54 protein-coding genes and 2 other annotated features (1 of these 56 only partly in view) are annotated in these 57,671 nt (G+C 45.7%); of the genes, 45 read left to right on the top strand and 9 right to left on the bottom strand.

All coding sequences use genetic code 11. The features are described from left to right. From AAA939_RS03585 to rplT, 13 genes are all read left to right on the top strand, one after another. Positions 1 to 1,180 carry the 3' portion of a DNA translocase FtsK gene (locus tag AAA939_RS03585; RefSeq protein WP_338209020.1) on the top strand. Its footprint begins 1,637 nt before the window's first position, so 1,180 of the gene's 2,817 nt are visible here — the last part of the coding sequence; its start codon lies beyond the left edge, outside the window; its stop codon occupies positions 1,178 to 1,180. Between the two features lie 63 nt (positions 1,181 to 1,243). Further along, positions 1,244 to 2,557, top strand: a complete 1,314-nt coding sequence (gene murC / locus AAA939_RS03590; protein WP_338209022.1) for a UDP-N-acetylmuramate--L-alanine ligase — start codon at positions 1,244 to 1,246, stop codon at positions 2,555 to 2,557. Positions 2,558 to 3,329: 772 nt separating this feature from the next. Further along, complete coding sequence (locus AAA939_RS03595; protein WP_338209024.1) at positions 3,330 to 4,046, top strand: Bax inhibitor-1/YccA family protein; 717 nt, start codon at positions 3,330 to 3,332, stop codon at positions 4,044 to 4,046. Positions 4,047 to 4,280: 234 nt separating this feature from the next. Then, a complete protein-coding gene (gene polA, locus AAA939_RS03600; protein ID WP_338209026.1) occupies positions 4,281 to 6,929 on the top strand; it encodes a DNA polymerase I in 2,649 nt (882 codons plus the stop codon). A gap of 11 nt (positions 6,930 to 6,940) precedes the next feature. After that, on the top strand, positions 6,941 to 7,765 hold the full coding sequence (mutM, locus tag AAA939_RS03605; protein WP_338209028.1) for a bifunctional DNA-formamidopyrimidine glycosylase/DNA-(apurinic or apyrimidinic site) lyase: 825 nt from the start codon (positions 6,941 to 6,943) through the stop codon (positions 7,763 to 7,765). 9 nt (positions 7,766 to 7,774) lie between these two features. Next, positions 7,775 to 8,371 (top strand): dephospho-CoA kinase, encoded by a 597-nt coding sequence (gene coaE / locus AAA939_RS03610; protein WP_338209030.1) that lies wholly within the window; start codon positions 7,775 to 7,777, stop codon positions 8,369 to 8,371. A gap of 41 nt (positions 8,372 to 8,412) precedes the next feature. Beyond that, positions 8,413 to 8,925: a transcriptional regulator NrdR gene (gene nrdR, locus AAA939_RS03615; RefSeq protein WP_057705926.1), complete on the top strand. Its 513-nt coding sequence runs from the start codon at positions 8,413 to 8,415 to the stop codon at positions 8,923 to 8,925. Between the two features lie 10 nt (positions 8,926 to 8,935). Continuing rightward, positions 8,936 to 10,360: a replication initiation and membrane attachment family protein gene (locus AAA939_RS03620; protein ID WP_420914920.1), complete on the top strand. Its 1,425-nt coding sequence runs from the start codon at positions 8,936 to 8,938 to the stop codon at positions 10,358 to 10,360. Positions 10,361 to 10,363: 3 nt separating this feature from the next. Next, on the top strand, positions 10,364 to 11,299 hold the full coding sequence (dnaI, locus tag AAA939_RS03625) for a primosomal protein DnaI (RefSeq protein WP_338209035.1): 936 nt from the start codon (positions 10,364 to 10,366) through the stop codon (positions 11,297 to 11,299). A gap of 688 nt (positions 11,300 to 11,987) precedes the next feature. Beyond that, on the top strand, positions 11,988 to 13,952 hold the full coding sequence (thrS, locus tag AAA939_RS03630) for a threonine--tRNA ligase (RefSeq protein ID WP_338209037.1): 1,965 nt from the start codon (positions 11,988 to 11,990) through the stop codon (positions 13,950 to 13,952). Between the two features lie 53 nt (positions 13,953 to 14,005). Beyond that, positions 14,006 to 14,129 (top strand) — a sequence feature (ribosomal protein L20 leader region). Positions 14,130 to 14,173: 44 nt separating this feature from the next. Beyond that, the gene (gene infC / locus AAA939_RS03635) at positions 14,174 to 14,674 is read left to right on the top strand and encodes a translation initiation factor IF-3 (protein WP_057706136.1); all 501 of its coding nucleotides are present in this window, start codon (positions 14,174 to 14,176) and stop codon (positions 14,672 to 14,674) included. Between the two features lie 21 nt (positions 14,675 to 14,695). Beyond that, positions 14,696 to 14,890: a 50S ribosomal protein L35 gene (gene rpmI, locus AAA939_RS03640; protein ID WP_338209040.1), complete on the top strand. Its 195-nt coding sequence runs from the start codon at positions 14,696 to 14,698 to the stop codon at positions 14,888 to 14,890. A gap of 36 nt (positions 14,891 to 14,926) precedes the next feature. Then, positions 14,927 to 15,283, top strand: coding sequence for a 50S ribosomal protein L20 (rplT, locus tag AAA939_RS03645; protein ID WP_057706137.1), 357 nt, complete (start codon positions 14,927 to 14,929; stop codon positions 15,281 to 15,283). A gap of 223 nt (positions 15,284 to 15,506) precedes the next feature. Here the strand turns inward: rplT and AAA939_RS03650 are convergent, their stop codons facing one another. Continuing rightward, the gene (locus tag AAA939_RS03650; RefSeq protein WP_338209043.1) at positions 15,507 to 15,845 is read right to left on the bottom strand and encodes a ribonuclease G; all 339 of its coding nucleotides are present in this window, start codon (positions 15,843 to 15,845) and stop codon (positions 15,507 to 15,509) included. Positions 15,846 to 16,168: 323 nt separating this feature from the next. Between AAA939_RS03650 and AAA939_RS03655 the strand changes: the two genes are divergently transcribed. From AAA939_RS03655 to AAA939_RS03705, 11 genes are all read left to right on the top strand, one after another. Then, positions 16,169 to 16,696 carry a YqeG family HAD IIIA-type phosphatase gene (locus tag AAA939_RS03655; protein WP_338209045.1) on the top strand — a complete coding sequence of 176 codons (528 nt, stop codon included), beginning with the start codon at positions 16,169 to 16,171 and terminating at the stop codon, positions 16,694 to 16,696. Continuing rightward, complete coding sequence (yqeH, locus tag AAA939_RS03660; protein WP_338209047.1) at positions 16,696 to 17,832, top strand: ribosome biogenesis GTPase YqeH; 1,137 nt, start codon at positions 16,696 to 16,698, stop codon at positions 17,830 to 17,832. Before AAA939_RS03655 ends, yqeH begins: the two co-directional genes overlap by 1 nt. 15 nt (positions 17,833 to 17,847) lie before the next feature. Next, positions 17,848 to 18,162: a ribosome assembly RNA-binding protein YhbY gene (gene yhbY / locus AAA939_RS03665; RefSeq protein WP_338230488.1), complete on the top strand. Its 315-nt coding sequence runs from the start codon at positions 17,848 to 17,850 to the stop codon at positions 18,160 to 18,162. Positions 18,163 to 18,175: 13 nt separating this feature from the next. Further along, positions 18,176 to 18,811: a nicotinate-nucleotide adenylyltransferase gene (locus tag AAA939_RS03670; protein ID WP_338209050.1), complete on the top strand. Its 636-nt coding sequence runs from the start codon at positions 18,176 to 18,178 to the stop codon at positions 18,809 to 18,811. Next, the gene (gene yqeK / locus AAA939_RS03675; RefSeq protein WP_338209052.1) at positions 18,795 to 19,412 is read left to right on the top strand and encodes a bis(5'-nucleosyl)-tetraphosphatase (symmetrical) YqeK; all 618 of its coding nucleotides are present in this window, start codon (positions 18,795 to 18,797) and stop codon (positions 19,410 to 19,412) included. The genes AAA939_RS03670 and yqeK overlap by 17 nt, the downstream gene beginning before the upstream one ends. Positions 19,413 to 19,431: 19 nt before the next feature. Then, the gene (gene rsfS, locus AAA939_RS03680; RefSeq protein ID WP_057706144.1) at positions 19,432 to 19,788 is read left to right on the top strand and encodes a ribosome silencing factor; all 357 of its coding nucleotides are present in this window, start codon (positions 19,432 to 19,434) and stop codon (positions 19,786 to 19,788) included. Beyond that, complete coding sequence (locus AAA939_RS03685) at positions 19,789 to 20,523, top strand: class I SAM-dependent DNA methyltransferase (RefSeq protein WP_338209054.1); 735 nt, start codon at positions 19,789 to 19,791, stop codon at positions 20,521 to 20,523. Positions 20,524 to 20,541: 18 nt separating this feature from the next. Continuing rightward, positions 20,542 to 21,690 (top strand): nucleotidyltransferase, encoded by a 1,149-nt coding sequence (locus tag AAA939_RS03690; RefSeq protein WP_338209055.1) that lies wholly within the window; start codon positions 20,542 to 20,544, stop codon positions 21,688 to 21,690. 124 nt (positions 21,691 to 21,814) lie between these two features. Then, on the top strand, positions 21,815 to 22,369 hold the full coding sequence (locus AAA939_RS03695) for a YceD family protein (protein ID WP_338209057.1): 555 nt from the start codon (positions 21,815 to 21,817) through the stop codon (positions 22,367 to 22,369). Positions 22,370 to 22,428: 59 nt separating this feature from the next. After that, positions 22,429 to 22,608, top strand: coding sequence for a 50S ribosomal protein L32 (gene rpmF / locus AAA939_RS03700; RefSeq protein ID WP_338209059.1), 180 nt, complete (start codon positions 22,429 to 22,431; stop codon positions 22,606 to 22,608). 505 nt (positions 22,609 to 23,113) lie between these two features. After that, positions 23,114 to 24,055: a hypothetical protein gene (locus AAA939_RS03705; RefSeq protein WP_338209061.1), complete on the top strand. Its 942-nt coding sequence runs from the start codon at positions 23,114 to 23,116 to the stop codon at positions 24,053 to 24,055. Between the two features lie 102 nt (positions 24,056 to 24,157). On the opposite strand, the gene AAA939_RS03710 is transcribed toward AAA939_RS03705, so the two are convergent. Beyond that, entirely contained in the window at positions 24,158 to 24,505 is a 348-nt protein-coding gene (locus tag AAA939_RS03710) for a winged helix-turn-helix transcriptional regulator (RefSeq protein WP_338209063.1), read from the bottom strand. Positions 24,506 to 24,677: 172 nt separating this feature from the next. Between AAA939_RS03710 and AAA939_RS03715 the strand changes: the two genes are divergently transcribed. The 10 genes from AAA939_RS03715 to AAA939_RS03760 all read left to right on the top strand — a co-directional run bounded on the left by AAA939_RS03715 (position 24,678) and on the right by AAA939_RS03760 (position 39,283). Continuing rightward, entirely contained in the window at positions 24,678 to 25,844 is a 1,167-nt protein-coding gene (locus AAA939_RS03715; protein ID WP_338230490.1) for an MFS transporter, read from the top strand. A gap of 114 nt (positions 25,845 to 25,958) precedes the next feature. After that, entirely contained in the window at positions 25,959 to 26,864 is a 906-nt protein-coding gene (locus tag AAA939_RS03720) for a hypothetical protein (RefSeq protein WP_338209067.1), read from the top strand. 214 nt (positions 26,865 to 27,078) lie between these two features. Then, on the top strand, positions 27,079 to 28,515 hold the full coding sequence (gene gndA / locus AAA939_RS03725) for an NADP-dependent phosphogluconate dehydrogenase (RefSeq protein WP_338209069.1): 1,437 nt from the start codon (positions 27,079 to 27,081) through the stop codon (positions 28,513 to 28,515). 489 nt (positions 28,516 to 29,004) lie between these two features. After that, a complete protein-coding gene (locus tag AAA939_RS03730; RefSeq protein WP_338209071.1) occupies positions 29,005 to 30,348 on the top strand; it encodes a replication-associated recombination protein A in 1,344 nt (447 codons plus the stop codon). A gap of 199 nt (positions 30,349 to 30,547) precedes the next feature. Continuing rightward, the gene (locus tag AAA939_RS03735; RefSeq protein ID WP_003638551.1) at positions 30,548 to 31,234 is read left to right on the top strand and encodes a response regulator transcription factor; all 687 of its coding nucleotides are present in this window, start codon (positions 30,548 to 30,550) and stop codon (positions 31,232 to 31,234) included. Continuing rightward, positions 31,234 to 32,898, top strand: a complete 1,665-nt coding sequence (locus tag AAA939_RS03740; RefSeq protein ID WP_338209079.1) for a HAMP domain-containing sensor histidine kinase — start codon at positions 31,234 to 31,236, stop codon at positions 32,896 to 32,898. Before AAA939_RS03735 ends, AAA939_RS03740 begins: the two co-directional genes overlap by 1 nt. 214 nt (positions 32,899 to 33,112) lie before the next feature. Continuing rightward, on the top strand, positions 33,113 to 35,068 hold the full coding sequence (locus AAA939_RS03745) for a hypothetical protein (RefSeq protein WP_338230492.1): 1,956 nt from the start codon (positions 33,113 to 33,115) through the stop codon (positions 35,066 to 35,068). An 85-nt stretch (positions 35,069 to 35,153) separates the two neighbouring features. Beyond that, entirely contained in the window at positions 35,154 to 36,950 is a 1,797-nt protein-coding gene (locus AAA939_RS03750; RefSeq protein WP_338209083.1) for a hypothetical protein, read from the top strand. A gap of 171 nt (positions 36,951 to 37,121) precedes the next feature. Then, positions 37,122 to 38,090, top strand: coding sequence for a UbiA family prenyltransferase (locus AAA939_RS03755; protein WP_338209156.1), 969 nt, complete (start codon positions 37,122 to 37,124; stop codon positions 38,088 to 38,090). Between the two features lie 542 nt (positions 38,091 to 38,632). Continuing rightward, positions 38,633 to 39,283 carry an endonuclease III domain-containing protein gene (locus AAA939_RS03760; protein ID WP_338209084.1) on the top strand — a complete coding sequence of 217 codons (651 nt, stop codon included), beginning with the start codon at positions 38,633 to 38,635 and terminating at the stop codon, positions 39,281 to 39,283. Between the two features lie 74 nt (positions 39,284 to 39,357). On the opposite strand, the gene yidC is transcribed toward AAA939_RS03760, so the two are convergent. Together yidC and AAA939_RS03770 are read right to left on the bottom strand one after the other, a co-directional pair. After that, positions 39,358 to 40,293 (bottom strand): membrane protein insertase YidC, encoded by a 936-nt coding sequence (yidC, locus tag AAA939_RS03765; protein ID WP_338209086.1) that lies wholly within the window; start codon positions 40,291 to 40,293, stop codon positions 39,358 to 39,360. A 63-nt stretch (positions 40,294 to 40,356) separates the two neighbouring features. Next, the gene (locus AAA939_RS03770; RefSeq protein ID WP_057706965.1) at positions 40,357 to 40,629 is read right to left on the bottom strand and encodes an acylphosphatase; all 273 of its coding nucleotides are present in this window, start codon (positions 40,627 to 40,629) and stop codon (positions 40,357 to 40,359) included. A gap of 151 nt (positions 40,630 to 40,780) precedes the next feature. Here AAA939_RS03770 and AAA939_RS03775 point away from each other — a divergent pair, with 151 nt between their 5' ends. The 6 genes from AAA939_RS03775 (at position 40,781) to pheT (ending at position 47,871) form a co-directional block, all read left to right on the top strand. Next, positions 40,781 to 41,551 (top strand): TrmH family RNA methyltransferase, encoded by a 771-nt coding sequence (locus tag AAA939_RS03775; protein ID WP_338209088.1) that lies wholly within the window; start codon positions 40,781 to 40,783, stop codon positions 41,549 to 41,551. A gap of 100 nt (positions 41,552 to 41,651) precedes the next feature. Continuing rightward, positions 41,652 to 42,158 (top strand): HD domain-containing protein, encoded by a 507-nt coding sequence (locus AAA939_RS03780; RefSeq protein ID WP_338209090.1) that lies wholly within the window; start codon positions 41,652 to 41,654, stop codon positions 42,156 to 42,158. A gap of 198 nt (positions 42,159 to 42,356) precedes the next feature. After that, entirely contained in the window at positions 42,357 to 43,505 is a 1,149-nt protein-coding gene (locus AAA939_RS03785; RefSeq protein ID WP_338225922.1) for an RNA-guided endonuclease InsQ/TnpB family protein, read from the top strand. 203 nt (positions 43,506 to 43,708) lie between these two features. Continuing rightward, a complete protein-coding gene (locus AAA939_RS03790) occupies positions 43,709 to 44,071 on the top strand; it encodes a winged helix-turn-helix transcriptional regulator (protein WP_057706968.1) in 363 nt (120 codons plus the stop codon). 43 nt (positions 44,072 to 44,114) lie between these two features. Next, positions 44,115 to 44,341: a binding site (T-box leader), on the top strand. Positions 44,342 to 44,395: 54 nt separating this feature from the next. Next, on the top strand, positions 44,396 to 45,442 hold the full coding sequence (gene pheS, locus AAA939_RS03795; protein ID WP_338209092.1) for a phenylalanine--tRNA ligase subunit alpha: 1,047 nt from the start codon (positions 44,396 to 44,398) through the stop codon (positions 45,440 to 45,442). Positions 45,443 to 45,453: 11 nt separating this feature from the next. Next, on the top strand, positions 45,454 to 47,871 hold the full coding sequence (gene pheT, locus AAA939_RS03800; protein WP_338209094.1) for a phenylalanine--tRNA ligase subunit beta: 2,418 nt from the start codon (positions 45,454 to 45,456) through the stop codon (positions 47,869 to 47,871). Positions 47,872 to 47,899: 28 nt separating this feature from the next. Here the strand turns inward: pheT and AAA939_RS03805 are convergent, their stop codons facing one another. Next, entirely contained in the window at positions 47,900 to 48,091 is a 192-nt protein-coding gene (locus AAA939_RS03805) for a hypothetical protein (RefSeq protein ID WP_338209096.1), read from the bottom strand. 251 nt (positions 48,092 to 48,342) lie between these two features. Between AAA939_RS03805 and AAA939_RS03810 the strand changes: the two genes are divergently transcribed. Further along, positions 48,343 to 48,696 (top strand): hypothetical protein, encoded by a 354-nt coding sequence (locus AAA939_RS03810; protein WP_338209098.1) that lies wholly within the window; start codon positions 48,343 to 48,345, stop codon positions 48,694 to 48,696. A gap of 89 nt (positions 48,697 to 48,785) precedes the next feature. Here the strand turns inward: AAA939_RS03810 and AAA939_RS03815 are convergent, their stop codons facing one another. After that, positions 48,786 to 49,385: a L,D-transpeptidase gene (locus AAA939_RS03815; protein ID WP_338209099.1), complete on the bottom strand. Its 600-nt coding sequence runs from the start codon at positions 49,383 to 49,385 to the stop codon at positions 48,786 to 48,788. A gap of 485 nt (positions 49,386 to 49,870) precedes the next feature. On the opposite strand from AAA939_RS03815, the gene mltG reads away from it, so the two are divergent. The 3 genes from mltG to greA all read left to right on the top strand — a co-directional run bounded on the left by mltG (position 49,871) and on the right by greA (position 52,303). Continuing rightward, positions 49,871 to 51,058, top strand: a complete 1,188-nt coding sequence (gene mltG, locus AAA939_RS03820; protein WP_338209101.1) for an endolytic transglycosylase MltG — start codon at positions 49,871 to 49,873, stop codon at positions 51,056 to 51,058. 19 nt (positions 51,059 to 51,077) lie between these two features. After that, complete coding sequence (gene udk, locus AAA939_RS03825; RefSeq protein WP_057706973.1) at positions 51,078 to 51,710, top strand: uridine kinase; 633 nt, start codon at positions 51,078 to 51,080, stop codon at positions 51,708 to 51,710. A gap of 110 nt (positions 51,711 to 51,820) precedes the next feature. Further along, the gene (gene greA, locus AAA939_RS03830) at positions 51,821 to 52,303 is read left to right on the top strand and encodes a transcription elongation factor GreA (RefSeq protein WP_338209103.1); all 483 of its coding nucleotides are present in this window, start codon (positions 51,821 to 51,823) and stop codon (positions 52,301 to 52,303) included. Positions 52,304 to 52,573: 270 nt separating this feature from the next. Here the strand turns inward: greA and AAA939_RS03835 are convergent, their stop codons facing one another. After that, the gene (locus AAA939_RS03835; RefSeq protein WP_338209104.1) at positions 52,574 to 53,281 is read right to left on the bottom strand and encodes a LiaF transmembrane domain-containing protein; all 708 of its coding nucleotides are present in this window, start codon (positions 53,279 to 53,281) and stop codon (positions 52,574 to 52,576) included. After that, entirely contained in the window at positions 53,282 to 53,737 is a 456-nt protein-coding gene (locus tag AAA939_RS03840; protein WP_338209107.1) for a LytTR family DNA-binding domain-containing protein, read from the bottom strand. A 186-nt stretch (positions 53,738 to 53,923) separates the two neighbouring features. Here AAA939_RS03840 and AAA939_RS03845 point away from each other — a divergent pair, with 186 nt between their 5' ends. Then, the gene (locus AAA939_RS03845; RefSeq protein ID WP_338209109.1) at positions 53,924 to 54,226 is read left to right on the top strand and encodes a HesB/YadR/YfhF family protein; all 303 of its coding nucleotides are present in this window, start codon (positions 53,924 to 53,926) and stop codon (positions 54,224 to 54,226) included. Between the two features lie 89 nt (positions 54,227 to 54,315). Here the strand turns inward: AAA939_RS03845 and AAA939_RS03850 are convergent, their stop codons facing one another. Continuing rightward, positions 54,316 to 56,955 (bottom strand): YfhO family protein, encoded by a 2,640-nt coding sequence (locus AAA939_RS03850; RefSeq protein WP_338209111.1) that lies wholly within the window; start codon positions 56,953 to 56,955, stop codon positions 54,316 to 54,318. Between the last annotated feature and the right edge of the window lie 716 nt (positions 56,956 to 57,671).

Raw genomic sequence — 57,671 nt, forward strand, 5'->3', positions numbered from 1 at the left:
ATTGGAAGCAAAACAGCTTCGCATTGAGGCACCAATTCCAGGCCGTAATACGGTCGGAATTGAAATTCCTAACAAGAAGTCGCGGCCAGTCATGCTCTCAGAGGTGTTAAATTCTAAACCATTCAAGGAAAGCAAATCACCGTTAACGGTAGCGTTAGGGGTCGACTTGTTCGGACAACCACAAGTCACGGACCTGCGTAAAATGCCGCACGGTTTAATTGCCGGTTCAACGGGTTCTGGTAAGTCTGTCTTCATTAACAGTATTTTAGTTTCACTGTTATACCGCGCTAATCCGCAACAGGTCAAATTATTATTGATTGACCCGAAAGCCGTTGAATTAGCACCGTATAACGAGATTCCACACTTGTTAGCACCAGTGATCTCTGACCCTAAGGCGGCTTCAGCGGCCTTGAAGTGGGTCGTCGATGAGATGGACAATCGTTATGATCGTCTGGCTGCTGGCGGGGCACGGAATATTGAACAATTTAACCATTTGGCGGAAGAACACCATGAGCCGGGCTTGAAGATGCCATACATCGTCATCGTGATCGATGAATTAGCCGACTTGATGATGGTTGCTTCTAGTGAATTCCAAGATTACATTGCACGCATCACGGCGAAAGCCCGGGCTGCGGGGATTCATTTGCTAGTTGCCACGCAACGGCCAAGTGTCGACGTGGTTACGGGTGTGATCAAGAACAACATTCCGACCCGGATCGCGTTTATGACTTCAAGTCAAGTGGACTCACGAACCGTCCTCGATACGAGTGGGGCGGAGCAATTGTTGGGTCGTGGTGATATGCTGTACTTAGGCAACGGTCAAAGTAATCCAATGCGGTTGCAGGGGACTTTTGTGGACCGCGAAATTGATGCCATTACACAATTTGTTCGGGACCAAGCCGCACCACACTACGAGTTTCAGCCGGATAATTTGTTGAAGCACGAAGAAGCCGCTAAAAATGAAGACGACCTGATGCCAGAAGTTTTGGCCTACATTGCTGATGAAGACACGATGTCGACGTCCAAATTGCAACGAAACTTTTCGATTGGTTACAACCGGGCGGCTAATATTATTGATGACCTAGAAGCACGGGGGTATATTTCCGCTGCTAAGGGTTCCAAACCGCGTGATATTTATTTCACTGCGGATGATTTAACTAAGATACAAGCCAACTCATAATTTAAATAAAGACCGATTCACCGCTTAATTGATGAATTGCGAACACGGGAGATTAAGATAATAATGGATAAAGCAACGGTTTATTATTTTGTTGGAATCAAGGGTTCTGGGATGAGTTCCCTCGCCTTAATTTTGCATGATAAGGGCTTCCAAGTGGAAGGTTCCGATATTGAACAATACACGTTTACGCAAAAGGGGTTAGCCGCCGCTGGCATTAAAATGCTGCCATTTTCTGCTGACAACATTCACGAAGGCTTAACGGTGATTGCTGGTAATTCCTTTACCGACGAACATCCTGAAATTAAAAAAGCGCGTGCGATGGGTCTTCCCGTTTACCGGTACCATGAATTCTTAGGTAAATTGATGGAAGGTTACACGAGTATTGGGGTAGCGGGAACTCACGGTAAGACGTCAACGACCGGTTTGCTTTCCCATGTCTTGAGCCACATTGCTCCAACCAGCTACTTGATTGGTGATGGGACCGGGAAGGGGACACCTGATGCCCGCTTCTTCGTCTTTGAAGCTGACGAATACCGTCGTCATTTCGTGGCCTATCATCCTGACTATGCCATCATGACTAACGTGGACTTTGATCACCCAGATTATTACAAGGACTTAGCTGACGTTCAGTCTGCATTTGAACAGTTCGGTAGCCAAGTTAAAAAGGGAATCTTTGCTTGGGGTGACGACGAAAGTCTCCGTAAGTTAGACGTTAAAACCCCAATTTATTATTACGGGACTAGCGACCGCGATGATTTCCAAGCGGTCAACATTAAACGGACCACGAAAGGGTCTTCCTTTGAAGTGAAGTATCACGACGAATCCCTTGGTGAATTCGAAATTCCGTTGTTTGGTGAACATAACGTTCTGAACAGTACAGCTGTCATTGCCGTATCTTACTTTGAAAAGGTTAACTTGGATGAAATCCGGCGTGAATTGTTGGACTTTAGTGGGGTTAAACGGCGTTTCTCTGAACACCAAGTTGGTGGCGGGATGATGCTGATCGACGACTACGCGCATCACCCATCTGAAATCAAAGCAACCTTGGATGCTGCTCGTCAAAAGTACCCAGACAAGAAGATTTTGGCAGTTTTCCAACCTCATACCTATTCACGGACGAAGGCTTTAATGGATGGTTTTGCAACGAGCTTAAGCAAGGCGGACCATGTGTTCTTAACGAACATCTTTAGTTCAGCTCGTGAAGAATCTGGCGACGTTTCGTCGAAGGACTTAGCAGCCAAATTACCTAACGGCGGTGAAATTATCACGATGGATGACATGCACGCCTTGGAAGCTTACCACGATGCTGTGGTTGTCTTCATGGGCGCCGGCGACATTCAAAAATACGAAAAACGTTACGAAGAAGAAATGAAATAAGGGCAATTACCCACTGTTCGTTGTAACGCTCAAAAAATCCTTTAGAAGTCTGACTTCTAAGGGATTTTTTAGTAGCTTATGAATATTGTCTTGAGGTTGAAAGCTAATGAAAACTAACCTCTAATCCGGCCGTCGCTGATAACATGCGGTCGTGGGACCGGGGCTAGCCTGGGGAGCGGTCTAGCCCCTCGCCCAGAACAATTGCAAAAAGCGCAATTGTCCTGGACCGTCCGTGGTGTAAGGCCGAAAAATCATCGGCCAACACCACCTTCACGACCGATGTTATCAGCGCCAACCTCCGATTATTCAATAGAAATAACAATAGTAAAACAAATTTTAGCGAAGGCGGGTAGTCTCGGTGTGCTGTGTCGGCAAGATTGGCGGGCGAATTTTGCGCCAATCTTGCGGGACGATTCAAAGACGTGGGGTATCGGCTTTGAATCGAGGGCACAGACCGTCCTGTGGCTGGGCCCCGTTCCCCATAGCACACCGAGGCTGCCCGACGAAGCGGTTAATTTGAGTGGTGTTAAATATAATAAAATCTTATATATTTATCTAGTACAAACCGTTTTACCTTCCCTGACTAATCTGATACACTAGATGACAAGAAAGTTGAGGTGTCTGATTGAGATGGCTAGAGAAGTGCATTTGATTGATAAACTAGCGTGAGGAGGTCACTGACGCTAGGCGTTGGTGGCATCTGAAGACTCAATAAGAGCTTTAACTCGGAATTAATAATCTAATTAAATTTTAGGTGGAAGAGGGATAATCGATGAATAACTTTCAAAATGATCCGCAACCGCGTACGATTAACACCCAGATTGGGCTACGCAGTTTCTTATCCAAGATGTACGGTTTCATGGCGTTGGCAGTGTTAGTTTCCGCTATTACGGCTTACCTGTCGATGACGGTGTTTGCTGAAGCAATTAACAGCGCATTTGCAGCCCACCCATTCTGGTTCCTGATGATTTTCATTGTCAGCATGTTTGTGATGATCGGTGGGATTCAGAAAAACGCGACACGAAATCCTGCGATGAGCTTTACGTTACTAATGGTCTTCGCAGTGGTGTTCGGGGTTGAAATGTCCGTCACGTTGCAGCTGTATACTGGTGCAACGATTGGCGGGGCCTTTGTTGCCGCAACGGCCGTCTTTGGAACCATGGCTGTGGTTGGTAATACGACGAAGCGCGACATCTCTAAATTAGGGACGCATTTGTTTGCCGCTTTGATTGGGTTAGTCGTTGCTTCAATCGTTAACTTGTTCTTACAAAGTGAAATGATCAGCTACATTTTCTCATACATCGGTGTCTTGATTTTCGCCGGGTTATCCATGTGGGATAGCAACAACATGCGGAAGATGTACTTGCAGTATGGTGACCAAGTTTCTTCAACTGGGTTAGCTGTTACCGGTGCTTTACAATTGTACTTGGACTTCGTTAACTTGTTCTTGTACTTCATTCAAATCTTTGCCGGCTCAAGCCGTGACTAATAATTAAAATAACTTTTAGGATTGTAACCAACTGGCTACAATCCTTTTTTAATGGCAAACACTCGTTCAATTTTCTAGGTGCCGAATGCCCGTTTTACCCAATAGTTTGGTACAATTAAAGGTGTACTATGGCTAGTAGTCACTAGCTTTAGCAAAGCAATTGAGGTCGTTTTGGCACCAGCGAACCAGAACAAAACTAGTAATCGAATCTATCAAAACGGGGAGCAAATAAATATGGCAAAAAAATTATTATTGATCGACGGTAACAGTGTGGCGTTCCGGGCGTTCTTTGCGTTACATAACCAACTTGAACGCTTTACTAACGCGGATGGGTTACATACCAACGCCATCTACGGGTTTAACACCATGCTGGACCACATGATCAAGGCCGTTGAGCCGACTGATATGCTCGTCGCCTTTGACGCTGGTAAAACAACGTTTCGAACTAAAATGTTCGATAACTACAAGGGCGGTCGTGCGAAGACCCCGGTTGAATTTTCTGAACAGATGCCATACATCAAGCAACTTTTAGATGCGTATGGGATTCAACACTATGAATTAAAAGACTTTGAAGCCGATGATATTATTGGGACCCTGTCTAAGCAGGCTGACGACGCCGGTTACACGACGACGGTCGTTACGGGTGACCGTGATTTGACCCAGTTGACGACGGACCACACGACCATTGCCGTAACGGTTAAAGGTGTTTCCGAAGTAGAACGTTATACGCCAGAACACGTCCAAGAAAAATTAGGTATCACACCACTGCAAATCATTGATATGAAGGGACTAACGGGTGATACGTCTGATAATTATCCGGGGGTCACTAAAGTTGGTGAAAAAACGGCCCTGAAACTGTTGAAGGAATACGGGTCAATTGAAGGCGTCTACGAAAACGTCGACGCGATGAAGAAGAGCAAGATGAAGGAACACTTAATTGAGGACCACGACTTGGCTACACGTGCTAAGGTACTGGCAACGATTAAGCGTGACGCGCCAATCACAGTTGGCTTGGCCGATCTCGCCTATGATGGGCCAGACATTGATCAATTAGCCGAGTTTTATAGCGCAATGGATTTCCAATCTTTCTTAAAGAAATTGCACGTTCAATCCGATGAACCAGAAAAACCAATTGATTTCACGACGTTAACGTCCGCTAATTTAGGTGAACTGGCGCAATTAGGTGATCAAATCGACTTCTACTTAGAGATGCCGACACCTAATTACCATACGTCTGCGTTTGCCGGGTTTGCGATTGGCGCAAACGGCAAATGGTACGTCAGTCGTGACGTTGAGTTGTTGATGAAGCCAGAAGTGAGTGACCTGTTAAGCAGTACGACGGTCAAAAAAGACGTCTTCGACATGAAACGCACGATGGTTGGGTTACACCGCCTAGGAATCGAATTGAAAACGGTCGACTTTGACCTGTTATTAGTTTCTTATTTGCTGGACACTAACGATAACAGCAATGACTTGGGCAATCTGGCTGAACAACACGGCTACACTGATTTGCCAAGCGACGAAACGGTCTATGGCAAGGGTGTTAAGCGGGCGATTCCTGAAGATGACCAGGTTTTCTTCAGTCACTTAGCGCGGAAGTTAGCCGCCATCGCTGCCTTGAAGCCAGAATTATTGAAGAAGTTAAAGGCTAACGAGCAAGACCCACTTTACGACGATATTGAAAAACCGATGGCCGTTGTCTTAGCACAGATGGAAATGGCCGGAATCACCGTGGACAGTGGTACGTTAAAAGCAATGGGGAGCCAGTTCAAGGAACGGTTGAGTGAAATTGAACAAACCATTTACCATGAAGCTGGCGAAGAATTTAATATTAATTCGCCAAAGCAGTTAGGGCACATTTTATTCGAAGAGATGAAGCTGCCCGTCATTAAGAAAACCAAGACGGGGTATTCAACGGCGGTCGACGTGTTAGAGAAACTAGCACCGGAAGCCCCAATTGTGGCCAACATCTTAGAATATCGCCAGATTTCAAAAATCAACTCGACTTACGTTGAAGGGTTGTTAGAAGCCATTCATTCGTCGGATCAAAAAGTCCACACGCGTTATTTACAAACGTTGACGCAAACGGGCCGCTTGTCTTCCGTAGACCCGAACTTGCAAAATATTCCCGTTCGGCTGGAAGAAGGCCGGAAGATTCGCCAAGCATTTGTCCCTAGCCATGCGGGTTGGCAGATCTTCTCGTCTGACTACTCACAGATTGAATTGCGGGTGCTCGCACACATTACGGGCGACGAGAATATGCAGGAAGCCTTTAAAGAGGGCGACGACATCCATGCGGCAACGGCGATGCGGATTTTTAATATCAGTTCACCAGAAAAAGTGACGCCAAACATTCGGCGACAAGCAAAGGCCGTGAACTTCGGGATTGTCTACGGTATCAGTGATTATGGGCTGTCACAAAATATTGGCATTACTCGTAAGGAAGCAAAGCAGTTTATTGACTCGTATTTCCGCGAATATCCGGGCGTTAAAGCGTACATGGATCAAGTGGTTAAATCCGCCCATGACCAAGGATACGTTGAAACGATTGCCCATCGGCGGCGTTATTTGCCAGACATTAACTCCAAGAGCTTTAATCAGCGGTCTTTCGCTGAACGGACGGCGATGAACACGCCAATTCAAGGGAGTGCAGCGGATATCATCAAGATTGCGATGATCAAGATGCAAGACCGGTTAAAGGCGGAAGGGCTTAAAGCCACGATGCTATTACAAGTCCATGATGAATTGATCTTTGAAGCACCCAAGGAAGAAATTCCAGTGCTAGAAAAATTAGTACCAAGCGTGATGGATTCAGCCGTTAAGCTGGACGTGCCGTTGAAAGTGGAAAGTCACTTTGGCGATACCTGGTACGATGCAAAGTAGGGGGAATCAGAATGCCTGAATTACCAGAAGTTGAAACGGTTCGGCGGGGGTTAAACCGCCTCGTGAAGGGGGCCACGATTGCCAGTATCGACGTTTTTTGGCCGAAAATCATTAACAATGATGTTGAAAGCTTTAAACAACGCTTAAAACAACAAACGATTGAAAAAGTCGACCGGCGTGGCAAGTATTTGCTCTTTCGTTTCAGCAATGGTTTGACCATGGTGTCACACCTTCGAATGGAAGGTAAGTATAACGTCGCACCACGTGGTCAGGAGCAGACCAAGCATACCCACGTTGTCTTTCACTTAACTGATGATCGGGATTTACTGTATAACGATACCCGAAAGTTTGGGCGGATGACGCTTGTGCCGACGGGCGAAGAAAATACGGTTGGTGGGCTCAAGAAAATGGGGCCCGAACCGGTCGCTGATCAGTTGACCGTGGCGTATATGACGAGCATTTTCAGTCAATCAAAAAAGATGATCAAGCCGTTACTTCTTGACCAGAGTAAGATTGCTGGAATTGGTAATATCTATGCGGATGAAACGTTATGGATGAGCAAGATCCACCCGATGCGTCCAGCTAACTCACTGACGGAAGATGAAATCGCTAGTTTACGGCAGAGCATTATTGACGAGATGGCGATGGCCATTAAGGGTCACGGCACGACCGTGCACTCATTTTCAACGGCGTTTGGCGAAGCTGGTCAGTTCCAAAACCAGTTGCACGTTTACGGTCGGGAAGGCGAACCGTGTGAACGCTGTGGGACACTGATTGAAAAGATCAAAGTCGCTCAACGTGGCACCCACTTCTGCCCGCACGAACAGCGTTTGTAGGTGGTTGCCATGACACAAATTATTGGACTTACCGGTGGTATTGCGACCGGAAAATCAACGGTTTCTAAGATGTTAGCGGAAGCGGGATTGCCCATCGTGGATGCTGATAAGATTGCTTGGCAGGTCGAAGGTCCCGGTCAGCCGACCACGGCTAAAATTGCGGCGCATTTTGGGCCCCAAGCATTATTAGCGGATGGCCAGTTAAACCGGCCGTGGTTGGGCAAAAAGGTCTTTTCCGACCCTCAGGCGCTAGCCGCACTGACGGCGATCACGAGCCTACCCATTCAATACGCGATGCTCAAAGCGACCGTTGCGGCTGGCAAAACGCGGCCAAGCGCGGTTATCCTGGACGTGCCGTTATTATTTGAAAGTGGTTGGCAAAACGTCTGTGACCAGGTCATGGTCGTTACGGCACCAGCGGACGTTGTGTTACAACGATTGATGGCACGAAATCACCTCAGTCGAGGGGATGCGCAGGCGCGAATTGCGAGTCAATTACCGTTGGATAAGAAGGTCGCCATGGCGGATGTCGTGATCGATAACGGAGAAAACGTTGATAAAACAAGAACTACCGTGTTAAAATGGCTGAAAACTATAAATTATTAAAGAAATGTTTATGACTACTAGCAAAATGAGGTGAGAAGTCTATGCAATGTCCACATTGCCATCATAATGGTTCCCGCGTGGTTGACAGCCGACCGACCGATGACGGTCGCGTGATTCGCCGTCGCCGTGAATGTGAAAACTGTGGGTTCCGGTTTACAACCTTTGAACGGGTCGAAGCAACACCATTATTGGTTATTAAGAAGAATGGTGCGCGGGAAGAATTTAACCGCGAAAAGATATTACGCGGAATTATTCGGTCCGCTGAAAAACGGCCTGTTAGCATGGAAACCATGACTAGCATTGTCGATGACGTTGAAAATAAAGTTCGCGCACTAGGTGAAAATGAAATTTCAAGTCAAGTGATTGGCGAGTACGTGATGGAAAAATTGGCAGATATCGATGAAATTTCATACATTCGTTTTGCAAGCGTGTATCGACAATTCAAAGATATGCACGTTTTCTTAAACGAACTTCAAGATATGATGGAGCGCGACAAAGTCAAGTTGGCCAAACAGCCTAAGAATAGTCGCGCGCCGAAAACGAAAAAAGATTAAAAGATAAAGAATGGTGCAGGCAATGCAAACGAATAACGAACCACAGTTAACACCTAAAACGGGGTTGGTGGTACCGTCTGTACCCGCATTAAGTGCGTCTGACCAGGCCGTCTTAGCGGAATTGTACTTGCCGTTAATTGGACCGTTGGCGTACAGCCTGTACGCGGCGCTACGCTCCCTTCAGAGTTCTGAAAATGAACTCAGTAACCGGCGGAGTCACGCTGAGTTGCTAGGCGTACTGGGCGCTGATTTACCGAGTGTTCTAAGGGCCCGCAAAAAGTTAGAAGCAACTGGCTTATTGCGAAGCTACTATCAAGAAGACGAACTGGGTGCGGTCTACGTTTACCGGTTACAAGTTCCCATGACCGCCCTGCATTTCTTTGCGGATGACTTACTGAGTATCTTGTTGTTAGATACGGTGGGTGAGTTACGTTACCAGCAGTTAGCGTCAGATTTTACGCCGGCCAGTGTTGATCTCTCAAAGGCACAAAACGTGACCGCCGACTTGTTGGAAGTCTTCCACATTGACCGGCGAAAAGTGACGAACGACGCACCGTTGTCGGTTCAAAAAGCCCGTGCACAGTTGGCGGCGCAAGAACCGGCGGAGGCAACGAATCCGGTTATTGGGGACGATGATTTCGATTGGCAATTGTTAGGGCAAGTGCTTAAGCAAAACTACGTCGACTTGAAGCAGGTGGCTGGGTCACGCCAGCTCATCATCACGGAGAGCCGGGTCTACGGCATTAGCGAGATTGAAATGGCTAAACTGATCAGTGAAGTGGCCAGTTTGACGACTGGTCAGTTCGATGAAAGTCAGCTGAAACTGTTGATTGCGCGGCGCTATGAACGACCAAGTGAACCCGCAGTAGCGGAAACGCCCGCACTGGCGACAGCGGCAAAGGCGAGTTCCACGGCTAAGGGTCAGCTAACGGCTGCTGAACAGCAGTTAGTGAGCTACGCAAAAAGTACGACACCGTACGACTTTTTGGCCGATTTAAAACAGGAAAAACACGGGTTTGTCACGTCCGGTGAAAACCGGTTGGTTCATGATTTAGTCAATCGGGGTGTTTTGCCGAGTGCCGTGATCAATATGCTCGTCTTTTACTTGTTACAAAACCGGGAGTTGGCGGCACTGAACCGGAACTTATTAGAAACGGTTGCAAATGACTGGCAGCAGCATTCTTTGACGACGCCAGAAGCCGCGTTAGCTTACATTAAGACGCGACAACAGCCGAAAAAACGGCCAGCGCGTCGCCAGAATAATGGGCGGCCGGTCCGTAAAGAAATTGTGCCAAAATGGGCGCAAGAACAGACCAAGGGTAAGCAAGCCGCACCGAAGTCTAAGTCAGCGGCTAATCAGTTGACTGAAGCGCAGCGGAAACAGCTTGCCGAACGGGTCGCAAAATTAGATGCTAATTCCAAAAAGGAGGACTAAAAAATGGAGAATGTTTCAGATACATTAAAAATGTTGATGAATCGCCGTAATTTGAATCATCGTTATGAAGCTTTGATGGACGCGGTCTACCAAGACGTGGATGTTCGTCGCTTTTTAGCCGCTCACCAAAAGGAATTATCCAAGGATGCGCTCGAACGATCGTCTGCTAAACTCTATGAGTTTTGTGAAGAAAAACGAAAACTGGCACGGCATGAACCAACGCAAGCACCGGGTTATCAACCTGAACTTGTCATGAGCAATCATTTGATTGATATCGCCTATCAACCAACGCCCCAGTTGCAAGAAGAGCAGGCAGCCCGTGAATTGCAGCACCGGGTCCGCTCGATTAGTATGCCAAAAAATATTCAAAACGCGACGCTTCAGTCTTATGATCAGGATGGAGACCGTGCCACGGCACTGATGTCTGCCATGGACTTCATTGACGCGTACACCCAAGCACCCAAACGGTTTCACCGGGGCTTGTATTTGTACGGGTCGTTCGGGGTCGGCAAGACTTACTTGTTAGGCGCAATGGCGAACGCTTTAGCGACGAATGGGTTTCAAACGACCTTGATTCATTTTCCAAGCTTCGCGGTAGAAATGAAACGTTCCATCAGTAACAATACTTCCGCGGACAAAGTGGACGCGATTAAGCGCGCACCGATTCTGATGATTGATGATATCGGTGCTGATGCGTCGTCGACGTGGATTCGTGACGACGTTCTCGGTGTGATCTTGGAATACCGGATGCAAGAAGAATTGCCAACGTGTTTCTCATCGAACTTCTCGATGCAGGAGCTCCAAGACGGTTACCTGACAATCTCGCAAAAGGGTGACGAAGAACCCGTCAAGGCTCAACGAATCATGCAACGGGTCCGCTATTTAGCGACTGAAATTGAGATGGTCGGTCAAAACCGGCGTCTCAATCCAGAACAATAAAATTAACGCAATTTCTTGATGTGAAGTCTTGAAATTGCTTTTTTTATTTAGAAACAGAAGGTTAAAATCATAAAAATCTGATACCAAATGGTCGACCTCCAGCTAAGGTGTTCTTTCTATGAAAATTGATTTAGCTTATTTTCAACCAATCCTAGCGCAGCCGGCAGAACCAGTGGGCAGTGTCGGCCATGTTGCCTGGCGTTGTGTGCCAGACGACATGGCGGGGCGTCTTGAAAGACTTGGGCTTTAGGCTTTCAAGCGAGGCGGAAGCCCGTCCTTTGGCTGTAGCCGACCCCACAGCCCACTGATTCTGTCCGGCGGAGCGATGAAGCGACTAATCAAAAATAAAAAAGTCCTAATCCAGTTGACTTTTTTGGTAGAAGTGGTTTAATGAAAACAGATGCAGGAGACACGCTTCGTTTACTTGTGATTACAGAGATCTCGGCCTAGTTCTGGAAGCTGAGGACCAAGTTAATGGGGATACCACTTTTGCGAACATGCTCAAATGAGCCGGAACGCGTCCGTTATTAGCGCTAATGAGTCGGTACGTTTAACGTATCGAAAAATCGGGTGGAACCACGTCAATCACGTCCCTAGTATTAGACTAAGTCTAGTACTAGGGACTTTTTTGTCGTCCCGGCGCGGTGTTTTGGTGAGTGGGTAATTTTTTAAGGAGAGTGTCAAATTTATGGCAAGTATTAATGTTAAGTTCCCAGATGGTGCTGAAAAGCAATTTGATGCCGGCGTAACGACGGAAGATATTGCAAAGTCGATTAGTATTTCATTGGCGAAACGGTCAGTTGCAGGGAAGTTCAACGACCAAATCGTTGATTATCGCCAACCTTTAACCACTGACGGTTCAATCGAAATTATCGCGGGTGATAGCGAAGACGGTATCAACGTCCTTCGCCAAACCGCAGCTCAAGTATTAGCAAATGCAATCAAGCAATTGTTCCCAAACATTCACTTTGGGAGTGGTGAAGGGAACCAAGACGGTTTCTTCTTCGACACTGATAATGCTGAAGCCGACGGGAAACAAATCAGTAAAGATGATTTGGAAGCAATTAGCTTAAAGATGAACGAAATCGTTAAGCAAAACTTGCCAATTACTCGTGAAGTCTTGTCAAAAGACGACGCGTTGGCTTTAGTTGGCGACGATCCTTACCAACAAGACTTAGTTAACGACCGTGCCGCTGCAAATGACGGCCAAGTGGTTGTTTACAAGCAAGGGGACTTCGTTGATTTATCTGATGGGGCCCAATTAGCTTCAACTGGTAAAGTTAAAATCTTTAAGTTATTGTCCGTTGCCGGTGCATACTGGCAAGGCAAGTCCAGCAATCCAATGCTCCAACGGATTTACGGGACTGCCTTCTTGAAGCAAAAGGACTTGGATGCCGACTTAAAGCGGCGTCAAGAAGCCCGCGAACGTGACCACCGGGTAATCGGGAATGAATTAGACTTATTCTTCGTTGACCCTAAAGTTGGGAACGGTCTACCTTACTGGATGCCAAACGGTGCGACGATCCGTCGTCAAATCGAACGTTATATCATTGATAAGGAAGTTGCTAACGGTTACCAACACGTTTACACCCCAGTTTTAGCTAACTTGGATGTTTACAAGCAGTCTGGTCACTGGGACCACTACCGTGAGGACATGTTCCCACCAATGGACATGGGCGATGGCGAACAATTGGAATTACGTCCAATGAACTGCCCATCTCATATCCAAATTTACAACCATCATATTCGCTCATACCGTGAATTACCATTACGGATCGCTGAACTTGGGATGATGCACCGTTACGAAAAATCTGGTGCCTTGACTGGGTTATCACGTGTTCGTGAAATGACCTTGAACGATGGTCACACCTTCGTTGCCATGGATCAAATCGAAGACGAATTCAAGAAAATCTTAAGCTTGATGGTTGAAGTATATGAAGACTTCGATATTTCTGACTACCGGTTCCGCTTAAGCTACCGTGACCCAGAAAACAAAGCTAAATACTTTGACGACGATGCTATGTGGGAACGGAGCCAAAAGATGTTGAAGTCCGCCATGGATGACATGGGTCTGGATTACTTTGAAGCCGAAGGGGAAGCAGCCTTCTACGGTCCTAAGTTGGACGTGCAAACGAAGACGGCCCTTGGTGGTGAAGAAACGTTATCAACTATCCAATTAGACTTCTTATTACCAGAACGCTTTGACTTGAAGTATGTCGGTGCTGATGGTGAAGAACATCGTCCAGTTATGATTCACCGTGGCTTAGTTTCAACGATGGAACGTTTCGTGGCTTACTTGACTGAAATCTACAAGGGTGCCTTCCCAACTTGGTTAGCACCAAAGCAAGTTACGATTATCCCAGTTAACAACGGTGCCCACGGTCCTTACGCTGAAACGGTTCGTCGTCGTTTAGCTGAAGCCGGTGTCCGGGTCAGCATTGATGACCGCAACGAAAAGATGGGTTACAAGATTCGTGAATCACAAACGAAGAAAGTACCATACTTGTTAGTTGTCGGTGACCAAGAAGTTGCTAACGGGAGCGTTTCGGTGCGGAAGTACGGTGAAGAACGGACTGAATCTGAAGGGGTCGACATGTTTATCGGCGCCATCACCCAAGAAATTCAACACTACAGCCGTGGTGCTAGCAAATAACGTCAAGATATAGTTGACATCAACTTTGGATGCTGGTATAGTATTGGAGTTGAGAAAAAAAGCAGAAGCACCCGCTTCTCGCCTTGGTGACTAGAGTCATCGGGCAGATGAACGATGAATTGATTCCCATTAACGGGGTTGAGCGGGCGCACTGTGTGCCCGCTCTTTTTGTGAATTTCTCTAAAATTTTACGGAGGTGAATTACCATAGCTAAAGATTCAATGGTTAATGACGGCATCCGTGCTCGCGAAGTACGTTTGATCGCCAGTGATGGTGAACAATTAGGTGTCAAGTCACGACAAGATGCAATGAAGATTGCCGAAGATGCAAGCTTAGACCTGGTATTGGTTGCTCCGAAAGCGAAGCCACCCGTTGCCAGAATTATGGATTATGGGAAGTATCGCTTCGAACAACAAAAGAAGCAACGTGAAGCGCGTAAGAAGCAAAAAGTGGTCAGCATTAAAGAAGTCCGCTTGAGCCCAGCGATTGACACTAACGACTTTAACACGAAGCTGAAACATGCTGAAAAGTTCTTGTCGAAGGGTGACAAAGTTCGCGTTTCGATTCGGTTTAAGGGCCGGGCCATTACCCATAAGGATATTGGTCGTCAAGTTTTAAACCGAATGATTGAAGCTACTAAAGAATATTCAACGGTTGAAGCCTATCCTAAGATGGACGGCCGGAGCATGTTCTTAGTGCTTGCACCAAAAACAGATAAGTAATTTCTAGGAGGATTATTGATTATGCCAAAACAAAAGACAAACCGCGCCGCTGCTAAGCGTTTTAAAGTAACCGCTAAGGGTAACATTAAGAGCGCCAACGCTTTCACTAGTCACCGTTTCCATGGTAAGACTAAGAAACAACGTCGCCAATTACGTGGTACGGCTATCATTGAAAAGCCAATGGTAAAAACATACCACAAGTTATTACAAAAATAATTCACAACGTTTTAGTTAAATCTAGGAGGAAATAAGATGGCTCGAGTAAAAGGTGGAACTGTAACACGTAAGCGTCGTAAACGCATTTTAAAATTAGCTAAAGGTTACCGTGGTGCTAAGCATATCCAATTTAAGGTTGCTAAGGACCAAGTAATGAAGTCATACGAATATGCTTTCCGCGATCGTCGGAAGCGTAAGAGTGACTTCCGTCGTCTTTGGATTGCTCGTATCAACGCAGCAGCCCGGATCAACGACTTAAGCTACAGCAAGATGATGCACGGTTTGAAGTTAGCTAACGTTGACGTTAACCGTAAGATGTTAGCTGATTTAGCTGTTAACGATGCCGATGCATTCAAAGCATTAGCTGACACAGCTAAAAAGGCCCTTGCTTAATTAAAAAATAATCCGTCCTAGTTCTAGGTTCGGTTAAAAGGTGATGTCACATTTGGTGGCGTCACCTTTTTTAATACGGTGGATTGAACCAAGTCCGGTTGTTGCTGATAGCATGCGGTCGTGGGACCGGGTTAAGCCTGCCGAAGCGGAAAATTTAGAAATTGTTTGACAAAAAAAGCCTGAGACAAGTGCCTCAAGCCAGGTTGGATGAATAAAATAGGGCTTAGTGGTTGAAAGAAAGTAACGAATTGAGAATAGTTGCAAATAATGCAAAATATAAGACAAAGATTGCAATGGCAAGAATGAATTGCACGATTCCGGCACGGTTCCAAGTTGCTTGGACCGCTTTGAAAGTTTCAACGTCTTTGTAATTGCCTTTTTGCCAAGCCCAGTCATTACCTTTGAAGCCAACGACGAATACCCAAACGATGTTGAAAAATGGAATTAAAGTTAGTAATGGTAAATACGTCTTGTTACCGATCCCCCAAATAAAGCTGAACATGAACGCGCCCCAGTTCCAGCCTTTAACTTCGTCAGGAACGAGTTTTCCGTTTTCTTCCATGATGATTCCCCCAAAATTTGCCAGCTTTTTACGACGTCGGTATTTGGTCGTTGCTACTAAAATTAGTATACCTAATCGAAAATCGCTTGAATAGGGGATTTACGAAAATGATACATCAACTTTCAGAAAATTAGCCGTTGATAAGAGTTGCTTATTTTTGAAAAACAAATTAATATATAATGATGACTAAAAACGTCTTTTAAGGCGCTAGAATCCGACTAATCTGGCTTTTTGAATCGGTATTTACGGATTCAGTATGATAAAATGGGCTAGTAGGGTAACGCCTTGAACCAATAATTTAGCGAGAAGCGAAGGGGATAACGATGATTAAGCAATTTAAACCAACTTGGATGATACCAGCAATCTATAATGTCACACCCGCGCAATTACGTGCGCAGGGGATTAAAGCGGTGTTTGCCGATTTAGACAATACACTGATTGCTTGGGACAATCCGGATGGTACCCCGGAGCTGAAAAAGTGGATGCACGCATTGCAAGACGCGGGAATTCCGTTAGTTGTGGTTTCCAATAACTCGGAGCCCCGGATTGCTAAAGCATTAGCAGCCTTAGAGTTACCATTCGTGTCGCGGGCATTAAAGCCGTTACCATTAGGTATTGCGAAGGCTCGACATAATTTGAACCTACGTCGTAGTGAAGTGGTGATGGTCGGTGACCAGTATATTACTGACATGTGGGCGGCGCATTTAGCCGGCGTCAGCAGTATTTTAGTGCGGCCGTTAGTGACGACCGATGCTTGGAATACGCGGATCAATCGCTTTTTTGAACGCTTTATTAAGTTACGGTTAGCACATTTATATCCAGACATGCATTTTCAGGAGGAACTTAAATAGTGAGTGAAACATCTCAAGAAACTTTATATTGTATCGGCTGTGGAGCAGCGATTCAAACAACTGATCCTGATGCAGCGGGTTACACCCCAGCGAGTGCTTTAAAGAAAGCATTGGACAGTGAAACGCGTGATTTATATTGCCAACGCTGCTTCCGGTTACGGCATTACAACGAAATCGTCCCCGTTGCATTAAGCGATGACGATTTCCGTCGGTTACTCGCGACTATTCGTGAAGCCGACGCACTAGTCGTTTACGTCGTGGACATCTTCGACTTGAACGGTAGCATCATTCCCGGACTCCAACGGTTCGTTGGAGACAATCCGGTCTTGCTAGTCGGTAACAAGGAAGACGTCTTACCACGGCAGTTGCGGCGGACTAAGCTACGCGAATGGATGAACCAACAAGTTCGTGCACAGGGCATTAAGCCGGTCGACGTGGCGTTGACGAGTGCCAAAAAGGGCCACGCCATCGACGACTTATTAGCTTTAATTGAAAAGTATCGGCGGGGCCGCGACGTTTACGTCGTTGGGGTCACTAATGTCGGTAAATCGACCTTAATCAACCGTATCATTGCCAACAACACGGGCTTGAAAGACCTTATTACGACGTCACGGTTCCCAGGAACGACGTTGGACAAGATTGAAATTCCGTTGGATGATGGGCACAAGATGGTCGACACCCCTGGGATTATCCATCCCGAACAAATGGCGCACGTTTTGAGTGGTGATGATTTGAAATTAGTCTCACCCCAAAAAGAAATTCGGCCAAAGGGATACCAACTTGGTAACGGCCAGACGTTGTTCTTAGGTGGGGTTGCGCGGTTAGACATTATCGACACCATCAAACCAGCTGGGACCGTTTACGTGGACAACAACTTACCACTTCACCGGACGCGGACTGAAAACGCCGACAACTTTTATGAAAAGCACGTTGGTGAATTAATCACGCCGCCAACTGGTGATGCCGTCAAGGACTTCCCACCGTTAGTACGGCATGAATTTAAGACCACGACCGTTAGTGACGTGGTATTTGAAGGTTTAGGCTGGGTTACTGTTCCAGCTGATACCCGAGTTGCGGGCTGGGCACCGAAGGGTGTGGACGTCTTGACACGTTCTGCCATGATCAATAAAAATTAGGAGTACGTTTAATTAATGGAAAACTTACGTGGAAAACAAAAACACTACTTACGTGGCGAAGCGCATAACATACGGCCACTCTTTGCAGTAGGTAAAAATGGTTTAACTGACGAATGGTTATCGCAATTAGTTGGTGCGCTGGACAAGCGTGAACTGATTAAAGTAAACATTTTACAAAATGCCGACGTGACGACCGCTGAAGTAAAGGACGCCATTGAAAGCAAGACCCCAATCACAGTCGTACAAACGATTGGTCGGGTATTAGTCCTCTACTTACAAGCGAGTCACGATGACGATCGGCGCTATTCAGTCGAAGTCGAGAAGTTGTAGGGAGGAATAACGGGTGCATACGGTTAATCAAACAGCGACGAAGGTCCTAACGGAGACGGTGACGAATTTACCGCACCGACGCGTTGGTATTTTAGGTGGCACGTTTAACCCACCGCATTTAGGGCATTTGATCATGGCCCAACAAGTTGGCGATCAGCTTGGATTGGATGAAGTCCGGTTTATGCCGGATGCGCAACCGCCCCACGTCGACGAAAAGAAGACGATTGCGGCGCAAGACCGGGTGAACATGGTTCAGGCGGCCATTGCGGACAATCCCTTATTTCGACTTGAAACGGCCGAAATCAAGCGGGGTGGCAAGAGCTACTCGTATGACACGATGAAGTTGCTCAAAGCACAACATCCCGATACCCAATACTATTTTATTATTGGTGGGGACATGGTCGATTACTTGCACACGTGGTATCACATTGATGACTTGTTAAAACTGGTCACTTTTGTGGGTATCAAGCGGACTGGTTACCCGACAACGAGTCGTTATCCAGTGATCTGGGTCGACGCGCCGTTGATCGATGTCAGTTCGACGGCGATTCGTAAAAAAATTAACCACGGTCACACGGTTCGGTACCTTGTGCCGGACGCGGTGGCCGCTTATATTGAGGAGCATCATCTTTATGAGCAAAACGATTAAGTACCAGGAAAACCTTGTGCCGTATACGCACGAAGAATTGATGGCCAAGGTTGCCGCACAGTTAACGGATAAACGTTATCAGCATTGTCTGCGCGTTGAAACGACGGCCCGGGAGTTAGCAAAAGCTAACGGGGTCGACGTCGAGCTAGCTGGGATCGCCGGGTTACTTCATGATTACGCGAAGCAACGCGACGATGCGACGTTCATCGACCTGATCAAGACGCGCGGCATGGACCCGAACTTAGTTTCATACGGGAACGGCGTTTGGCACGGTTACGTGGGTGCTGAGCTGATCAAAGATGAGCTCCACATTTACAATGAAGCGATTTTAAACGCGGTGCGCCTGCATACCGTTGGGGCACCAGTGATGACTAAACTTGAACAGATCGTGTTTATGGCTGATTTTATTGAGCCTGCACGCGATTTTCCAGGGGTCGACGAAGCGCGCAAGGTGACGGAAAAGTCACTGGCCGCCGGGGTGCGTTATCAAATTCAACACACTTTAGACTACCTCGTTCAAAAGGGTGCGCCGGTCTACCCACAAACGTTAGCAACTTATAACGCGTGGGTGGGTAAGATTCCCGCACTATTCAATAAATAAACATTTAAGGGAGAATTACATGGAAAGCAAAGAACTTTTAAAATTAACCGTTGAAGCAGCTGATGATAAGCGCGGTGAAGACATCGTCGCATTGGACGTTGCACAAGTCAGCTTAATGGCCGACTATTTTGTGATTGTTTCAGCAGATTCCAAGCGGCAGGTTCAAGCAATTGCTGATAATATCGTCGATTTTGTCCGGCAAGCCGGTTCAGACGTTAAGAGTGTCGAAGGTCGTACGGCTGGAGAATGGATCTTAGTTGATGCGGGCGACGTGATCGTGCACATCTTCCAAAAGGATGCCCGGTCACATTATAACTTGGAAAAGTTATGGTCGGATGCGCCATTGGTTGACGTCCAACAGTGGGTCAACGCATAAATGATTTATCAAACGTTTGCCGAACTTTACGACGAACTCTTCGATCCAGCCATGTACCAGCAATGGCTGGATTTTGTGCGTCGTGAAATTCCTGACCAAAATGGACAATTATTAGAACTCGCATGTGGGACCGGTCGTTTGGGGGTCTTATTGGCCCAAGGCGGCTATCACGTCACCGGACTGGACTTATCAGACAACATGTTGGCGTTAGCGCAAGAGCACGCCGATGAGGCCCAGGTCACGTTGCCGTTATTACAAGGTGATATGCTCGACCTATCCGAAATCGGGACCTTTGACGCGGTAACCTGTTTTGCCGATTCGTTTTGTTATTTACCAGATATTAAAACGGTGCAAAAGGCGTTTGCCCAGGTGGCGAGTCACTTAACGCAAGACGGCAAGTTCTTATTCGATGTCATTACGCCTCATCAGACGGATGATGTTTATCCGGGTTATATGTATAACTATCGGGATGATGAACGGGCCTTCATGTGGACGAGCTATGCGGGTGAAGAACCGCACAGTGCCGAACACGACCTTAGCTTCTTTATTTATAATGAACATAAGGAATCCTTTGATGAGGTTAGTGAATTGCACCATGAGCGTACTTATGAACTACCAGCGTACCAGCAAGCTTTAGCAGCGGCTGGGTTTAGTCACGTTCGGGTAATGGCCGATTTCGGTCGTCAATCACCGGATGACCAAACGACGCGTTGGTTCTTTGAATGCCAGAAGTAGATTAGGGGAGGTGGCCAAATGCGGGCCGTTGGTTTAATAACTGAATACAACCCACTGCATAATGGCCACCGCTACCATCTTCAGCAGGCCAAGCAATTGAGTGGTGCTGACTGCACGGTTGCGGTGATGAGCGGCAATTGGTTACAACGTGGTGAGCCGGCTATTTTAGACAAGTGGACGCGCACGCAATTGGCACTCCAAGCGGGGGTTGACCTAGTGGTTGAACTTCCCGTTTTTTACGCCACTCAGCCCGCGCACCTTTTTGCCCGCGGTGGGGTCGAAATCTTAGGCGCTTTAGGCGTTGATAGTCTCGTTTTTGGTGCTGAGCACCCGGAATTGGACTTTGAGCGTCTGACGACGGCGTTAGCCGAGCATACGGGCGCGTTTAAGCACTACAACGCCACCTACGCGACCCAGTTCAACGCAGCCTTAAAAGCAGCCACTGGGGTCACGCTGACGCATGCGAATGATATGCTTAGCTTTTGTTATTACGTTGCTAATCAGCGTCTAGCGCATCCCATGACCTTGATCCCGATTCAACGGCAACACGCCGATCACGGGGAAGCGGCGATCACTGATACGCACTTCGCAAGCGGGACGGCAGTTCGCAAGGCGGCCTTTGCCCAGCAGTGGGACGCGCTAGCTGGAGTTGTGCCGGAAAGTACCTTACACCAGTTACGGACGCAAAGGTTGCAACGCTGGGATGACTTTTGGCCGTTATTACAATATCAACTTTTAACGGCCAGCATCGCGCAAAGCGGATCGTATGACCAAATGGCGGAGGGGCTTGAGTACCGGATGCATGAAATGGCTCAAACTGCGACTGATTTCGATGACTTTATTCACCAAGTCAAGTCTAAGCGGTACACGTACACCCGTTTGCAACGGGTCTCAACCGCGGCACTCTTGCAACTGACACAGGCGGAGGTCCAGCGAGCGCAGACCCAAAACTACGTTCGCGTTTTGGGATTTAACACTACCGGTCAAGCTTACTTACACCAAGTCAAAAAATCATTGTCGTTACCACTATATACAAAAATTAATAAAGATTTGCGGCTACACGCCCTTAGCTTAGATTACCGGGCTGGGCGGGTCTACCAACTGATTAACGGGGCTTCACAAGACCTTTATCGCAAACCATGGCGATTAGATGAGTCGTTCGGTTGACCTGTCGCCACTTTCTTGGTAGAGTAGTGAACGTTGATGGGCTTTTTTAGCTGTCAAGGAAAAAACATTGACAAAGAATTTTTACACAGGTATAATTTATCACGTTGCATTAGGAGGTCTTTAAATGAAATGGTCACTTTCACAGCTGAAAAGCTACCGTGAAGCACCACTTCAGTTTGATGAAGCGTTGGATTTAAAACATCCCCTGATGACGCGTTACCCAGAAATTATTGACGTTAAGTCCGTTCACGCAAAGGGCTACGTCAGTTATGATAAGGATAACGTTTTAATCTCAGCGACGATCGACGCAACGATTACGTTGCCATCGAGCCGGTCGCTGACGCCAGTTGACGTTCCGCTGGCCTTTCAAATGACAGAATATTATGTCCCAGAGGGAACTGACTTGAGTCGGTTTGACGAGGAACAGGATACGGTAATTATTTTACCGGAAGATGATATTTTGGATTTTGATGTCGCTGTGGAGGATAATATTTTAATTCATATCCCCATGCAGATTCTTTCTGAAGCTGAGTTAGACGGTGGCCCAATGCCAACTGGCAAAGGGTGGGAAGTCTTAACCGAAGACGACCTTGCCGATCAAGCTGCAGAACTTAAAACTGTTGATCCGCGTTTAGCTAAATTGAAAAACCTGTTCCCTGATCAGGAAACCCAGGATTAAATTAGCTAAACCTATCAAAACATCACATTTGTGAAATTATTTTAAGGAGGTGTTCGTTGATGGCTGTACCTAAGAGAAGAACATCAAAGATGCGTAAACGCAACCGTCGTGGTCATATTAAATTGGCTACGCCTAATTTGGCACCATGCCCAAATTGTGGTGAATTACGTTTATCTCACCGTGTTTGCCCAAGTTGTGGATTCTACAACGGCAAGCAAGTCGTTAAAGTAAACAACTAATTTTGATTAGCTGATGAAAAACGTCAGTGCGGCCATGGCGCATGACACTTTTCTTTACAATCTAACGATTTTAAAAACTCGCTTAGGCGAGTTTTTTTGTGTCTTCATTTATTTATGAGGAGATTGCCGCTTCCGGTGGTCCGCCACGTGAGTTTGCCGTGGGGTACGGCCTGAGCCTGAAAAGCGGTCTCAGTCCTCGCTTTGATGCTTTGCCCAGCCCACAAATCATCAAAGTCGCCCCGTGTTGTCAATCCGACAAGTTCAAATGCGTCGGACTGACAACGCCTTCACGGCAACTCACGTGGCGGACCACCTGCAGCTACATAGTAGGTTAAAACGTAGATAGCGATTACATTGCCTAATTTACGGGCTTTGAGTATACCGGACTTAATCTAAAAAGTAGTTGCGGGTTGAAACTAATGACGCTATAATTTGTTTGATGATTATAAAAATATTTATATTTATTTAGGATTGATCATCAAAAAATAAAAGGATGTGCGGGAAAATGGTTAAATCACGAAGCAAGAAGTTAATTACTAGCTTTATGCTAGGGGCTGCTCTGATGGGGACAGGGTTGACTGCTGGATTAGTTTATAGCAATGCCAATCAACCGGTAACTGCGGAAGCAAAAGCGAAGACTAAGAAGGTTGTCATCAAGAAAGAAGTCTGGAAGGATGGCGCTTGGCATTCATTAACTGTTCGTGTACCATACGGAAAGACAATCACTGCCCCTGTTGTAAAGTATAAGGGGTACTTAGATATTATGGATGGTGGATATGTAAGTGTCGGAGTGGACTCAAAAGGCAAAAGAACTCATTTAGGTGTTAATCAGTATGTCTTTGTAAAGAAACTTTCTGCTAAAACTCAAAAAGCCAATGCAAAATCAAAAAAAGCAGTTACGGCTAATGGGGGGCTCGTTTATACAAAGGGTGGTAAAGATATAGCAGTACCGTATACGGTTAAAGGACTTGTTGGGACATTAGTAAAAACCTCTGTACCAAAAGTTGCCGGATATACGTCTAATGCAACCACTATGAAAATAGGAATTTTACCTAAGGGTTTTATAGAGCCATCAAAGTATTACACGGTTCCATCAAAGTATATTCATTATACGAAGAACTCCTCCTTTGGTTATAAAGCCACTAAAGTGAAAGCCACTAAATCCACTAAGTCTGGCAAACTAAAAGTTAAAGGCACTTTTGCTATTCAGAATAAGAAGAGTGCCAACAAGCACGCGGCGACTTACGCCGTTATTACCGACTACAAGGGCAATACGCATGTCAAATTAAACAGCAAGAAAGCCTTCAACAAGTCCATCAAGAAACGGGCTGCTGCTAAGAAAGTGACTGTTATGGCTGCTTACCGCACTAAGAAACATAACAGTAAATCATACACGTATCACATGCTTTCCGTTCCTAAAAAAGTAACGGTCAAAGCAACTAAATAATCAGCTAAATTAAAATCCGTTGTTCAATGTGGTTTCACATTGGCAACGGATTTATTTTGGTTATTGCTACGGAGGACTGCTGCTGTTCAAAAGGATCGTCGCTTAATTCGAACTCAAGGTTTTAATATAAGTAGCCCCCCATGCGTCCATGGCCTGAATGATTGGAATGAGGCTGGTGCCCAAAGCTGTCAATCGATAGCTTGTCTTGATTGGGCTAGCAGTTAGATCGACCGTCTTGATGATGATTTGATCTTGGCTTAACTCTTGTAACTGTAGTGCTAACATTCGGCGGGTACAACCAGGCAAGGTGTTTAATAACTCAGTAAACCGCAATTCACCGGCCTTTAATCGGCATAAAATGATGGATTTCCATTTTCCAGCTAGAATTTTCAACGTTGTGTCTAACGGACAAACTTCACCGTGCCGCGTTTGCATTTCAAAAGCCGTCATTCCTAAAGCCCTCCATGTATAAAGTTAATTTACATTGAATTATACTGCGGCAAGGTCTTGACGGGGCAACTGTGCGTCATGTTTATTCAGTTACCACACGAGGTTACAAAAAATTCCCGTATTGTGTTTGGCGGCCAATCTCGTAACAATAGCGTTAAAGGGAGTGGCGTCGATGAACCTTACGTTGAAAAACCGCTATTTAGTGGGTGGACTATTCTTAATTGTTTTTATGATTGGAGCCGATTCTTTTATTATTTCGCCGTTATTACCAGCAATTGAACGGAGCTTTCATATTTCAGTGTCCCAGGCGGCGTTAGCGGTCACCAGTTATGCTGTCTGCTATGCAGTGGGCGCACCATTGATTGGGCCGCTTGGTGATCAATTTTCCAAGCAAAAGCTATTGTTATTAGGTATCAGCATTTTTTCCTTTGGGAGTTTAAGTTGCGCTTTGGCGCCAACCAATGGCTGGTTTGAAGTGGGGCGTGCGGTGGCCGGATTCGGTGCGGCGATGACCCTCCCGAATGTGTGGGCCTTGATTGGTGATACGTTCAAAGGCCTACAGTTGAATGCCGTGATGGGAATGACGATGGCGGCCTTGTCACTTTCAATTGCCATTGGCGTCCCGCTAGGCGCTGGGTTGGCACAACTGGCTAATTGGCGGTTAGTCTTTGGGGTGTCAACGGGTCTCACGTTAGTGGTTGGTGGTATCTTAATTTTGGTTATTCCACGTTCAGCCCCGATAATTGTCAAACGACACTATTTTGCGAGTTACCGGCAACTAGGTCGATCGGTTAAGGTTTGGCGCGCGTTAAGTGTGACCCTGACGTGGATGTTTGGTTTTTATCTGCTTTACACGTTTTTAGGGACGTTTTTGAACGCGTCGTTTCAGTTAAATACCGCACAAGGTGGGATCGTTTTTACGGTGTATGGTTTTTGTAACTTTTTAGCAAGCTTTGTTAGTGGCCGAGTGATGACTCATTTGGGACAGCGGCGAACGGTCGTAATTAATGGTGGTCTATCCGTTCTGATTATCTTAGGGCTCACTATTGGGCAACACCAGTTGTTAGTAGTCATAGTGGGGCTTGGCGCGTTGGCCATTGTTCAGGGATTAGGAGTGACGGCGTTAAATACTTTTATCGTTAGTCTCTCACCACAGGGACGGACCACCATTATGGCGTGCAACAGTGCCTTACTATACTTAGGATTAACGCTCAGCTCACTAATTGGGGGGCGAATCTACTTGGTTAGTGGTTTCACCGGTATTGGTATTTCGGCAATGGTTGCGCTAGGGTTAGCCGTTGCTATAATGGGTCGTGGTAAGCGTTACTTGAATGATTAGTCCGCGAAACATTAAGATATTAATGTTTTTATATACAATCGGTTGATGACTCACTATAATAGGGGTGTTATGTAAAAATTGGTGAAATTGACCAAGGGGAAGGTCGGATAAACGATGAAAAAAATGACACAATTAGTCACGAGTCTATTGGCTGGCGTTACGCTTGCAGGCGCTGCAGGCTTGATGGGGACTAGCGTGAAGGCGCAAGCAGCTACTTCACAAACGGTGACCCAAAACGTCAAAGTGACGACACTGAAGGGCTTATCAAAGAGCTACGTGGTCTTTAAAAACGTGACGGCGACGGTGAACGGCGCGTCCGTTGATGCCAAAGTTCCAGCCGTTAAGGGTTACGTTGCCAATAACGGCACGTATTCTTTTAAAGCGGTCATGAAAAATGGCAAGGCGACGATTGAACCCGTCGCACAACCGAGCTACTTTGATTTGCATTATTATCGCGTTGTGAAAAGTCAAAAGTCGAGCAAAGCCGTTAAACGGACGGCCCACGTTTTAATTTATAAAAATGGGTTGTATGCCAAGACGTTGAAGGTCAAAGCCATTCCAGGTACGACGTTTACGATCAAGACGCCTAAAATCAACGGTTATAAAGCTGACATGAAGCGGGTTCGCTTAGGGATGAACGCTAAAAAGGCCCAATACGCCGTTAATAACGTCACGATTCCGACTTATACTAAAGTGAAGTATGGTTACCAAGTGAGCCAGCTAAGTGCAACTAAGACTGGCAAGACGTTGAAGGTCAATGGTAAAGTTGCCACGACTAAGAATACCGCAAAACATGCGGCTAAATACGTCATCATTACGGATTATAAGGGTAAGAGCCACGCTAAGTTGACGAAGAACCAAACGTTTAAGAAGACGCTCAACAAGCGTTCTGCAGCTAAGCACGTTTCAGTCGCTGCGGCTTACCGGACCAAGAACAGTAAACAAAAAAATGGTAAGACGACTTACACGTATCACGCCTTATCAGCTAAGAAGTACGTTGCGGTCAAAGCCGTTAAATAAAGCTGATTTAGCCGGTATTTCAGAGGGATAAAACTTCTGGGACACCGGTTTTTGAGTCCACCAAATTAGGTGACAATTCCTGTAAAATGAAAATTACTTTCTTTAGAAAATGTAAAAAATGAAATTAATTTTATAATTCACAGCAATTTGCTTTAATAAACCGCTTTTTTTTGGTACGATAGTTGCGTAATAAAATTTGGGAGGTTATTAACTAATGAGTAACGAAAAACCACAAATTGGTGTCATTGGGATGGCCGTCATGGGCAAAAACCTGGCGCTAAATATTGAAAGTCGCGGCTACAAAGTCGCAATCTTCAACCGGACCGGATCAAAAACTGAAAAGGTCATGCAGGACCACGCTGAAAAGCAATTGGTTCCAAGCTACAAGATTGAAGACTTTGTCGCTTCACTTGAAACGCCACGGCGCATCATCATGATGGTCAAAGCCGGCAAACCAACTGACATGGTGATTGATGAATTATTACCATTGTTAGACAAGGGTGACGTCTTAATTGATGGTGGGAACACCAACTTTAACGACACGATGGCCCGGAATGCCCGTTTGGACAAATCAGGAATCAACTTCATCGGGATGGGTGTTTCCGGTGGTGAATTAGGTGCCTTACAAGGCCCTTCATTGATGCCAGGTGGCCAAAAGGAAGCTTACGACTTAGTTGAACCAATCTTGAAGAAGATTGCGGCTAAGGCGCCTCAAGATGGCGAACCATGTGTTACTTACATTGGCCCTAACGGTGCTGGTCACTACGTTAAGATGGTTCATAATGGGATCGAATACGGTGACGAAGAGTTAATCGACGAAAGCTACAACATGATGCGTAACGTGGCTGGTTTATCCGTTGACGAAATGTCCGAAGTCTTTGCTGACTGGAACAAGGGTGAATTAAGCAGTTACCTCGTTGAAATCACCGCTGATATTCTATCGCGGAAAGATGACATCGGCGACGACAAGACTAAGCCAATCGTTGACATGATCTTAGACCGTGGGAACAACAAGGGGACTGGTAAGTGGAGTTCCGAAGACGCGTTGAACGTTCAAGTCCCACAATCAGTGATTACTGAAGCCGTTTACGCTCGTTACATCTCCATGATGAAGGTAGAACGGGTTGCTGCTTCTAAGAAATTAGCTGGACCAAAGGGTGACCTTAAGTTACCAGCCAAAGAAGAATTGGTTGAAAAGATTCGCCAAGCCCTCTACTTCAGTAAGATCATGAGCTACGCGCAAGGCTTCGAACAACTTCGTTTTGCTTCTAAGCACTACGACTGGGATTTGAAGTTCGGTGAATTAGCTCAGATCTGGCGTGCCGGATGCATTATCCGGGCCCAATTCTTACAAAACATCACTGATGCTTTTGATAAGAAGCCAGATTTAAACAACTTGTTGATGGACGACTACTTTGCTGATATCGCAGCTAAGTACCAACAATCAACTCGTGACGTCTTAAGCTTGGCTATCCAAGCCGGCGTACCAATGCCTTCATTCAGTGCTGCCATCTCGTACTACGATTCATACCGGGCAGAAGTTTTACCTGCTAACTTGTTACAAGCACAACGGGACTACTTTGGTGCACATACCTACGAACGGACTGACCGCGACGGGGCATACCACTACACTTGGTACAAAGAACAATAAATCGTTAATAATGAAAAGTCTCCGCATTTGCGGGGGCTTTTTTTTGGTCGTTAGTCTAATAAAATTGAACCCAGTCCGGCTGTCGCTGATAACATGCGGTCGTGGGACCGGGTTAAGCCTGAGAAACGTCTTGCCCCTCGCCCGGAACACTTGCAAAAAGCGCAATTGTCCCGGACCGTCCGTGGCCTAAGACCGGGAAAACACCGGTCAAAAGCCACCTGCACGACCGATGCTATCAACGACGGCCTCCGATTATCCGACTAAAATAGCAATAATACATTTGTTTTAGTGGAATTAAAAGGGGGTGGAATGCTGTATCGGTTTTGCATCGGGGTCTCGTCCACCATAGAACTCAATTCTGCCCGACGGAGTAGCTAATATAGCCATTATGGTGTTGATATTATTTTTAATCTGTAGTCATTAGCTTTGTTTAGAACGTACGTTCGTGATAAAATGAAAGTATGATGATCAATAGAGCGGGGGTGTAGTATGCGACAAGAGTCACTTTTTAATCCGGAACACGCCGCCAGTAGCCCACTGGCCTACCGGGTGCGACCCACTAATTTAGACGGTTTTAAGGGGCAAGATCACCTCTTAGGGCCGGGCAAGTTGTTACGGCAACTGATTGCTGAAGACCAGTTACCATCCTTGATTTTCTGGGGTCCCCCGGGGGTCGGTAAGACAACGTTAGCGGAAATTATTGCGCAACAAACGGAGTCACATTTTATTACGTTTAGTGCGGTCTCAAGTGGGATTAAAGAGATTCGAAAAATTATGGATGAAGCGGAAGCCAACCGGGATTTTGGTGAGAAGACCATTGTTTTTATTGACGAAATCCATCGGTTCAATAAGGCACAGCAAGACGCCTTTTTACCGTATGTCGAACGTGGCAGTATTACCCTGATTGGGGCGACAACTGAAAACCCATCGTTTGAAATCAACGCTGCGTTACTGTCGCGGTGTAAAGTCTTAGTCCTAAAAGAGTTGTCGACGGATGCGTTAATGCAGATCCTGCAGGCCGCCCTCGACAATCCCAACGGTTTTCCTAATTTAAAAATAAACATGCAGCCCGATACGTTGCCCCTGATTGCAGAATTTGCTAACGGAGATGGCCGGATGGCGCTAAATACGTTAGAAATGGCCGTTTTAAATGGGGAACGTGATGGGCAGCAAGTTACCATCACGGCCGCGGGACTATCCCAGCTGATTAATACCAAATCGTTACGTTACGATAAAAATGGTGAGGAACACTATAACATCATTTCGGCGTTACACAAATCGATGCGTAACAGTGACGTCGACGCGGCCATTTATTGGCTGATGCGCATGTTGAACGGGGGCGAAGATCCCCTCTACATCGCACGGCGGTTGATTCGCTTTGCTAGTGAAGACGTGGGGTTAGCCGATCGCCAAGCGTTGCCGTTAACGGTGGCTGCGTACCAAGCCTGCCAGTTGATTGGGATGCCGGAATGTAACGTTAACTTGACGGAGGCAGTGACCTACTTAGCGTTAGCGCCAAAGTCCAACGCGTTATACGTTGCGCAGTCTAAGGCGAATGCGGATATCAAAGCGACCGGGAACTTGCCGGTACCACTGCAAATTCGGAATGCACCGACAAAGTTGATGAAGAATTTAGGTTACGGGGCGCATTATCAATATGCGCATGATACCGATGATAAATTAACGGATATGCAAACCATGCCGGAAACGCTGAGTGGTCACACGTATTATGAACCGACTGATCAGGGACAGGAAAAGGCTTGGCACCAAAGATTGGCAGCCATTAAGCAGTGGCATACGCATCATCCGAGTTCAGATGATGAGAAATCGTAAAGACCAAATGAATTGAATTTTAAGCTTTTCCTTGTAAAATTAGATTTATATTAGGAACTGCCTAAATTTCTAGTGTATGAAATTTAGCTTATTCATGTTAAAATAACATGTTGTATAATGTGAATGCCAGTAACTGCGCTAAAAGTGCAGTTATGCAAGGTTCTTAGATAAGTTGAATATTAGGAGTGACTAAAAGTAAATGAGTCGGATATTAATTATTGAAGATGAAAAAAATCTCGCGCGGTTTGTTGAGCTTGAATTAAAGCACGAAGGCTACGATATTCAAGTTGAATATAACGGTCGTAAGGGGTTAGACGCCGCCTTAGCTGAAGATTTTGATGCCATCTTACTAGACTTGATGTTACCAGAATTAAATGGGTTGGAAGTTTGCCGGCGTGTTCGCGAAGTTAAGAATACCCCAATCATCATGATGACGGCCAGAGATTCCGTGATTGACCGGGTTTCCGGTTTAGACCACGGTGCCGATGACTACATCGTTAAACCATTTGCGATTGAAGAATTGTTGGCGCGCTTACGGGCACTTTTACGGCGCATCGATTTGGAAAGCGAACAACAAAGTACGAAACAAACGACGGTCACTTACAAAGACTTGACGATTGAAAAGGAAAATTTAGTCGTTAAGCGTGGTGACGAAGTCATTAATTTAACGAAGCGTGAATACGAATTATTATTAACGTTAATGGAAAACATCAACGTCGTCTTAGCACGTGACGTTTTATTGAATAAGGTTTGGGGCTACGAATCAGAAGTCGAAACTAACGTGGTGGACGTCTACATTCGTTACTTACGGAACAAGATCGACCGGCCAGGTGAAAAGAGTTATATTCAAACAGTTCGTGGGACAGGATACGTGATCCGTTCCTAATGACTGACCAAGCTGAGGATCAAGTGATGCCGAAGCAACGAAAACGTTGGTCGTTAAAATGGAAATGGGCGCTCGGGACCGCAATTGGGACCGCGCTCATTTTTATTTGTTTTTCAATGCTGGTCTATAAGAGTTTCACGAACCTCTTATTGCGCCAGGAACAACGTGACGTTGTTAGTGCCATCACGACGGTACAACAGTCTCTACGGACGGAGCCCAAGGGCCTGACCATTCACTCGGTTGCCGCTAAGTTACAACCAGAAGCCAGTGTTGAGCCAGCTTCAGGAATGTATGAGCGGAAACGGGGCGCCATTCAAGGAAAAATCTTTTCGGATTCAGAGTTAACGGCCCTATCACGGACCAACCTTGCCGTCACGGTCTATGATCCGCACGGGACGACGCTATACATTTCACGCAAAGATTCCCACGAATTTCAGAAAAGTACGAAGCGTCAAGTCAGCATGGTCGGACGTGGGCACGCGGCTCAGTTAGTGGGGCGGGCACCGATTCGCGCAACGGCCACGCATAAACTGATTGGTTATGCGCAAGTAACGGATAGTTTGTCCGATTATCACAATACGACGTATAACTTAGTCTGGATTTTTGTTGTCATGACGATGATTGCCATCTTTGGCGCAACGCTACTGGGTTACTTCTTGGCGGCCTTCTTACTGCGGCCAATGCGTCAAATCAAAGAGACCATTAACGCCGTCAACGCCGATCCCCAAACGGATTCACGTGTGCCTGATTTGCGTCGGAATGACGAACTGTCTGATTTAGCCGTTTTGTTCAACGACATGTTGGACCAAATGCAACGCTATATCACGCAGCAGCAGCAATTCGTGGAAGATGTTTCCCACGAACTGCGGACGCCGGTCGCCATTATTCAAGGTCACATGGAATTATTGAACCGGTGGGGTAAGGATGATCCGCAAGTCTTGTCCGAATCGCTGGCAGCGAGTTTGTCTGAAACTAAGCGGATGCAGAGCTTAGTTCAAGAAATGTTGGACCTGTCCCGGGCTGAACAGTTGGAAATCAACTTTAGCCACGAGACGACTGACGTGCAAAAACTCGTCACTCAAGCGTTTAACGACTTTAAGATGATTCACCCAGACTTCCGGTTTACGTTTGATGACGACGTTAAGAAGCCCGTTTATGCGCAGATTTATCGCAACCACTTGGAACAGCTACTAATTATCTTACTGGATAACGCCGTTAAGTATTCGACGAAACGCAAGGAGATCCATTTGTCCCTTTCGACGGACATTCGCTACATCGAAGTCGCGGTACAAGACTTTGGTGAAGGAATCTCCAAAGATAATCTGGACCGCGTTTTCAACCGTTTCTACCGGGTCGATAAGGCGCGTAGCCGCGATAAGGGTGGTAACGGACTAGGGTTGTCGATCGCCCAACGGTTAGTTGAAGGGTACCACGGTAAAATCAGTGTGGAATCGGTCGTTGGCCAAGGGTCGATCTTCCGCTTCCACTTACCGATTTTGCGTGACCCTGAACTCTTAGCAGAAGCCCAAGCTGAAACGGATAAAGTTGAAAAAATTGCTAAAACCGAGTTACCGGTGGGAATCAAGCCGGCGATTTACAGTAAAGATGAGCCCCCGTTAGATGATCATGAACACGATGATGGGGATACGAAGTCATCTAAATAAACATTTCAGCGAAAAGCTGTCGGAAATTCTTATTGATTGAGAATTTTCCGGCAGCTTTTTTTATCATGAACACAAGTTCAATGTTATTAAATTAATTATGTATGTTTATGTTAGAATTAATTAAGGCGTTATCGTAATCGCGGGGAAACGACTATGACTAGTAAATAACGTTGTATTTAATTTTTAAGAAACAATTTTATGAGGAGTGTCGGGCATGAATTTGAAGCAACACGTCGCGTTAGGTATGGCGTTATTAGGGAGTGCGGCGTTGATTGGGACGAGTACACAACCAAACAACGTTGTCGCAAGCAAACGTCGGGGAAAAAAGGTTACCAAGGTTAGCAAGACTTATCGGACAAAGGCCACCAAGGTGAGTCATAAGTCGTATTATTCGCTAAGTAAAACCGGAAAGACTTACAAATTGAGTGGTTCACTCAAAAAGCCAGTTTTAAAGGCTAACCACACGTTGAAGCAGTATGTAAAAACGACGTGGACCCGCTCCAAACAAATGGTTGTCACTAAAAAGGGTAAAAAAGTTCGTTACTATTACGTGACCAACGCCAAGGACCACGCCACTGGTTGGGTCAAGGCGAGTGCGTTAAAGGCCGGGAAGAACGGTCAAGCAACGACGCCTAAGAAAGTGGCGACCAAAGCTTACTATAAGAACGCTAAAGCAGGAAAGATTTACCAATTAAAGGGTAAGAATCGTTATGTGACCCTGAAGAGCGCTCGGAAGTTAGCGGCTAATAAAAAATACACCAGAACGCAAAAGCGTTACGTTTATAAGCACGGAAAAAAGATGACGTATTACTACGTCAAACAAGGCAAGACGACGGGCTGGGTCTGGAGTGGTGATTTAACGACTAAGGCACCTGTCAAAGCCAAAACTAAAGCTAAGGCAAAATCCAAATCGAAATCAAAGGCCAAAGCAAAAGCTAAAGCAAAGACCAAGGCCAAGTCTAAGGCTAAAGCAAAGACCAAAGCCAAAGCTAAAGCAAAAGCCAAGTCTAAGGCCAAGGCCAAAGCAAAAGCTAAGGCCAAAGCCAAAAGTAAACGTGGTTTGACGACGCGGGGCACAACGGCCAATGGGATGACAACGTACCATACAACTGGCGACGTCATTGCACCATACTTGTCGAAAAATTTCTCAACGGTGAAAGTTCCTAACGCCTACTTTGTTAAGAACTACGCTTACCAATATTCGGCAACTTACCACGCAGATCAAACGTTACAACCTAAGAGCGAAACGTTGGGGGTTGTGCGGCACATGGGTGCTAACAGTAACTATGATTTACGTTCAACCATGTACTTGCCATTAGATAGCGCCAATGAAAAGGGACGCAACTCTAACCCGCAAAGTGCCACTTTTTCTAAGGATGACCATTACTTGTACGTCATGTACGTTGATAAAAGCGGGACGGACGCCGATACGCAAAAGGGCTGGGTCATTCGTTATGACTGGCAAAAGCTGACGGCGTTAGGCACGCGGAAGAACGGGCAAATGGAATTGATTCGGCAAGCCGCCGTCGATCAGTATCATGATCGGGTAACGAGCCAAGATCGGGCCATTTTAAATTGCATTAAAGTTGGACCAACGTTTAATTCAGGTCACGCGCAGTCATTGACGTTGAACCCGAAGACCAACGAATTATGGTTCATTAAAGATCATAAATCAGGTGTCAAAGCGACGGTTGAACGATTAAACGCCAGCACTTTGAAGCCGGACGCTGCGGTCAACTTTACGTTGAAGTCCACGTTAAGCATGGGTGGCGTTTTAGCCTTTGATAACGCTGGGAATGCTTACTTCTGGACCCATACGGTTGCGGCTTGGCCAACAGCACCAGTTAACTCTGCTAAGATCTATAAGGGCCAAATCAGTACGAAACGGGTTCGGTTCAGCCTGGTTATGCAAGGCTTGAGCAAGGGTCCTGGTGAAATCGTCCAGTCCATGGGTTACAACCAAGCCAATAAGCGGTTGTACCTCGTGTCTAACGGGAGTATCTTCTCCGTACCGACAAGCAAGTTGGGCCATTTGAAGTCGAGTGACGTTAGTGCCACGAACTTCACTGGTAAACGGGAATTTGAAGGGGTTGCCTTCATGCACCGCAGCAATTCAGGCTACGTCTTGTTAAACCGGGGACCAGCGCTTTTCCAAATGAATAACAAATAAACTTTTATCATGGTTGCTAAAAACACTGATTTTAGGATTAGTGTTTTTTGTTTCTAAGTATTAATTTTTGTAGGGAGTGTCAGGGATGAATTTCAAACAACACGTCTTTTTAGGCGTCACGTTGTTAAGCAGTGTCGCGGTGATTGGGGCTAGTGTGCAATCAACGACCGCAGCCGCAAGCAAACGACGGGGGAAAAAGGTCACTAAAGTTAGCAAGACTTATCGAACTAAGGCGACTAAGGTGAGCCATAAGGCGTATTATTCGCTAAGCAAAACCGGAAAGACGTACAAGTTAAGTGGAACGCTAAAGAAGCCCGTCTTAAAGTCTAACCACGCGTTGAAAAACTATACGAAGACAACGTGGACGCGTTCTAAGCAGATGTTTGTGACTAAAAAGGGCAAAAAGACGCGCTACTACTACGTTAAAGCTGCCAAGAATAAAGCGGCTGGGTGGGTCAAAGCAAGTCAATTAAAAGCCGGTAAGAATGGTCAGGCAACCACCGCCAAGAAAACGGCCGCTAAAGCTTATTATAAGAACGCAAAGTCAGGTAAGATTTATCAGTTAACGGGTAAGAATAGCTACGTGGCCTTTAAGCAGGGCGTCAAGCTGGTTGCTGACCAAAAATACACAAGAACGCAAAAGCGGACGGTTTATAAGAAGAATAAAAAGACCACGTATTACTACGTTAAAGCTGGGAAAACGAAGGGCTGGGTCTGGAATGGCTATTTGACGACTAAAGCGCCCGTTGTCCCCGAACCAACAGTGAGTGGTCTAACGACGCTTGGTGAAACGGTTGACGGCATCACGTCTTACAACGTTGCCGGCAATACGATCGATCCGTATAAATCGGAAGACTTTTCGACGGTTGACGTTCCGAGTGAATACGCCTTGGCGCGATATAAGTATCAATATTCCCCAACGTACAAGGCAAAGAAGACCCTTCAAACTAAAAGCGAAACGTTAAGCGTTGTTCGCCATACTGGTGCGGACAGCGATTACGCTTTGACGTCGACGATGTATTTGCCCTTGGACAGTCAGTCAACAAAGGGGATTAATTCCAACCCTCAAAGTGCGACGTTCTCTAAAGATGACCATTACTTATACGTGATGTACGTGGATAAGAGTGGCAAGGGGAATGACGCTCAGATGGGGTGGGTCATCCGCTATGACTGGCAAAAGTTGACGACGTTAGGCACGCGAAAAAACGGGCAGATGCAGTTGATCCGCAAGGCTGCCGTTAACCAGTATCACAATAAGGCGACGAGCAAGGATAAAGCTATTTTGAAGTGCATCAAAGTTGGGCCAACCTTCAACACTGGTCACGCACAGTCGTTAGCGTTGAATCCGCGGACAAACGAACTATGGTTTGTTAAGAAGCACCAAGCGGACGACCAGTCGACGGTTGAACGGTTAAATCCAGAGACATTGAAACCAGATGCCGCGGTTAACTTTACGTTGAAATCGGGGATGCACATGGGTAGCGTCTTAGCGTTTGATAATGATGGGAACGCCTATTATTGGACCCATACGCTTTCGGCCTGGCCAACGGCACCGCTAAACTCGGCCAAAATTTACAAAGGGCAGATCAGTACTGACCGGGTTCATTTTAACTTAGTCATGCAAGGACTCAGCAGGGTACCAGGAGAAGTTGTCCAGTCGATGAGCTACAATGGCGCTAATAACCGCTTGTACCTCGTGTCTAATGGTAGTATTTTCTCGGTTCCGGTGGACAAACTCGGGCAATTAGATGCCAGTGACGTTAGTGCCACGAACTTCACGGGTGACCGTGAGTTTGAAGGCATGATGTTCATGCACCAAAGCAATCAAGGGTTCGTCTTGACGAATCGTGGTCCCGCCATCCTACAAATGACGGATAATTAAGCAAAATATTTGGGTGAAATTTAAATAACCGTTCAGGAATGTGACTTATTTCTGAACGGTTATTTTGCTCAAAATAGGTATCAAAAGGGCTCACTATTCACTTGAGCCGGTTTTCACAAACACTAATCTTTGTTATAGTGGAAGTGCAGTAAATTAATTCGGGGGGCGAAACTGTTGACAAACGAAACGGCTTATCGGCCGATGACATTCAAGATTTTCTTGCAATTCATTCGGTTGAATGCAAAAGCAGCTAGTGTGGTACCTTACTTCATTGGTATTTTGTTTTCAATCTATTATTTCCACGCGTTTAATTGGGTAAATTCTTTAATTTATCTAATTGCGCAAGTCGCAATTGCGTTATTTGTAACGGGTTTCAATAACGTGCAGGACTATTATTTAGCCAAGGATATTCATTACCGCGATACTTATAACATCGTTGGTCGTGAACATTTATCACCACGGCGATCAATGAACATGATGTTGGCCATGTTAGCAACAGCAATTATTTTAGGTCTCGTGTTGGTCTTTAAGACGAACCTGTTGTTACTCTTTATGGGGGCGGCCGCAATTGGTGTGGCGGTTTTCTATACGTACGGCCCAGTGCCATTCTCACGGTTCCCATTGGGTGAATTATTGTCTGGTTGCGTTGAAGGCTTTGGGGTATTTTTCCTGAGCGTTTATATGAACGTTGCGACGTCCGTGTTAGCGGGCTTCACCTTTGACTGGCCAAGCTTTGCGGTCGTTGGAAACTTACAAAATATTTTGGTGATGATTCTAGTTGGGCTACCAGGAATTTTCCTAGTTGCAAACATTATGCTTGCCGACAATATTTCCGATTTACAACAAGATATCCGCAATGAACGGTACACGGTACCTTACTACATCGGGACGAAGCGGTCATTGCAGGTTTACGATACGCTAGCATTGCTCGGTTATATCCCCGTTATCATTAGCGTCATCTTACAGATTTTGCCAATTTATCAACTCTTAGTATTACTAGTATTACCTAAGATTTTGAAAAATATTCGGGCCTTCAATGCGGAACAAGTTAAGGAAACGACCTTTAACACCGCACCACAAAACTTGATGATGTTTCAAGGAATGCAATTAGTAGGATTGATTTTAGGAATTATCTTTTAATTAAAATCGTCATTAAGACGGACAGGCGCTTCTCATTGAAGCGGACTGGCCGTCTTTTTTGTTGTTGTATCAATAGCTAGTCCGGTTGTCGCTGATAACATGCGGTCGTGGGACCGGTCCAAGCCTGGGAAACGTCTTGCACCGATCCCGGAATGATTTTTATTGCCGGCTAAAATAATTTTAAAAAGTTTTCTTTAACGAGTCTTACTGAGCACTTTTCGGGTAAGATAGAAGTAATTACTAGAGATTGAAGAGTAAAAATTTATGTTTAGCGAAGTCGGCAGAGTTGGTGTGCTGTGTCGGCAATATCAGACGGCGGTTCTTAGCCGACGGATATTGCGGGGCAATTCAAAGACGTGGGTTTTCGGCTTTGAATTGAGGTTGCAGACCGTCCTTTGGCTACGACCGTCCCCCCACAGCACATCAACTCTGACCGACGGAGCGGTTAATTTAGGAGCCGCTTTTACTGGGCGGTGCGGTAACGATTTTAAGTGTTTCAATTTTTAGGTAATGACTGAAGCTTGAAAGAAGTGAAGTAGCGTATGTTGAAGGACGAACAAATTGTATGGGCCATTCATCAAATGGAAAAAGAAATGGGGCCGGTGGGGCCTTCCCTGGATTCACGGACCCCGTTTCAGTACTTGGTGTCGGTGATTTTAAGTGCGCAGGCCACGGACGTATCGGTCAATAAAGTGACACCGGTGTTATTTGGCAAGTATCCGGAACCTAAGGATTTGATGGTGGCGGACGTCACCGATGTTGAGCAAATCATTAAAAGTGTTGGCTTGTTCCGGAATAAAGCTAAAAACATTATCAAAACGGCTCGAATCGTCCATGAAGATCTGCATGACGTGGTGCCAACGGATCGCAAGGGTATCATGGCCTTACCGGGCGCTGGTCGGAAAACGGCTAACGTGGTCTTAAGCGATGTCTTTGATCAGAATACGTTTGCGGTGGATACCCACGTCTCGGCAATTTCTAAACGGTTACACTTTGTCGACCAGGCCGCGTCACCACTACAAGTTGAACAAAAAATCGTTGGGGTGCTGGATCCTAAAGAATTGCACCAAGCCCACCATACGATGATTGAATTTGGACGCAAGTACTCCATGAAACTCACACCCGATCGGGAAGTTTGTCAGTTGATTATTGACTGCGACAAATTAAACGAGGAAAACGAGTCTGGATTGTAAATTAATAAGTGTACAGAAAAACGGCATCCCGATGAAATAATCGAGATGCCGTTTTGTTTGTCTTAAAGAGTTAACTAGTTGCGGTGATGGCGTTGCTGTTTACCAGCATTACGACCTTTGCCAGGCGCTTGGTTACGTGGCTTAGGATTAACGTCACTTTCAGTTGCGTTAACTGGCTTAGCTTGTGCAACTGACGCTGGGGTTGGGGTCTTGATGGGGTGCTTCTTCAGTTCAGCTTCAACTTCGCGCCGAATCCGTGGGCGGAAGAAGTTGATGATGAGCGTTTGTAAGCAGGCGAATAACCCACCAACGAAGAAGTACAGCCCTAAACCAGCGGGTGCTGACATGGACACGAATAAAATCATGATTGGACTCATGACGAGCATCATCCGCATTTGCTTCTTTTGATCATCTGGCAAACCAATCATTGAAAGGTAGCCTTGAGCCAAGTAAGACAAGAAGGCTAAGATGGCCAAAAGTAAACTGGATTTCCCTAAGGAGATCCCCATGAACGTGGCACTTTGCAACTCAGGTGAGAAGCGGATGGCATAGTAGAGGGCTGAGAAGACGGGCAGTTGAATCAACAATGGTAAACAACCGATCCCACCAGTCATGCTAATGCCGTTTTGCTTGTAAAGCTGCATCATTTCGTTACTGATAGCAGCTTTTTCTTCCTGCGTTGTCGCGGCTTTTTGCCGGGCTTGAATCTTTTGCATCTGCGGTTTAACGGCAGACATTTTTTCTTGTTGGTACGTGGACTTGCGTTGCTGACTAATCATCATTGGTAAAAGTACTAATCGCACGATGACCGTCAAACCGATGATTGCCCAGCCATAGTTATTGCCTAAGATGTGTGATAGCCATTGCATAACGGCTTGACCAGGACGTGCTAGGTAGTCGTAGACAAAGCCGTATGGTTTCCCAGACTTAGTTGTCTGTACACAGCCACTCAGAAATAACGTCAGCGTAGTTAACGTCAACGCTAATGTGAGGCCTTTTTTAGATTTCAATAGATCATAATCCCCTTTATTAAAGATATATAAACTTGATGATACTAAACCTGAACGGGGATTTCAATTAGTTATCCGAAAATTGTGGTAGTTTTGTGGTTCAACATCGTTAACAATGAGCTTGTTAACCTTACCAAAATCGGTCGGCGATTGTTTGATCACGTCAATAAAGACTTGAACCCGTTGATCTTCGCCTTCCGCTTCAATGAATACGGAGCCATCCATTAAATTTCGAACAATTCCGTTGACACCACACTTATCCGCGGCGACCTTTGTGGCCCAGCGAAAGCCAACCCCTTGAACGCGGCCGCTGGCTTGCAGAGTTACTGCGCGCATACTGTCACTTCCTTTAATTGTAAATCATAATAACCCATACACTAATATAATAGCATGGAAGTGTGATGCGGGCGATATGCTATACTTGAAAATAAATCGTGAGATCTCTCGGCACGGGAGACCTTGCAAGGACGAAAAGGAAGTTCATACCGTGGAAAAAATCAATTCTTTACAAAACGTGCACGTTAAAGCGTGGAAAAAATTACAGACCAAAAAAGGCCGTAAGCAGCAGGGCATGTACTTGTTAGACGGCTGGCACTTAGTTAACGAAGCCGTTAAAGCGCATATTCCCATTAAAACGTTACTGATTACCGAAAAACAATTGGCCACCGATCCGGACTTAACCAAGTTTCCGGCGCTGATTGAAATCTCTGAGGAGGTTGCAGCTCATATTAGCGCCACCGTTACGCCCCAAGGTGTATTTGCCCTAGTTGTTTTACCAGACGCCAAGGACGATGAGTTAGCAGATCTAGACTTGACCCGGCCATGGTTATTACTCGATAACGTCCAGGATCCTGGTAATATTGGGACCATGGTGCGAACAGCGGACGCTGCGGGCTTTGCCGGGGTGGCATTTGGACAGGGGACGGTCGACGTCCATCAACCAAAAGTTGAGCGGGCCATGCAAGGTAGTCAGTTCCATCTTCATTTAATTAGCACCGATTTAACGACCCTAGTTGACCGGCTGCATGCCGACAACGTTCCAGTGTACGGTTCGGAGTTGAATCCGGAAGCCGTGCAGTATCAAGACGTCGACGCCCCCGCAGCGTTTGGCCTCGTGATGGGGAATGAAGGTAACGGGATGAGCAAAGCGCTCTTAGCGCAAACGGATCAAAACTTATATATTCCGATTAAAGGACGTGCGGAATCTTTAAATGTTGCGGTTGCAGCCGGGATTCTCATGTTCGGGTTATACCACTAGGTTACAATTAGTAAGAATGACGTTTAAATTGGGCAAAATACTTTTAAAGTTACTTACTTTTTAGTAGAATAGCGGTAGTTATTAACAAAGGGAGCTTTTAATGAAAACTAATGCGTGGAAACAAGATTCTGAATACGTGGCGCTAGTTGCAGATTTGTTAGCTCAACCAGAAGTACAGCGGTTGGCAGATTTTACTCAGCACCATCATTCGAATCGCTTAGATCATTCAATTGCAGTTTCATATGATAGTTATGTTTTAGCGAAGAAATGGCATCTTAATACGACGGCAGTTGCTCGTGGTGGATTATTGCATGATTTGTTTTATTATGACTGGCGTGAAACCAAGTTTGATTTAGGGTCGCACGCATTTATCCACCCACGGGTCGCGTTACGAAACGCTGAAAAGTTAACCAAATTAACACCGATGGAAAAGGATATCATTTTGAAGCACATGTTTGGGGCGACGTTAGCCGTTCCTAAATATCGAGAAAGTTTGCTCGTTTCCTTAGTCGACGATTATGAAGCAGAACACGAATTTTTTGGCCCACTACGTAACAAAGTGGCCAAACAGTTAGATCGGTTCCGAGGTAAGGTCTCCGCCGGTTAATCGAATTTTTTGGAGGAAGTAATCATTAACTAAAATATAGAAAGATGTGGAACTATGTAGAAAAGAATACCAAGCTCCCCGTAGAGAGTAAATATGGAGGTGGCGAGCTTGGCAATGATTAAATCACTGACATCAATAGTAGTCTAAATTATAGTGAGAAGTGAAAAGACAACACTAATTTGGGTGGCGATGATGCTGATGATTCGAACACAAAAAGTAAGGCTTTATCCTAATCGTCATATGAAAAAGGTGCTCGATAGCCTTTGTGATTATCGGCGGTATTGCTGGAATGAGGGACTGGCTACTTGGAATGACATGTATGATTTGTATACACTTGATTCCAATAGTCCCCGCCCTAGCTCTTATTCAGTTCGAAATGAATTGGTCGCGAATAAAGCTGATTGGCAGTATGAGTTATCAGCACGTACCTTACAATTGGCGATTGTTGATTTAGGAGCAGCTTGGCAGAACTTCTTTGACAAGGCACAACCCGATTGGAGTAAACCAGCGTTCAAATCCAAAAAGGCTGCTCGTCAGGGGTTTAAAACTGACCGGGCTAAAATTGTCGCGGGTAAGCTTCGCTTAGACAAACCACGTGGTACCAAGAATTGGTACGACATCAGGATTAGTAAACATACTGATTTGTCAGGCGCACTAAAGGTGGTCAGTATTTATCGTGAAAATGGGAAATACTGGGCCAGTCTTCCCTTTGAAGTTGAACTTGCTGCCAAGCCAAAAACTGGTGATAAATCAGCTGTTGACGTGAACGTTGGTCATTTGAATTACACTGCCGGTGTTGTTGATACCTTGCCGAAACGGCTACGTAAGTTGTATCAGCGCATCAAGTTTTACCAAAAGCAGCTAGCTCATAAACGAGTCGTGAATGGTAATAAGGCAACCAAGGGTAGTCGTTATATTGCAATGAGAGCCAAATTGCAGCGTGACTATCGAAAAGTTACCAACATCCAGCATGACATCATACAAAAGTTTACGATGAAACTCATCAATAATTACGACAAAATTGTGATTGAAGACTTGTCCGTCAAAGATATGCAGATGAGCCACGTTGCTTCCAAAGGCTTACAACGGGCAATGTTTGGCTATTTCCGGCAGATACTAAGTTATAAGTGTAAGTGGTACGGTAAAGAGCTGATTCTAGCAAATCGACACTATCCTTCAACGCAACGCTGTTCAAAGTGCGGCTATATCAAAGTTGGTGACGACAAAATCACATTACAAGGCAATGCAGCACATCGGACTAAACATAATGAATATGTTTGTTATAGTTGTGGTGCAGTGCTCGATCGTGATGAAAATGCCGTTGCCAATTTACTAGATTTAATCTAAAAAATAAAGATTTAACGGGGCTGGCTAAAGTCCTTAAGCTGTCATAGTTGGTCAATGCGATTACTCCCTAGTGGAATATCGGAATACTGGCGTCATAACGGCAGCAAGCAAAAACCAAGAAAGGAAATATGCAATCTTTCTAAATGTAGACATCAGCCATGATTTTCTACATTTCTCTATATTTTGCATAGCAGGTCATGCATATGTCAGAAATGATAGTTGATACGGTTGAAGACTCAGCCGTCGATTTTGAGCTGTGTCCCAAATTTGAAAAGACTTTTTCCATTTTGGGTAAGAAGTGGAATGGTCTAATCATTGACGTTTTACTCGAAGATGGGCCACAACGTTTTAAGAACTTGGCACGGCGCATTCCTAAGTGTAGTGACCGGGTACTGGTGGTTCGCTTGAAAGAACTTGAAGCCAATGGGATTGTTAGTCGGGTCACGCACTGTGATTCCGCACTGATTGAATACAGCTTAACGACCAAGGGGAAGGATCTCCGGCAAGTGATGGATACCGTCCACACTTGGTCTGATAAGTGGTTTAGTCCAACTCAGTGTAATTAATGGGTTGACGGAATTAGGGCTTTAGCCTAGACTTACATTGTAGATAAAAGCTGTGACGAGAAATAGTAGTTAGGAGCGACGTCTTAGGGACGGGTGTCATCGATTGTAAGCACCCCGGCGTTTAAGCTAATGAATTCACTCTCCGAGCTGAAATTGGGCGTTTTTGATAACAAATAATTTTCCGGTCACCCGACCGTTACTACGGGAAAAGTGCACGCTAGGATTGAATAGCGTGAACAAGGGTGGTACCGCGATGACCTCGTCCCTTTTTGGGCGAGGTCTTTTTTTGTCGTCAAACGTTAATAAAAATATTGGAGGAAGCATATGAGTTTACAAGATCGGTTAACTGAATTACGTGATCAAGGCTTGGCCGACATTAAGTCCGCCGATGTGTTGAAAAAAGTCAACCAAGTTAAAGTCGATTTACTTGGTAAGAAGGGTCCCATTACGGAAGTTTTACGTGGGATGCGGGACTTAACGCCCGAAGAACGCCCTAAAGTTGGTGCTTACGCTAACGACGTGCGTGATCGCCTTCAAAATGCGATTGATCAACGGCGCGCAGAATTGGAGCAATTAGCGGTCAATAAGCAATTGGCTGCGGAAAAATTAGACGTGACCATACCAGGACGTGAAGTTGCCCAAGGTCAACCGCACGTGATTACGCAAATTATCACGGAATTAGAAGACCTGTTCATGGGAATGGGCTATCAAATCGTTGATGGTGATGAAGTTGAAGAAGATTACTACAACTTTGAACGTTTGAACTTGCCTAAGGATCACCCCGCACGTGATATGCAAGATACGTTCTACATCACTAAGGAAGTCTTATTACGGACCCAAACGTCCGCTGACCAACCCCGGTCACTTGAAAACCATGATTTCTCTAAGGGCCCATTAAAAGTGTTGTCACCTGGACGCGTTTATCGTCGGGATACCGACGATGCGACCCATTCACACCAATTCCATCAAATTGAAGGATTAGTTGTGGACAAGCACATCACCATGGCCGATTTAAAAGGGACCTTAACGTTAGTTTCTAAGACGTTGTTCGGGGACCAATTCGACGTCCGCTTACGGCCAAGCTACTTCCCATTCACGGAACCATCCGTTGAAGCCGATGTGACTTGTTTCAACTGTGGCGGTAAGGGTTGTGGCATCTGTAAACAAACCGGTTGGATCGAAGTATTAGGTGCCGGAATGGTTCATCCCCACGTGCTTGAAATGTCAGGGATCGACCCCGAAGTATACGGTGGGTTTGCCTTTGGCTTAGGCCCAGACCGTTTTGCAATGTTGAAATACGGTGTTGATGATATCCGGAACTTCTACTTAAACGATGTTCGGTTCTTGTCACAGTTTTACAAGAAAGGTTAGGAGGAGTCCACATGAGAATTTCTACCCAATGGTTAAAGGATTATTTAAAGCTGGACATTCCGGCCGATGAATTAGCAGAAAAAATTGAACGGACGGCCGTTGAAGTTGACGGCGTCATTCGTCCCGATGAAGGACAGAAAAAGGTTGTTGTTGGGCACATTTTAACTTGTGAACCCCATCCTGATTCTGACCACTTACACGTTTGCCAAGTTGACGTTGGCGAAGACGAACCACTTCAAATCGTTTGTGGCGCACCCAACGTTGCGGCTGACGAAAAAGTCATCGTAGCGTTACCTAACTCTTGGATCGGCAACCACACGAAGATTAAAAAGAGCAAGATGCGCGGCGTGAAGTCTGCCGGGATGATCTGTGCCTTGGACGAACTTGGCTTTGATGAAAAGTTAGTGCCTAAGGAAGTCGCTGACGGAATCTTTATCTTGCCAGACGACGCGGTTCCAGGCGACCCCGTCTTCGGTTACCTCGGAATGGACGATGAAATTATCGATATGTCCGTCACACCTAACCGTGGGGACATGTTGAGCATGAACGGGACGGCGCACGAATTGGCTGCCATTTACGATCAAACACCTAACATGCCAACGGTTGATTTACATGAAGACGAACAAGACGACGCCACCGACCAATTAGAAGTGCGGGTCGATGCCGATGAACACGACGTTCCAATGTACAAGATGCGTCTTATTAAAAACGTGACGATCAAACCAAGTCCATTATGGTTACAAATTCGGATCTGGAATGCCGGGATGCGTCCAATCAATAACGTTGTTGATGCGACGAACTATATTTTGATGCAATACGGGCAACCATTACACGCCTTTGATTTTGACCAATTGAAGAATGGGCACGTTAACGTTCGGTTGGCCAAGGACGGCGAACACATGACAACTTTGGACGGTGAAGACCGCGAATTGTTGCCAACGGACCTCGTTATTTGTAGTGAAGATACCCCAATCTGTTTAGCAGGGACCATGGGTGGCTTGGATACTGAAGTGACCGATGCAACGACGTCGATTGCTTTGGAAGGCGCCGTGTTTGATGCGGTTAAAATCCGGAAGACGGCTCATAATCACGATTTACACAGCGAAGCTTCCATGCGCTACGAACGTGGCATTGATCATGGAATGACCGAAACGGCCTTGGACGCAGCGGCCGCAATGATTGCTGAATTGAGTGACGGGACCGTGACGAAGAACGTTGTTATTGGTCGCGACGAAGATGTTCAGCCAACGACGGTAACAATCACCTTAAGCAAGATCAACCACGTGTTGGGGACGACGTTATCCGTTGAAGCAGTTGCGGACATCTTCAAACGGTTGGACTTCGAAACGACGGTTGATGGTGAAACTTATACGGTCACCGTACCACCTCGTCGCTGGGATATTCATATTCCAGCTGACTTGATCGAAGAAGTTGCTCGGTTATACGGCTACGACAACTTGCCTTCAACTTTACCAACGGGCCAACCAACCATTGGTAAGTTGAACGAAACGCAACAAGTTATTCGGGACTCACGCAAATTAATGGAAAGTGCCGGCTTAACACAGGCTATTAGTTATTCATTGACGACTGAGGAAAAGGCTAAGGCCTTCGCCTTACATCCAAGTGAAGTAACTAAGTTAGACTTCCCAATGAGCTCAGAACGGACGACGTTACGTTTGAGCTTAGTTTCTGGTCTGCTAGATGACTTAGCCTACAATAATGCCCGTAAAGAACATAACGTGGCCTTATACGAAGAGGGCCGGGTCTTCTACAGCCAGCCTGAACAAGTGCGTCCAAAGGAAATCGAACACATTGCTGGTGCCATCACGGGCTCAATGACGAAGAAGAGCTGGGGCGTTGCTGAACAACCCGTTGATTTTTATCAAATCAAGGGGATCGTAGAAGGTTACTTGAAGAGCTTGGCTTTAGATGCCGCTGTGAGCTATGTCGCAACGACTGACCATCCTGAAATGCACCCTGGTCGGACAGCCAACATCTTTGTTGGTGACCAGTTGGTTGGGTTTGTCGGTGAAATTCACCCGAACACGGCCAAAGCTTACAAGGTTCGTGAAACCTACGTCTTCGAACTCGACTTAACGGCCTTGATCGCCTTACCAAAGGAACGGCAACAATATCAACCAATCTCGAAATTCCCAAGTATGACACGGGACGTTGCGATGTTGATCAATGACACCGTTACGAACGCGGCGATTGTTGACTTGATTAATGACAAGGGTGGCGCACACTTACAAAGTGTTGAACTCTTCGATGTTTATACCGGTAGTCACGTTCCAGCTGGTAAGAAGTCGTTAGCTTACACGTTAACTTACCGTGATCAAAACGCAACGCTGGTTGACGATGAAGTGACCCAAGCCTTCGATAAGGTCTTGGCCGCTTTGACCGATGAGCTGGGTGCGGAAATTCGTTAAATGGTTGTTTAAAAGACAAGGCTAAGAATTAAGTGCTAAGTAGCCACTTATAAGTTATTTCGGTTGCCACTGATGACATGCGGTCGTGGGACCGGGTCAAGCCTGAGGATCGGTCTTGCCCCTCGCCTGGAACAATTGCAAAATACGCAATTGTTCCAGCCCGTCCGTGGTCTAAGACCGGAAAATCACCGGTCAAGACCACCTTCACGACCGATGCCATCAGTGGCCACCTCCGATTATCTGACAGTAATAACGATAGTAAGTTTGATTTGAGCGAAGTCGGGCAGTGGTAATGTGCAGGCATTAACGCAAATCTAAATTTTAGTGATTATTAAAGGTAGTGCCAACAACTGTGTGATGGTTGCTGGCACTACCTTTTTATGTGGCCGAATCTAAATAATCATGTGTTGCCAAGCGTACTGTGTTTTGATACATTTATCAGATAGCAAATTCTAAGTTAAGGAAATCAGCATGAAAAATTATGTTCGAATCCAAGTTATTGCGGGCGCTTATTTAATGATCTTTGTCGCCGCACTCTATTTTGCCACCGGTGTTCAAACCGGTTTTAAGTTAGATGACAATCAATTGATCGGTTATGTCGGGTGTGGCCTCTTGCTCGTGGGCCTTGGCGCATCGTTTTTTACCGTTAAAATTAAGATGCAAAAGGGTGTTGCGGTGCTACTGACGCTGTGTTGCATGGGGTTAGGCTTTAGCGAGGTTAATTTTAATGAGGCCTTTTGGTACTTTATTTTGTTTGTGATGTTAATCCCGTTTTGGATGTTATTGGAAACTGTGATTTTTGTGGGACAACGTGATAAAAGCTAAATCAAATTAAAATAAAAAGGCAAGTTCACATGGCCATCCGTTAATCTTCAGAAGTCTGTTGGATGATTGTGACCTTGTCTTTTTTTATTTTAGTCAATGACAACTTTTGTGTTGTAACGAATGTTTTTATAGACCCACTTTGAATCGGCAATACTTAAATGAACACACCCGTGTGATGAAGGTCGTTTGCCGAGGTCCGCCGCGTCAGATTTGATAATGTGGCCCTGAGTATCGACGGGGGTTGAGTGAAATAAGTACTCACCGTGGTTCAACCATGAGACCCAGTAGTAGGCGCCTTCGTTAACGGACGCACTGTAAAAGTATTTTCCCCGCTCAGCTTGAACGTGGTAGGTGCCCCGTGGCGTCTTAGTGGTATTCGTTACGCGACCGGTTGAAATGTACATGGTATAGAGCACGCGTTTTCCAGTCATCAAATAGAGTCGTTGTTTTTTTAGTGAAACGTGAATCCACATATGCGGATATTTGTTGACGTCGGGATAGGCGACCTTTTCTGAAGATTTGCGCCAGTTGATTGGTGCCCGCATGACGGAAGGCTTCGTGACTTTCTTAGTGGTCGTCATATTTTTAGCCGCCGCACTTCGATGGTGGGTCATGATTGGAAGTGATACTAATAAGCCGGCAATCAGTATAATCCCCAGCAATGTCACTAGTTTCTTTGGTCGTTGCATGTTATAAAATCCCCCGTTAATCAATAAAGCTTCTCTCAAAGTCTGTTATAACCTTATTAGATGCAAAAAACAACTGGTCTACCTGGAAATGAAATCATAATAACCGTAGCAATTTAATTTTAATGAGCCGAATAGCTATCCGTGCTAATAAATCTGCAAATCAATGTAAACGCTATCATATGAATGGCTGCTGATGTTTGGCCAATTGGCTATAAATCGCAACAGGATACCAATCAGAATTGAAGCTAATTTCAATAAATATTGCGAATTTTGTTAAGTGGTCTAGTAGAAAAGCAAATGACGGTATGACTAGTCAGTATCCAGTTCAGACAAGGTGTGGTAGGGTGAAGTTATCGTTTACGAGTGACCTAAACGGGGTCTTAGTAAGCAATCTTGGCCAATTAACTTTAAAAATCACTAAAACTCGTTGTGAACTAGTGCAAAGCAAGCAACAGTTTTGTATAATTGATAGGATTAATTAATAAATGGAGGGGCGAAGCTTGAATAACGACCAAGATAACCAGGATCAACAAGATCATGGGTCGACCGAACCAAAACGGTCGGTGCAAAAACAGCGGAAATCATTTTCAAAACACGTCATTGGTGGCGTAGTTGGCATTTTACTAGTGCTATTGATTATTATTGGTGTCATGGGCTACCGTTATTTTGATAACGCAACACAACCGTACAACAGCAAGGATAATCAGGTTGTGCAAGTAGATATTCCATATGGTGCCAATAGTAAAAAGATTGCGAATATTTTGCAATCCAGCAAAGTCATCAAGAGTGGCTTTGTGTTTGAGTACTGGACCAAAGCGCATAACTTGTCTAACTTCCACGCTGGCTATTACCAATTAAAGCCGTCGATGAGTTTGTCACAAATTGCAACGTCCTTGAACAAGGGTGGTTCATCCGAACCAATTCAAAGTTCTAGTGGCCGGGTGCTAGTCGTCGAAGGAAGTCAGATTACGACGATTGCTAAGACGGTTCAAAAACAGACGGACTTTACCGCGGCTGAATTCTTAGCCTTGATGAAGGACCAGACGTTCATAAAATCCTTAGCACAAAAGTACCCACAATTACTGACGTCGTCGATGAGTGCTAAACAAGTTCGTTATCACTTGGAAGGGTATCTTTTCCCAGCGACGTATGAAGTGGGCAAGAAGACAACGCTGAAACAGCTAGTCACGCAAATGGTTTCGAAAACGAACGATGAGTTAAAACCATACTATGGTCAAGTTAAGAAGTCGAAGATGTCAGTCCAAGAAATCATGACCTTAGCTTCCTTAGTGGAACGCGAAGGCAGTACTAACAAGGACCGGCGTTTAATTGCCGGGGTCTTCTTGAACCGCTTGGATGCCAAGTGGCGGTTAGACTCTGATATTTCCGTGTTCTATGCGATTAACTCGACTAAGTCAACGTTAACGGCAAAGGACCTAGCAACCAATTCGCCTTATAATTTACGGCGTAACTTAGGTTATGGTCCTGGTCCATTTAACAGTCCTAGCCTGACTTCCATCAAGGCGGTCTTAGATCCCGCACAACGTAGTAAGGGTTACATGTATTTCGTGGCGGATCTGAAGACTGGGAAAGTCTACTATGCAAAGGACGCGGCTGGACACGCAGCTAACATTGAAAAGGTTTCGAAACATAACGAAGCCGCTGAAAAATAAGAACGGGGCTAACTTTAAAATGAGCGAAAATAAACATCACCAACGACCAGTCGTTATCGGTGTGACCGGTGGTTCTGGTAGTGGTAAAACGACCGTCAGTAAGGCGATTTATAATCAATTGTCTGGCCAATCATTACTGATTTTACAACAAGATTCATACTACAATGATCAAAGTGATATGACGATGGCCCAACGCCACGCCGTGAACTACGACCACCCGTTGGCTTTTGATACCGACCTGATGATCAAACAAATCCAGCAGTTACTGGCGTACGAACCGATTGAAAAACCGGTCTATGATTACGAACAGTACACCCGGAGCAGTGAGACCATTCATCAAGAACCCCGTGACGTGATTATCGTCGAAGGTGTTTTGATTTTGGATGATCAACGATTGCGTGATTTGATGGATATCAAGGTCTTTGTCGATACGGATGATGACATTCGAATCATTCGCCGTATTCAACGGGATATCAAGGAACGGGGCCGGACGTTAGACTCCGTAATCAGCCAATACTTGGCGACCGTTAAGCCGATGTATCACCAATTTGTGGAACCAACCAAGCGTTACGCGGACATCATTGTGCCCGAGGGTGGGGAAAACGAAGTGGCCATTGATTTACTGACAACTAAGGTTCGCTCGATTTTATAAACAAACTTAAAAGACCAGCGCTATTTTGAATTTGAGAGTTTACATTTAAAATTCAGAATGGTAGGCTGGTCTTTGATATAACTATTACAGGAATTAGAGGAGTGGAAACATTGGCCGAAGATAAAACATATCCAATGACAGAAGAGGGAAAGGTCAAGCTCGAAAAAGAACTTGAAGATCTTAAGATCAACCAACGCCCTGAAATTATTAACCGAATTAAAATTGCTCGGAGTTACGGTGACTTATCCGAAAACTCTGAATACGAATCAGCAAAGAATGAACAAAGTTTGCTTGAAAACCGGATTAAGACGGTTGAACACATGCTTCAATACGCCGAAATCATCGATAGCGAACAAATCGATAAAAATGAAGTTTCCGTTGGTAAATCCGTCACGTTTAAGGAATTACCCGACGAAGAACCAGAAAGCTACGTCATTGTTGGGGCCGCTGAAGCCGATCCAATGGAAGGTAAAATTTCCAACGATTCACCAATTGCCAAGGGCTTAATTGGCCACCGCGTTGATGAAGAAGTGACGATTAACATTCCAGCCGGTTCCATGAAAGTTAAAATCTTAAAGGTTGAAAACGCCTAAAGCTACTAACGTCAAAAACGCATTCACAACTAATCAGCTGTGAATGCGTTTTTTTTAGATTTTTTAATTAAATGTCTAAATGTTGAAAGCCGAAAAAACCTGATATCAGCAATCTACCAACAAATCCGGAAAAATTGATTTAGCTGGTTTTTAACCAATCCTAGCGCAGCCCACTAGTTCTGTCCAGCGGAGCGATGAAGAATCCTATTGTTTGTCATTAATTTTTGATGTGACAACGATTGTACCTATTTTAATGCTTTCAAACTTTAGCTAAATATAAACGATCTTAAGTTCCCCGAGTGAGAGGTTACCGTCCACGTATACGACGGGACCGACATTAGTTGGCTGACCGACCGTTTCGATGTGGCCCATACTGTTAGTCACGTTCATTTGTAGCTGCCAAGTACTTGGCACGTAGAGCTCGATGCTACCAAGTGAGAGGTCGAGATTGATCACGGCGGTTGGACCAGCGAGTTCGACGTCGTCAAAGTAGATCTTGGCACCGGCCATGGAAACGTTAATGTTGGCCGTCTTAAACTGGTCAGTGTGGACGTAACGAATGCTATTACCAAATGATAAGTCAATCTTGACGTTGGCGTTGCTGATAGTGCCGCGGGAGTCACGGTGGTGATGCTTCTTCCAATCCATCGAGTATTCCCAGTTTTTGGGCTTAAAGTAGCGCGGGCGAATGATTAAGCTCAGTCCAATGCTGAGAAGCAGCGCGGCGCCCAGAATCGTCCATGGGACCAACTGGGTGATTCCTAGTGGTCGGGCATAGAGAATGGCTAGGAAGGCAAGGGCAAACACCGCACCGGCCATGTTTAAGTAACGTAAGCTGCTAATGAGTGCGGCAACTAACACGATGGTGAAGAGAATACCCCAAAAGCCGATGTGGACGGTGAGCAAGCCAAGTTGACTCGTCACGAGTACGACGGCACTGACGATTAAGAAAGTGGCCCAAAACCAATTTCGTTTCATTTATAAGGACTCCTTTTGTTCTAAGATAAGTTTTAGTGGCCGGTAGTAGCGCCGTGAGACGTATAATTGCTTCGGCGATTGTTGAAACGCTAGTAAGTTACCAGTAAGGGTCTTAGTGAGCGAGTAGACGCGCTGCACGTTCACGACCGCAGATTTTGAGACCCGTTGAAAGTTAGTCGGTAGGGTCGTGGCAATTGCCGTTAAGGATCCACTAGCCCGATAAACGGCGGCGGGTGTGTGAACCGCAACGTTGTGACCGGTCGCTTCGATGAACATAATGGCGGTTAGTGGTAATGCGATGGCCTGTCCGTGTTGTGAAACCGGTAACGTAGCTGGCGTCAGCGAAATTTTTGTTAACGCGGCAACCAGTTGATCCCGTTGGGGAAAGTCTTCCGGAATCGTTAAGGTCAGGCAGGGTTCAGTTGAATTTTTGTCAGTTACGACCCGAACTTTCACGGGGGCTCACCTCCTAAGATGTTATCAGTACACCATATTTTTAAAAGGTTGTAAATCAACATTGCATAACTGGTTTATTTTACGTCCTAAGTGGTTAGGTCTGATTTGCTCAATGGGTTGCAATGTTGCGTTTTACGAGTAAACAAGGCACAATAACTGTAAACGATTACAGAGTGAGGTGGCAACATGAAAATTACGATTACGGATGCGGCCAGCAAATGGTTTCATGATGATATGGGTGTAACGACTGGCAATGGGGTGCGCTTTTTTGGTAAAACTTACGGCAAGACCGCCGTTCACAGTGGCTTTTCGATCGGTTTAATGCGCGATGATCAGCCCCACAATCCAATCGGCGAGGTGCAAAAAGATGGCGTTAACTATTACGTCAACGACCGGGATGAATGGTTCTTTAAGGGCTATGATTTAAACGTCGATTTTGATCCCGATAACGACGGGCCTAAGTATGATTACATTCCAAACGCGGATTAGGTTTAGTCCGTTAAATCAAAAATAAATACTAAAGGCGTCTCCCAGATGAATTCATTCGGGAGACGCCTTTAATAGTTTAAACGTAATAATTAGTGTCGACGTCGTTTCAATGCGAACCACGCGACGGTTCCAACGGCAGCGACTCCGGTAATGAGACTACCGGTCAGCAGCAGTGGTGGCCGGTAAGTCAAGGTTACCGTATGCTTACCCTGACTTAGCGGTACCGCAACGAAGGTATTGATGACCTTCTTAGTTGCCACAGCCTTGCCATCGACCGTTGCGTGCCAGCCTTTAGAATAAGGGATGGTCGTCATGAGGACTTGGTGGGTCTTCTTGATATTGACCGTTCCTTGTAACTGTCGACTCGAATGGTGCGTCAGGTGCCAAGGTTCTTGTTGTAAGACTTTGGCGGACTGCTTAAATTGCGCGTTATTTAACTTGTAAAGCGTGAAGTTCTGCAACCACAACGACGTTTTCTTCATCTGAATTCCAAACGTCACCGTCTTGCCCTTGCTATTAGTGGCCACGTTGACCGCAATGGTATGCCGGTAAGTTGGGTACTGCTTAAGCTCTTTACCATTGATATAGTAACTGGCGTTAGACGTTGTTAAGTTGGAACCAAGCGTAATGTAATAAGAATCATTCGTTGGTGGTGTGAACTTGAAGTAAATCGATCCGGTCTTCGCTAGATTTTGCTTATTCACGACCGAACCGGTTAGGGTGGTGACCCGTTTGACGTTTTGGAAAATAACTTGATCAAAGTTTTCAGCGCTAATTAGGCCACTCGTTGAGCGGTTAGCCAGCGTTTGATAGATTAATTCTTGACGGGCAATCGGATCACCGGTTGTCTTAGAAACTTTCAATTTAGTAATGTTATCAGAAGCGCCGAATCCTAACCCGAGGGCGTAAGGGTTCTTGTACGTGCTAACTTTCGTGTTGCTTAAAGCGGATGATTTCTGATAGTTTTGTAAATCGGGTTTCGTACTAGTGACCGGAATGTAGCTCCGGTAATCCGCGTTACTCTGTTGCGCAGTGGGCACGTTTTTATCCATAAAGTATTGCATGTCTAGTAACGAATCACTAATCAAAGTCCCGTTGGTGTAAGCGACGACCCCGTCGCCGTCTGGTTGACCAATCGAGCCAAAGAAGTTTGGAATAATGCTTTCAAAAGTCGAACTAAAGTGATCAGCACCATTATACGCGGCCTGCATGGGGTCGTCCTTGGTCCGGGTGAACGTCTTACCAATCCGGTAAAAGCCGGAATTGCTGGATTTAATTTGATTGACCGTTTGATCCAGAACCTTGGTATAGTTTCCAAATTCGCCTTGAGAAACGTAGGATAAATTGTTTAAGGAAGCGACAGCGTTGATCGACATATCGACCGAAACAATTAGTAACGCAATGATCTGATAAAGTTGAATCCGTGGTTTTGGCACTAGTAAAAAGATCAAGGTGACCGCAGCCAGGGCAATCGTAATGAGCAAGTTTGCTTGGGTTACGTAAGTTACGTGTTTAATGTTCAGGTAAACCGTGCCGAATAGGCCAGCCGTTAAGAGTAGCATAATGGTCCCTTGCCACCATTTAACGGTTAGACGATCCGTTAGGGCCTGAGCGCCAATCCAGACGATCCAGAAACAGAAGACAAAGGAGAAGCGGTACGGGTACCAGACCGGAAATTGGTCGGCGTGCCAGAGTAAATCCAATGGTTCGTAACAGAAGGACAGGATTAGCACGGCGGTGACTAACAGGGCGCTAACCTTGACCGTCCAGTGGAACTTACGGCGGCAGAAGAACAGGATGAATGCAAAGATTGCGAGCCAAGCGACGTAGAAGTTTGGTTGGCCGGATGGCATCTGGTCAAAGTTAAACGTCCCGGTGACAAATTTAGCTAACATTTTCCACGGGGCGTACTCGAATTTCCAATGGACCTTCGTGACGTTATACTTAGCTTTACTCTGCATCAGTGCCCAAAGTGTAGGCAGTAAGATCCAAGCGGAGAGTGCGACCGCTAAAAGGCCACCCCAAGCGAATTTTAAGACGTGAACACAGAACGTCTTGAAATCTTGCCAATACTTAGTTGCGCCGTATAGCCAGTAGAGACAACTAAATAAAATGACCATGTAGCCCATATAGTAGTTGTCGATCAGCATGACGGCTAACCAACCGGCAAAGTAGCGGACCTTTCCCGTTTTAAAGAGCCGTTCGAGACCTAAAATCACGAGGGGCAAGATGGCCGTCGTATCTAACCAAATCATGTTTAACTGGTTAGCAATCATCCAGCCCATCATAGCGTAAGCCGTACTGAAGGTTGGTACGAGCCAGCCTTTTTGCGTGTGCGTTTTGGTCAGCAACCAAGCAAAGGATAGGCCGGCACAGCCGTACTTTAAGACTGTGACGAGAAAAATCCCGGTGGTGATCGATTGGCCTGGGAAGAGTAGATAGATTAAGTTAAAAGGACTCATTAAGTAATAAGCCCAGACCCCAACCATTTCACCCCCAATGGTTTTGGAGAAGGAATAGAAGAATGCGCTGGGGTCGTGTAACAGGGTGTGCCGGAAATAGGCAAACAAATCAACGTATTGTTGACCTAAGTCGACCGTCAACAGACTGCTGGAACCAAAGGGCGCCATGTGCCGGTAGATGAAATAGCCGGTCATGATGAGCAGTGGAAGCCAAAAACTGACCCACAGTGGCCAGGTTCGTTTGTCAAAAAAACGACGGATTTTCAAAAATGCCACCTCAATCTCTTTAGAAATTCGCAACTGAAGGTGAAACTTGCAGCTACAATTTTATGTCTACCGTATAGGATAGCATAAGAAACGTTTCACTGGTATTAAGCCTTTATTATGAAAGGTTTAATCCTAAGGAAAGTCAGTTTTAAAAGATTGATGCCGATTCGTGGTGGCAAAAAGGCTCGGATGGGGTTGATCCTGTGTTATGGTTATAGACATATAATGAAATTAATTTTACGCGCCATTAAAAAAGTCCCACGTCAGCAAAAGTGACGGGGACAGCTTGGCAAACGGACAATGCGGACTCGATCCGGAGTGACATGATCCGTGCTAACAATGGGTTAGGGTGCGAGATACCCTAACATCTTATATATTCGCAAATTTAGTAGCAGTCATTTTTTTCGTGGAAAAAACTTTCACTTATAAATTAGTGACTTATGACCTAGTCCGGTTGTCACTGATGACATGCGGTCGTGGGACCGGGTCAAGCCTGAGAAACGTCTTGCCCCTCGCCCGGAACAGTTGCAAAAAACGCAATTGTCCCGGACCGTCCGTGGTGTAAGACCGAAAAATCATCGGTCAAACACCACCTTCACGACCGATGTTATCAGTGCCAACCTCCGATGACTCAATAAAGTTTTGAATCAATACAAAAAATAGTGAGTTTATTTCGAGCGAAGTCGGGCAGCCTTGATGTGCTGTGTCGGCAAGAT

Origin of the sequence: Lactiplantibacillus paraxiangfangensis, assembly GCF_036246185.1 — a bacterium.
Lineage (GTDB): Bacteria > Bacillota > Bacilli > Lactobacillales > Lactobacillaceae > Lactiplantibacillus > Lactiplantibacillus paraxiangfangensis.

What these genes read in the sequence shown, in the direction of transcription:
- infC (WP_057706136.1), top strand. Translation starts at nt 14,174, where the DNA reads ATGGTTAATGACGGCATCCGTGCTCGCGAAGTACGTTTGATCGCCAGT.
- AAA939_RS03695 (WP_338209057.1), top strand. Translation starts at nt 21,815, where the DNA reads ATGAAATGGTCACTTTCACAGCTGAAAAGCTACCGTGAAGCACCACTT.
- AAA939_RS03595 (WP_338209024.1), top strand. Translation starts at nt 3,330, where the DNA reads ATGAATAACTTTCAAAATGATCCGCAACCGCGTACGATTAACACCCAG.
- AAA939_RS03780 (WP_338209090.1), top strand. Translation starts at nt 41,652, where the DNA reads ATGAAAACTAATGCGTGGAAACAAGATTCTGAATACGTGGCGCTAGTT.
- AAA939_RS03815 (WP_338209099.1), bottom strand. Translation starts at nt 49,385, where the DNA reads ATGCAACGACCAAAGAAACTAGTGACATTGCTGGGGATTATACTGATT.
- AAA939_RS03650 (WP_338209043.1), bottom strand. Translation starts at nt 15,845, where the DNA reads ATGGAAGAAAACGGAAAACTCGTTCCTGACGAAGTTAAAGGCTGGAAC.
- rsfS (WP_057706144.1), top strand. Translation starts at nt 19,432, where the DNA reads ATGGAAAGCAAAGAACTTTTAAAATTAACCGTTGAAGCAGCTGATGAT.
- yhbY (WP_338230488.1), top strand. Translation starts at nt 17,848, where the DNA reads ATGGAAAACTTACGTGGAAAACAAAAACACTACTTACGTGGCGAAGCG.
- rpmF (WP_338209059.1), top strand. Translation starts at nt 22,429, where the DNA reads ATGGCTGTACCTAAGAGAAGAACATCAAAGATGCGTAAACGCAACCGT.
- dnaI (WP_338209035.1), top strand. Translation starts at nt 10,364, where the DNA reads ATGGAGAATGTTTCAGATACATTAAAAATGTTGATGAATCGCCGTAAT.
- polA (WP_338209026.1), top strand. Translation starts at nt 4,281, where the DNA reads ATGGCAAAAAAATTATTATTGATCGACGGTAACAGTGTGGCGTTCCGG.
- AAA939_RS03705 (WP_338209061.1), top strand. Translation starts at nt 23,114, where the DNA reads ATGGTTAAATCACGAAGCAAGAAGTTAATTACTAGCTTTATGCTAGGG.
- AAA939_RS03790 (WP_057706968.1), top strand. Translation starts at nt 43,709, where the DNA reads ATGTCAGAAATGATAGTTGATACGGTTGAAGACTCAGCCGTCGATTTT.
- AAA939_RS03760 (WP_338209084.1), top strand. Translation starts at nt 38,633, where the DNA reads ATGTTGAAGGACGAACAAATTGTATGGGCCATTCATCAAATGGAAAAA.
- AAA939_RS03770 (WP_057706965.1), bottom strand. Translation starts at nt 40,629, where the DNA reads ATGCGCGCAGTAACTCTGCAAGCCAGCGGCCGCGTTCAAGGGGTTGGC.
- AAA939_RS03750 (WP_338209083.1), top strand. Translation starts at nt 35,154, where the DNA reads ATGAATTTCAAACAACACGTCTTTTTAGGCGTCACGTTGTTAAGCAGT.
- AAA939_RS03690 (WP_338209055.1), top strand. Translation starts at nt 20,542, where the DNA reads ATGCGGGCCGTTGGTTTAATAACTGAATACAACCCACTGCATAATGGC.
- AAA939_RS03715 (WP_338230490.1), top strand. Translation starts at nt 24,678, where the DNA reads ATGAACCTTACGTTGAAAAACCGCTATTTAGTGGGTGGACTATTCTTA.
- nrdR (WP_057705926.1), top strand. Translation starts at nt 8,413, where the DNA reads ATGCAATGTCCACATTGCCATCATAATGGTTCCCGCGTGGTTGACAGC.
- AAA939_RS03730 (WP_338209071.1), top strand. Translation starts at nt 29,005, where the DNA reads ATGCGACAAGAGTCACTTTTTAATCCGGAACACGCCGCCAGTAGCCCA.
- rpmI (WP_338209040.1), top strand. Translation starts at nt 14,696, where the DNA reads ATGCCAAAACAAAAGACAAACCGCGCCGCTGCTAAGCGTTTTAAAGTA.
- thrS (WP_338209037.1), top strand. Translation starts at nt 11,988, where the DNA reads ATGGCAAGTATTAATGTTAAGTTCCCAGATGGTGCTGAAAAGCAATTT.
- AAA939_RS03810 (WP_338209098.1), top strand. Translation starts at nt 48,343, where the DNA reads ATGAAAAATTATGTTCGAATCCAAGTTATTGCGGGCGCTTATTTAATG.
- gndA (WP_338209069.1), top strand. Translation starts at nt 27,079, where the DNA reads ATGAGTAACGAAAAACCACAAATTGGTGTCATTGGGATGGCCGTCATG.
- AAA939_RS03845 (WP_338209109.1), top strand. Translation starts at nt 53,924, where the DNA reads ATGAAAATTACGATTACGGATGCGGCCAGCAAATGGTTTCATGATGAT.
- AAA939_RS03785 (WP_338225922.1), top strand. Translation starts at nt 42,357, where the DNA reads ATGATTCGAACACAAAAAGTAAGGCTTTATCCTAATCGTCATATGAAA.
- AAA939_RS03745 (WP_338230492.1), top strand. Translation starts at nt 33,113, where the DNA reads ATGAATTTGAAGCAACACGTCGCGTTAGGTATGGCGTTATTAGGGAGT.
- pheT (WP_338209094.1), top strand. Translation starts at nt 45,454, where the DNA reads ATGAGAATTTCTACCCAATGGTTAAAGGATTATTTAAAGCTGGACATT.
- udk (WP_057706973.1), top strand. Translation starts at nt 51,078, where the DNA reads ATGAGCGAAAATAAACATCACCAACGACCAGTCGTTATCGGTGTGACC.
- AAA939_RS03620 (WP_420914920.1), top strand. Translation starts at nt 8,936, where the DNA reads ATGGTGCAGGCAATGCAAACGAATAACGAACCACAGTTAACACCTAAA.
- AAA939_RS03740 (WP_338209079.1), top strand. Translation starts at nt 31,234, where the DNA reads ATGACTGACCAAGCTGAGGATCAAGTGATGCCGAAGCAACGAAAACGT.
- AAA939_RS03720 (WP_338209067.1), top strand. Translation starts at nt 25,959, where the DNA reads ATGAAAAAAATGACACAATTAGTCACGAGTCTATTGGCTGGCGTTACG.
- AAA939_RS03835 (WP_338209104.1), bottom strand. Translation starts at nt 53,281, where the DNA reads ATGAAACGAAATTGGTTTTGGGCCACTTTCTTAATCGTCAGTGCCGTC.
- AAA939_RS03685 (WP_338209054.1), top strand. Translation starts at nt 19,789, where the DNA reads ATGATTTATCAAACGTTTGCCGAACTTTACGACGAACTCTTCGATCCA.
- AAA939_RS03805 (WP_338209096.1), bottom strand. Translation starts at nt 48,091, where the DNA reads ATGGCATCGGTCGTGAAGGTGGTCTTGACCGGTGATTTTCCGGTCTTA.
- coaE (WP_338209030.1), top strand. Translation starts at nt 7,775, where the DNA reads ATGACACAAATTATTGGACTTACCGGTGGTATTGCGACCGGAAAATCA.
- yqeK (WP_338209052.1), top strand. Translation starts at nt 18,795, where the DNA reads ATGAGCAAAACGATTAAGTACCAGGAAAACCTTGTGCCGTATACGCAC.
- mltG (WP_338209101.1), top strand. Translation starts at nt 49,871, where the DNA reads ATGGAGGGGCGAAGCTTGAATAACGACCAAGATAACCAGGATCAACAA.
- AAA939_RS03655 (WP_338209045.1), top strand. Translation starts at nt 16,169, where the DNA reads ATGATTAAGCAATTTAAACCAACTTGGATGATACCAGCAATCTATAAT.
- murC (WP_338209022.1), top strand. Translation starts at nt 1,244, where the DNA reads ATGGATAAAGCAACGGTTTATTATTTTGTTGGAATCAAGGGTTCTGGG.
- pheS (WP_338209092.1), top strand. Translation starts at nt 44,396, where the DNA reads ATGAGTTTACAAGATCGGTTAACTGAATTACGTGATCAAGGCTTGGCC.
- AAA939_RS03735 (WP_003638551.1), top strand. Translation starts at nt 30,548, where the DNA reads ATGAGTCGGATATTAATTATTGAAGATGAAAAAAATCTCGCGCGGTTT.
- AAA939_RS03710 (WP_338209063.1), bottom strand. Translation starts at nt 24,505, where the DNA reads ATGACGGCTTTTGAAATGCAAACGCGGCACGGTGAAGTTTGTCCGTTA.
- mutM (WP_338209028.1), top strand. Translation starts at nt 6,941, where the DNA reads ATGCCTGAATTACCAGAAGTTGAAACGGTTCGGCGGGGGTTAAACCGC.
- rplT (WP_057706137.1), top strand. Translation starts at nt 14,927, where the DNA reads ATGGCTCGAGTAAAAGGTGGAACTGTAACACGTAAGCGTCGTAAACGC.